The 43235-nt window shown below is 67.4% G+C and carries 42 protein-coding genes (2 of these 42 only partly in view); 21 read left to right on the plus strand and 21 right to left on the minus strand.

All coding sequences use genetic code 11. The annotated features are described in order from the left end of the window. Positions 1–1084 carry the 3' end of an alpha-2-macroglobulin family protein gene (locus KSS95_RS05965; protein ID WP_217852489.1) on the plus strand. 3821 nt of this gene lie to the left of the window's left edge, so the window shows 1084 of its 4905 coding nt (coding positions 3822–4905); its start codon lies off the left edge, out of view; the stop codon is at positions 1082–1084. A 128-nt stretch (positions 1085–1212) separates the two neighbouring features. Here the strand turns inward: KSS95_RS05965 and KSS95_RS05970 are convergent, their stop codons facing one another. Beyond that, positions 1213–1506, minus strand: coding sequence for a hypothetical protein (locus tag KSS95_RS05970; RefSeq protein ID WP_217852491.1), 294 nt, complete (start codon positions 1504–1506; stop codon positions 1213–1215). 68 nt (positions 1507–1574) lie between these two features. Here KSS95_RS05970 and pbpC point away from each other — a divergent pair, with 68 nt between their 5' ends. From pbpC to KSS95_RS05985, 3 genes are all read left to right on the plus strand, one after another. Continuing rightward, entirely contained in the window at positions 1575–3908 is a 2334-nt protein-coding gene (gene pbpC, locus KSS95_RS05975; protein ID WP_217852493.1) for a peptidoglycan glycosyltransferase PbpC, read from the plus strand. A gap of 242 nt (positions 3909–4150) precedes the next feature. Beyond that, a complete protein-coding gene (locus KSS95_RS05980; RefSeq protein ID WP_217852495.1) occupies positions 4151–5701 on the plus strand; it encodes a collagen-like triple helix repeat-containing protein in 1551 nt (516 codons plus the stop codon). An 85-nt stretch (positions 5702–5786) separates the two neighbouring features. Beyond that, positions 5787–7457 (plus strand): ShlB/FhaC/HecB family hemolysin secretion/activation protein, encoded by a 1671-nt coding sequence (locus tag KSS95_RS05985; protein WP_217852496.1) that lies wholly within the window; start codon positions 5787–5789, stop codon positions 7455–7457. Positions 7458–7497: 40 nt separating this feature from the next. Here KSS95_RS05985 and KSS95_RS05990 read toward each other — a convergent pair whose 3' ends face one another. Then, positions 7498–7905, minus strand: a complete 408-nt coding sequence (locus KSS95_RS05990) for a response regulator (protein ID WP_217852498.1) — start codon at positions 7903–7905, stop codon at positions 7498–7500. Between the two features lie 47 nt (positions 7906–7952). Further along, positions 7953–8135, minus strand: coding sequence for a Flp family type IVb pilin (locus KSS95_RS05995; protein WP_217852500.1), 183 nt, complete (start codon positions 8133–8135; stop codon positions 7953–7955). Between the two features lie 289 nt (positions 8136–8424). Between KSS95_RS05995 and cpaB the strand changes: the two genes are divergently transcribed. From cpaB to KSS95_RS06035, 8 genes are read left to right on the plus strand one after another with little or no spacing between them, the layout of a single operon-like run. Beyond that, the gene (cpaB, locus tag KSS95_RS06000) at positions 8425–9372 is read left to right on the plus strand and encodes a Flp pilus assembly protein CpaB (RefSeq protein WP_217852502.1); all 948 of its coding nucleotides are present in this window, start codon (positions 8425–8427) and stop codon (positions 9370–9372) included. A gap of 48 nt (positions 9373–9420) precedes the next feature. Further along, positions 9421–10626: a type II and III secretion system protein family protein gene (locus KSS95_RS06005; RefSeq protein ID WP_437179572.1), complete on the plus strand. Its 1206-nt coding sequence runs from the start codon at positions 9421–9423 to the stop codon at positions 10624–10626. Further along, positions 10623–11813, plus strand: coding sequence for a CpaE/TadZ family protein (locus tag KSS95_RS06010; protein WP_217852506.1), 1191 nt, complete (start codon positions 10623–10625; stop codon positions 11811–11813). The genes KSS95_RS06005 and KSS95_RS06010 overlap by 4 nt, the downstream gene beginning before the upstream one ends. Next, positions 11810–13066 carry a TadA family conjugal transfer-associated ATPase gene (locus tag KSS95_RS06015; RefSeq protein ID WP_217852508.1) on the plus strand — a complete coding sequence of 419 codons (1257 nt, stop codon included), beginning with the start codon at positions 11810–11812 and terminating at the stop codon, positions 13064–13066. Before KSS95_RS06010 ends, KSS95_RS06015 begins: the two co-directional genes overlap by 4 nt. After that, positions 13063–13944, plus strand: coding sequence for a type II secretion system F family protein (locus KSS95_RS06020; protein ID WP_217852510.1), 882 nt, complete (start codon positions 13063–13065; stop codon positions 13942–13944). Before KSS95_RS06015 ends, KSS95_RS06020 begins: the two co-directional genes overlap by 4 nt. Then, positions 13941–14834 (plus strand): type II secretion system F family protein, encoded by an 894-nt coding sequence (locus tag KSS95_RS06025; RefSeq protein ID WP_217852512.1) that lies wholly within the window; start codon positions 13941–13943, stop codon positions 14832–14834. Before KSS95_RS06020 ends, KSS95_RS06025 begins: the two co-directional genes overlap by 4 nt. Positions 14835–14878: 44 nt before the next feature. After that, positions 14879–15583, plus strand: a complete 705-nt coding sequence (locus KSS95_RS06030; protein ID WP_217852514.1) for a tetratricopeptide repeat protein — start codon at positions 14879–14881, stop codon at positions 15581–15583. A 13-nt stretch (positions 15584–15596) separates the two neighbouring features. After that, on the plus strand, positions 15597–15854 hold the full coding sequence (locus KSS95_RS06035; protein ID WP_217852516.1) for a DUF3613 domain-containing protein: 258 nt from the start codon (positions 15597–15599) through the stop codon (positions 15852–15854). A gap of 156 nt (positions 15855–16010) precedes the next feature. On the opposite strand, the gene KSS95_RS06040 is transcribed toward KSS95_RS06035, so the two are convergent. Then, positions 16011–16793 carry a response regulator transcription factor gene (locus tag KSS95_RS06040; protein ID WP_437179602.1) on the minus strand — a complete coding sequence of 261 codons (783 nt, stop codon included), beginning with the start codon at positions 16791–16793 and terminating at the stop codon, positions 16011–16013. A 113-nt stretch (positions 16794–16906) separates the two neighbouring features. Next, a complete protein-coding gene (locus KSS95_RS06045) occupies positions 16907–17377 on the minus strand; it encodes an A24 family peptidase (RefSeq protein WP_217852519.1) in 471 nt (156 codons plus the stop codon). 75 nt (positions 17378–17452) lie between these two features. Between KSS95_RS06045 and KSS95_RS06050 the strand changes: the two genes are divergently transcribed. Together KSS95_RS06050 and KSS95_RS06055 are read left to right on the plus strand one after the other, a co-directional pair. Then, positions 17453–17896, plus strand: a complete 444-nt coding sequence (locus tag KSS95_RS06050) for a TadE/TadG family type IV pilus assembly protein (RefSeq protein WP_217852521.1) — start codon at positions 17453–17455, stop codon at positions 17894–17896. Beyond that, positions 17893–20529 (plus strand): ATP-binding protein, encoded by a 2637-nt coding sequence (locus KSS95_RS06055; protein WP_217852523.1) that lies wholly within the window; start codon positions 17893–17895, stop codon positions 20527–20529. The genes KSS95_RS06050 and KSS95_RS06055 overlap by 4 nt, the downstream gene beginning before the upstream one ends. Here the strand turns inward: KSS95_RS06055 and KSS95_RS06060 are convergent. From KSS95_RS06060 to KSS95_RS06090, 7 genes are all read right to left on the minus strand, one after another. After that, positions 20514–22448 carry a pilus assembly protein TadG-related protein gene (locus KSS95_RS06060; RefSeq protein ID WP_225935562.1) on the minus strand — a complete coding sequence of 645 codons (1935 nt, stop codon included), beginning with the start codon at positions 22446–22448 and terminating at the stop codon, positions 20514–20516. The two genes, KSS95_RS06055 and KSS95_RS06060, sit on opposite strands and share 16 nt — an antisense overlap. A gap of 242 nt (positions 22449–22690) precedes the next feature. Beyond that, entirely contained in the window at positions 22691–23251 is a 561-nt protein-coding gene (locus tag KSS95_RS06065) for a DUF4136 domain-containing protein (protein WP_217852524.1), read from the minus strand. A 20-nt stretch (positions 23252–23271) separates the two neighbouring features. Continuing rightward, the gene (locus KSS95_RS06070; protein WP_217852526.1) at positions 23272–23898 is read right to left on the minus strand and encodes a DUF4136 domain-containing protein; all 627 of its coding nucleotides are present in this window, start codon (positions 23896–23898) and stop codon (positions 23272–23274) included. A gap of 20 nt (positions 23899–23918) precedes the next feature. Continuing rightward, complete coding sequence (locus KSS95_RS06075; protein WP_217852528.1) at positions 23919–24668, minus strand: methyltransferase; 750 nt, start codon at positions 24666–24668, stop codon at positions 23919–23921. Continuing rightward, a complete protein-coding gene (locus KSS95_RS06080) occupies positions 24665–24970 on the minus strand; it encodes a MazG-like family protein (RefSeq protein WP_217852529.1) in 306 nt (101 codons plus the stop codon). The genes KSS95_RS06075 and KSS95_RS06080 overlap by 4 nt, the downstream gene beginning before the upstream one ends. Positions 24971–25027: 57 nt before the next feature. Next, the gene (locus KSS95_RS06085) at positions 25028–25879 is read right to left on the minus strand and encodes a MaoC family dehydratase (RefSeq protein WP_217852531.1); all 852 of its coding nucleotides are present in this window, start codon (positions 25877–25879) and stop codon (positions 25028–25030) included. A gap of 2 nt (positions 25880–25881) precedes the next feature. Further along, positions 25882–27348, minus strand: coding sequence for a 3-oxoacyl-ACP reductase (locus tag KSS95_RS06090; protein WP_437179573.1), 1467 nt, complete (start codon positions 27346–27348; stop codon positions 25882–25884). Between KSS95_RS06090 and KSS95_RS06095 the strand changes: the two genes are divergently transcribed. Together KSS95_RS06095 and KSS95_RS06100 are read left to right on the plus strand one after the other, a co-directional pair. Further along, positions 27347–28624: an acetyl-CoA C-acetyltransferase gene (locus tag KSS95_RS06095; protein ID WP_217852535.1), complete on the plus strand. Its 1278-nt coding sequence runs from the start codon at positions 27347–27349 to the stop codon at positions 28622–28624. The two genes, KSS95_RS06090 and KSS95_RS06095, sit on opposite strands and share 2 nt — an antisense overlap. 66 nt (positions 28625–28690) lie before the next feature. Next, entirely contained in the window at positions 28691–29467 is a 777-nt protein-coding gene (locus KSS95_RS06100; RefSeq protein WP_217852536.1) for an AraC family transcriptional regulator, read from the plus strand. A gap of 24 nt (positions 29468–29491) precedes the next feature. Here the strand turns inward: KSS95_RS06100 and cueR are convergent, their stop codons facing one another. The 3 genes from cueR to KSS95_RS06115 are packed head-to-tail and all read right to left on the minus strand — an operon-like array spanning position 29492 to position 32733. After that, the gene (cueR, locus tag KSS95_RS06105) at positions 29492–29896 is read right to left on the minus strand and encodes a Cu(I)-responsive transcriptional regulator (RefSeq protein ID WP_217852538.1); all 405 of its coding nucleotides are present in this window, start codon (positions 29894–29896) and stop codon (positions 29492–29494) included. Next, a complete protein-coding gene (locus tag KSS95_RS06110; RefSeq protein ID WP_217852540.1) occupies positions 29893–32292 on the minus strand; it encodes a heavy metal translocating P-type ATPase in 2400 nt (799 codons plus the stop codon). Before KSS95_RS06110 ends, cueR begins: the two co-directional genes overlap by 4 nt. 54 nt (positions 32293–32346) lie before the next feature. Next, positions 32347–32733: a hypothetical protein gene (locus KSS95_RS06115; RefSeq protein WP_217852542.1), complete on the minus strand. Its 387-nt coding sequence runs from the start codon at positions 32731–32733 to the stop codon at positions 32347–32349. Between the two features lie 146 nt (positions 32734–32879). Here KSS95_RS06115 and KSS95_RS06120 point away from each other — a divergent pair, with 146 nt between their 5' ends. From KSS95_RS06120 to KSS95_RS06130, 3 genes are all read left to right on the plus strand, one after another. Beyond that, on the plus strand, positions 32880–33077 hold the full coding sequence (locus tag KSS95_RS06120) for a heavy-metal-associated domain-containing protein (RefSeq protein ID WP_217852543.1): 198 nt from the start codon (positions 32880–32882) through the stop codon (positions 33075–33077). 229 nt (positions 33078–33306) lie between these two features. Beyond that, complete coding sequence (locus tag KSS95_RS06125) at positions 33307–34488, plus strand: multidrug effflux MFS transporter (RefSeq protein WP_217852545.1); 1182 nt, start codon at positions 33307–33309, stop codon at positions 34486–34488. A gap of 524 nt (positions 34489–35012) precedes the next feature. Then, entirely contained in the window at positions 35013–35723 is a 711-nt protein-coding gene (locus KSS95_RS06130) for an ArsR/SmtB family transcription factor (protein ID WP_217852546.1), read from the plus strand. Here the strand turns inward: KSS95_RS06130 and KSS95_RS06135 are convergent. From KSS95_RS06135 to KSS95_RS06160, 6 genes are all read right to left on the minus strand, one after another. Beyond that, positions 35720–36670 carry an adenosine deaminase gene (locus tag KSS95_RS06135; RefSeq protein ID WP_217852548.1) on the minus strand — a complete coding sequence of 317 codons (951 nt, stop codon included), beginning with the start codon at positions 36668–36670 and terminating at the stop codon, positions 35720–35722. The two genes, KSS95_RS06130 and KSS95_RS06135, sit on opposite strands and share 4 nt — an antisense overlap. A gap of 81 nt (positions 36671–36751) precedes the next feature. Further along, positions 36752–38107 carry an 8-oxoguanine deaminase gene (locus KSS95_RS06140; RefSeq protein ID WP_217852549.1) on the minus strand — a complete coding sequence of 452 codons (1356 nt, stop codon included), beginning with the start codon at positions 38105–38107 and terminating at the stop codon, positions 36752–36754. A gap of 120 nt (positions 38108–38227) precedes the next feature. After that, positions 38228–38914 (minus strand): SDR family oxidoreductase, encoded by a 687-nt coding sequence (locus KSS95_RS06145; RefSeq protein ID WP_217852550.1) that lies wholly within the window; start codon positions 38912–38914, stop codon positions 38228–38230. A 371-nt stretch (positions 38915–39285) separates the two neighbouring features. Next, positions 39286–39870: an IMPACT family protein gene (locus tag KSS95_RS06150; protein ID WP_217852551.1), complete on the minus strand. Its 585-nt coding sequence runs from the start codon at positions 39868–39870 to the stop codon at positions 39286–39288. 9 nt (positions 39871–39879) lie between these two features. Beyond that, positions 39880–40542 carry a TetR/AcrR family transcriptional regulator gene (locus KSS95_RS06155; protein WP_186662637.1) on the minus strand — a complete coding sequence of 221 codons (663 nt, stop codon included), beginning with the start codon at positions 40540–40542 and terminating at the stop codon, positions 39880–39882. 85 nt (positions 40543–40627) lie between these two features. Next, positions 40628–41545: a LysR family transcriptional regulator gene (locus KSS95_RS06160; protein ID WP_217852552.1), complete on the minus strand. Its 918-nt coding sequence runs from the start codon at positions 41543–41545 to the stop codon at positions 40628–40630. Between the two features lie 119 nt (positions 41546–41664). Here KSS95_RS06160 and aptA point away from each other — a divergent pair, with 119 nt between their 5' ends. After that, positions 41665–43011, plus strand: coding sequence for an omega-aminotransferase AptA (gene aptA / locus KSS95_RS06165; RefSeq protein WP_217852554.1), 1347 nt, complete (start codon positions 41665–41667; stop codon positions 43009–43011). A 71-nt stretch (positions 43012–43082) separates the two neighbouring features. Next, positions 43083–43235, plus strand: the start of a protein-coding gene (locus KSS95_RS06170; protein ID WP_217852555.1) for a CoA-acylating methylmalonate-semialdehyde dehydrogenase. The gene runs 1341 nt beyond the window's last position; only the first 153 of its 1494 coding nucleotides appear in the window; its start codon is at positions 43083–43085; its stop codon lies beyond the right edge, outside the window.

Consider the following 43235-nt stretch of genomic DNA (forward strand, 5'->3'; position numbering starts at 1 on the left):
GGTCGACTACAGCGACAACGCCGAGCATACCCGCTTCGCCGTGCAGGCCTATGCCGGGCTGGTGCTGGCGCGCAGCCAACAGGCGCCGCTGGGCGCCCTGCGCAGCCTGTTCGAACGCCGCGCCGACGCCCGCTCCGGCCTGCCGCTGGTGCAGCTGGCGGTGGCACTGGACAAGATGGGCGACAAGACCCGCTCGCAGCAAGCCTTGCAAGCAGGCCTGGCGGTCAGCCGCGGCAAGGGCTGGATGGCCGACTACGGCAGCGCGCTACGCGACCAGGCGCTGATCCTGGCGCTGTTGCAGGAGAACAACCTGGCCGGCAACCAGGTCGACCAGCGCCTGTTCGCCTTGTCCGATGAGCTGGCGGCCAACCGCTGGCTGTCGACCCAGGAGCGCAACGCGCTGTTCCTCGCCGGCCGTGGCCTGCTGGGCAAGCCGGAAGGCAACTGGAAGGCGCGTCTGGACAGCGCCGGCGAAGTGCGCGAATTGAACAACGACGATACCGGCATGAAGCTCGAAGGCCCACTGTTGGCCGCGCCGTTGACCGTGCAGAACGAAAGCAGCGAGACCCTGTACCAGCAGCTGACCTTGTCCGGCTACCCGCGCCAGGCCCCGGCCGCCGTTGGCAACGGCATGGAGATCCGCCGCGAGTACCTGGGCATGAACGGCCAGGCGCTGGATGTGCGCAACCTGCGCAGTGGCGACCTGGTGCTGGTGCACCTGGCGCTCAAGGCCCAGGCCCCGGTGCCGGACGCCCTGGTGGTGGACCTGTTGCCGGCGGGCCTGGAGCTGGAGAACCAGAACCTGGCGCAGAGCGCCGCCAGCCTGGACAACGCCAGCAGCGCGGTGAAGCAGTGGCGCGAGTCGATGCAGAACGCCGGCGTGGTGCACCAGGAGTACCGTGACGACCGCTACGTGGCGGCCCTCAAGCTGGACGCCTATGGCACCACCCACCTGCTGTACCTGGCCCGCGCGGTGACCCCGGGCAGCTACCGCATCCCGCCGCCGCAGGTGGAGTCGATGTACCGGCCGAACCTGCAGGCGATTGGTGAAAGCCAAGGTGAAATGGTGGTACGCGCCCGCTGAGCTTTTGCAGGCGCGGCCTTGTGTCGCGATAGGGCCGCGCAGCGGCCCTGAAAATGTCTGCGTCGACGCTGGTACCCTGGGGCTGCCTTGCAGCCCTATCGCGACACAAGGCCGCTGCTACAGCGCTTTCAGTGCACCACCCAACTCAACACCCACAACCCCAGCAACGCCCAGATGATCCCGAGGATGATCGACGCCCGCATGAACGCGCGGACTGCCGAGTACAGCAGCATCAGGCCCACGATGAGCGCAAGGATGCTGACCAGCGAGGTGTCCATGCCCAGCGTGCGCGCCAGGCCGTCGATGAAATTGCCACCGGCATTGGCCAGCAGGTTGAACAACCCGCTCAAGCCATCGACGATGAACCGGATCATCTCGCCCAGCGCCTGGCCCAGCCAACCGAAAAAACCTTCTACATGCATAGTCGCTTCCTGATGAACGAATCAAGGCTACCCAGCCTTTGGCCATCACCTGGCCCGCTCGGTTCCCGATGCCAAGCTTAGCGCGCCCGCTGCGCCGTGCGGCGATTGCGCTGCTGGCGATCCTGGCCCTGGTGTGGCTGGCCGATCGCGTGTGGCCGTTGCCGATGCCTGGCGACGACCTGGCGCGGGTGGTCCTGGCCGAGGACGGCACGCCGTTGTGGCGCTTCGCCGATGCCGACGGGGTGTGGCGCTATCCGGTCAGCCCGGATGAAGTTTCGCCGCTGTACCTGGAGGCCTTGCTCGCCTACGAGGACCGCTGGTTCTACCAGCACCCCGGGGTCAACCCGATGGCCCTGGCCCGGGCGGCCTGGCTCAACCTGCGTGGCGGGCGGGTGGTGTCCGGTGGCAGCACGCTGTCGATGCAGGTGGCGCGCTTGCTCGACCCGCACGACCGCACGCTGGCGGGCAAGCTGCGCCAGCTGTGGCGCACGGCGCAGCTGGAATGGCACCTGTCCAAGCGCGAGATCCTCCAGCTATACCTCAACCGCGCGCCGTTCGGTGGGACCTTGCAGGGCGTGGCGGCGGCCAGCTGGGCGTACCTGGGCAAGTCGCCCAGGCACCTGACCCCGGCCGAGGCAGCGTTGCTCGCCGTACTGCCTCAGGCGCCCAGCCGGTTGCGCCCGGACCGCCACCCCGCACGTGCCCAACGGGCCCGCGACAAGGTGCTGCAGCGCCTGGCCGAGTACCAGGTGTGGCCGAGCCCGCGCATCGCCGAAGCCCGTGAAGAACCCTTGTTGCTGGCGCCGCGCCAGGAGCCGGCACTGGCGCCGTTGCTGGCGCGGCGGCTGAACACAGCGAACAGCCCGCCGCTGATTCGCACCACCCTCGATGCCGCCCTGCAACGGCGCCTCGAAGACCTGCTGCTGGGCTGGCGCGCGCGCCTGCCCGAACGCACCTCGGCGGCGCTGCTGGTGGTGGAGACCCAGAGCATGGCGGTGCGCGCCTACCTGGGCTCGATCGACCTCGGCGATGAACGCCGTTTCGGCCACGTGGACATGATCCATGCCCTGCGCTCGCCCGGCTCGACCCTCAAGCCGTTCCTCTACGCCATGGCCATGGACGATGGCCTGATCCATTCCGAGTCGCTGTTGCAGGATGTGCCGCGGCGCTACGGCGACTATCGCCCCGGCAACTTCTCCATGGGCTTCAGTGGCCCGGTGTCGGCCAGTTCGGCGCTGGCGCTGTCGCTCAACCTGCCGGCGGTGCAACTGCTCGAGGCCTACGGGCCCAAGCGCTTCGCCGCGCAGATGCGCATGGGCGGCATGCCGTTGCTGTTGCCGCCGCTGGCCGAACCGAACCTGTCGTTGATCCTCGGCGGCGCGGGCAGCCGCCTGGAAGACCTGGTCGGCGGCTACGCCGCGTTCGCCCGGGGCGGGCACAGCGCGAAGATCCGCCTGCAACCCCAGGACCCGTTGCTCGAGCGCCGCCTGCTGTCGCCGGGCTCGGCATGGATCACCCGGCGCATCCTCAGCGGCCTGGCCCGCCCGGACCGCGACCCCCAGGCCGAGTTGGTGCAGCGCCCGCAACTGGCATGGAAGACCGGCACCAGCTATGGCTTTCGCGATGCCTGGTCGGTGGGGGTCGGCCCGCGCTACCTGATTGGCGTGTGGATCGGCCGCCCCGATGGCACCCCGGTGCCGGGCCAGTTCGGCCTGGCCTCGGCGGCGCCGTTGATGCTGCAGGTGCACGACCTGCTCAGCAACCGCGACAGCCAGCGCGGCATCGAGGTGCCGGTGGCGCCGGTGCCGGCTTCGGTTGGCGTGGCCGCGATCTGCTGGCCGCTGGGCCAGCCGATGAACCGCCAGGACGGCAACTGCCGGCGCCAGCGCTTTGCCTGGACCCTGGACAACACCACCCCGCCGACCTTGCAGGCGGCCGACCAGCCGTTGGGCCTGGGCCTGCGCGAAACGGTGTGGCTCAACGACCAGGGCTTGCGCGTGGACGCCGGTTGCCCCGGCGCCAAGGCCCGCGATATCGCCCTGTGGCCGGCGCCGCTGGAGCCCTGGCTGCCGCGTCTGGAGCGGCGCGCCGCGCGCTTGCCGGCGCTGGACCCAAGCTGCCCGCCGCAGGTGGCGCCCAGCGCGCCGCCGTTGTCGATTGTCGGTGTGCGCCCCGGCGACAACCTGCGCCGCCCGGCGACCAGCAGCGAACCATTGCAACTGCGGGTTTCGGCCTTGGGCGGTGGTGGCCAGCGCTGGTGGTTCGTCAATGGCCAGCCGTTGGGCGAGACCCAGGGGCAGGACAGCCTGCTGGTGCGCTTCGAGCAAGCCGGGCGGGTCGAGCTCAGTGCCCTGGATGTCAGCGGTGAAACGGCGCGGGTGGAGTTCCAGGTCAGCGAGTAGGGCGTTGCTGGGCGCCTGCGCCTGGCGCGGTACTAATGACATGGGCTTATATCCTTGGTGAACCTTGCCCCAGCGATTGTGCAAGTTCATGAAATGACCGCGCTTTTCGCCGTGTCTTGAGCCCTAACCTGGGTACTAATACCAAGTTGTGGCCTACCCCTTTGCAACCCTCGGGCCTTCACTGCTGACTGGAGGGCGACGATGCCGTCGCCCCAACCACACGAGCAGCAGGAGTCATTCCCATGAACACTCAAGCGTGGAGCAGAACCGCCACGGCGCTGGCGATGATCATGGCGCTGGGCCTGGCAGGTTGCAGCAGTGGCGGCGGTGGACACCACAGCGAGGTCGACGGCTCGTCTGCCGACGGCGGCGCGGCGGCCGGTGGCGGCGGCGATGGCGCAGGCGGCTCGGGAGGTACAGGCGGCACCACACCCGGTGAGGGGAGTGCCGGAACCGGTGGTGGCACCGCGGGGGGAACCACGCCCGGCGGTGGCACAGGTGGTGGTGGCAGCACACCGGGTGGTGGCGACGGCGGTACGGGCGGTGGCTCTAGCACCGCGCCGCTGGTCACTGGCCAGGTGGTCGACCAGCTGGGCAACACGGTTTCCGCTGTCGGTGACGGCGTCAGTCACCTGGGGCAGGTGATTGGCGGGCTGCCCATCGCTGGCAGCACCGCGTTGAGCGGTGGCGTGGGCGCGCTGGTATCGTCCACCGGCGAGGCCGTGAACAGCGTCGGCAGCGGCCTGAGCGATGGCCTTGGGCAACTGGGCACAGGCAACAACGCCGTCGGCACCACGGTGGGCGCGCTCGGCGCCGCCACGGCCGACCTGGGCACCGGCGTCTCCGGCCTGGGCCAGGGCGTGGCCGGGCTGGCCAGCAGCGGGCCGGTCGAGCAGGTGCCGCTGGTCAACCAGGTGGTCGCAGGCGCCGGGCAAGGGGTCGACCGGGTCGGCGAGGCGGTGACCATGCTGGGCGACACCCTGACACCAATCGCCAGCAGTGGCCCGCTGGCCGGCACCAGCCAAGGGCTGAGCGACGCGTTGGTGCCGGTGGTCTCGCTGGTGGAGAACACGGCTGCGAATGCCACCCGCCAGGCCGGGCTCGCGGCGCCGCTGAACCAGACCCTCAACCAGGTGGGCGGGGCATTGACCCAGGCTGGCCAGCAGGTCGCTGGCAACGGTAATCCGTTGGCGGCCAGCGTCGGCCAACTGGTCGCCAATACCGGTACCACCGTCAGCACCAGCAGCGGTCTGGTGCCCGCTACCGGCGGCCCACGCAGCGGCTTGCTGGAAACCGTCGGCGGCGTGGTGGCCGGCGCCGGTAGCGGCCTGGCCAGCAGCACCGGCAACCCAGCGGTGGCGGCCATCAGCAGCAGCACGGTACAAACCGGCAACACCGTTGCCAGCCTGGGGACGGTGCTGGGCGGCAATGGCGTGACCAACACCGCGGCCGGGGCGCCGCTGGCCGCCGTGACCCAGCAAGTGGGCACGGGGCTGGCGCCGGTGGTCTCCGGGGTGGCCAGCGTGACGCAGCAGGTCGGCAGCAGTACCGGTGCAGGCGCCCCGGTGGCGGGGTTGTTGAATCAGGTCGGCGGTGCTGTCGGCACGCTCGGCACGCAACTGGCCGGCGCATCGGCCAATCCTGTGGTGAGCCAGCTCGGCACCACGGTCACTGCCGTGGGCGGCACGGTCGGCCAGGCCGGCAGCTTGGTCAATGGCGGTACGGGGCAACCCAGCGGGCTGGGCGGGGTACTCGATGGCGTGACCGGCGCCCTGGCCGGCGGGCAACGCTGAGGCGACGGGCTACGCTCTAGGTGAGGTGCCTGGGCGGCAGGGTCGTCCAGGCACCGTTGCCAACACAGGATCATGGAGTGTCCCGATGCGTCTATTGCTGGTGGCGATGTTGGCGCTGAGCTGGGCTGGCCTGGCCCGTGGCGAACCCCTGCCGAGTTTCCTCAACAGCAACGACACCGAACCGCGCCTGCCCACCCCCAACCTGCCGATGGACGCCTATCGCCCAGGCGCTGGCGCCGCGCAACTGCCGCAGGCTCAGCCGAGCGCCCAGCAGCCCTTGTTGATGAGTACCCGGGTCGCGGTACGCAAGGTGCGCTTCGAAGGGGGGACGGTGTATCCGCTGAGCGAGCTGCGCGAACATTACCAGCCGCTGATTGGCCGCGAGGTCGCCCTGGCCGAACTGATCGACATCACCCGCCGCCTCACCCAGCGCTACCAGCAGGATGGCTACCTGCTGTCCTATGCCTACTTGCCGCCCCAGGACTTTGCCGATGGCCGGGTGCGCGTGGTGCTGGTGGAAGGCTATATCCGCGATGTCCAGATCGAGGGCGAGATCGGTGGGGCACGGGCCTATCTTGAGCAGCTGTTCGACAAGCTCAAGGCCGAACGCCCGCTGACCCGGCAAAGCTTCGAGCGCTACACCAGCCTGGCCGGGCGCATCCCCGGCGTGACCTTCCAGGCCCAGGTTCCGCCGCCCGGCACCACCGATGGCGCGACCCGGCTGGTCGCCCAGGTTTCACGCCAGCCGTTCACCACCCGCATGAGCCTCAACGATGGCAGCCGCGACGACCTGCAGGCGTTGCTGGGCGCCAGCAGCAATGCGCAGACCCGCTTCGGCGAGCAGCTGGGCGCCAGCGTGCTGGTGCCGCCAGGCGAGGACAAGGAGCATTACTACCGCCTCGACTACAGCCAGTTCCTCGATGCCGAGGGCTCGCGCCTGCTGCTGTCGGCCTCGCGCTACCGCAGCGAGCCCAAGGCGCGCATCCGCCTGGACAACGGCATCGACCTGACCCAGCAGCGCGAGAACCAGCGCTACGCGGTGGGCATCAGCCAGTCGCTGATCGCCTCGCCCAGCGAATGGCTGGAGGTGGTCGGGCGCTTCTACGTGGTCAACGACCGCATCGATTACCAGGTGGTGGGCTTGCCCTTGCAGTTGCACAGCCGCACCGACCTGCGCGCGCTGTCCTTCGAGGGCGACTGGCGCAAGGCCGAGGCGCGGCGCCTGCGGATCCTCAGTGCGGGCGTGTACCAGGGGTTGGACCACTTCGGTGCGCGCAGCAATGCCGGCTACGACCTGGACTTCCTGCGCCTGCGGGTGTCCGGGGTGCAGAGCGACGACTTTGCCGACAACTGGCAGGGCGTGGCATCGGCGGCGGCCTACTGGAGCAACGACAGCCTGCCCGACAGCGAGCGCGCGGTGTTTGGCGGGCAGAACTTCGGGCGCGGCTACCCCAACGACCAGGGTTCCGGCGACAAGGGCTGGGGGCTGGCCTACGAGGTCAACTACAGCGTCAAGCGCGAGGGCACCTGGCTCAAGGTCGTGCAGCCCTACCTCGCCCTCGATGCGGCGCGGGCCTGGTTCAATGAGCTCGAGGTGCAGAAGGCGAACATGTCGTCGGCGGCCCTGGGGCTGCGTTTTGGCGATGCGCGCTACTACAACATCGCGGTGGAGGTGGCCAAGCCGATGTCGGACATCGCCTTGGACAGCTTCAACCGGCGGCCGCGGTTGAACCTGAGCTTCAGTTATCAGTTGTAGGCGCGGCCGAGGCGTCGGACCGGTCGCGCAACAGCCCCTGCTATTTAGCGGCCTGCATCAATGCCTTGGGGAACAGGTTGTCCAGCGTCTCCAGCAGGCGCGCGTGGTAGATCGGCTTGCGGAACAGGTCGAGCACCTGCAGGCGCAGCAGATCGCTGACATCGTTCATGTCGGCATGCCCGGACATCACGATCACCGGCAGGTGCTGGCGCGCGGTGTGCGCGCGCAAGCGCTGGACCAGGCCCAGGCCGCTCTCTTCGGGCATGCGCAGGTCGGTGATCACCAGCGCCACGTCCGGGTGCCGGGTCAGTTGCTGCAGTGCGGCTTTCACCGAGGTGGCGGTGTGGCAACTGAAACCTTCGTTTTCCAGCAGCTCGGCCAATTCCAGCAAGGCCTCTTCCTCGTCGTCGACCAGCAGGATCTGTTGACGCAACGACGAGTTGGGCATGGTCGGCTCCTGGTCAGGGGACTACAGGTCATGCAGGGCGCTGGCGGTCACTGGGTGATGGCGGTCTTGATGGTGGTCATGATCGCCGACACTTCGGTGGAGATGGGCGTGACGAAGCCGGCCAGCACCACCGCGACCATGGCCGCGATCACTGCGTACTCGATGCCGGAGGCGCCATCCTTGCTGTGCAGGAAGGCTTTGCAATGGAGGAGGATCTGTTGCAGCAGCATGGCATTGCTCCTTGCGCTCGTTGGGCGCTGGTCGTCGGGGTTTGAGAAGTGATACCCCTTTGCCATCAGAGCATCGCCAAGCCATGCCAGGCTGCAAATGTAACAAAGCATTAGTCCAAAAGTATGAGCCTCGATTAGTCGGGCCAAGTGCCTGTTTTGCCGAGGCGTCAATTTCATGGCTCGAAAAAAACGGCACAGCTAATGGCGAAAGATTGCGGCTCAGCTACCGTCCAATAGCGAAATAGTTACCTTTTGCCATCATTGGTTGCAGGCGTAGGGGAGAGCGCAAATGAGCAGTCGCCTGACCATGATCCTCGCCGGCCTGTTCCTCTTCGCCGCCTTGCTGGCCGGGTACTGGGGGCTGCGCTTGAGCCGCCCGGCCGAGGTGCCTGCCGCAGCGCCCATGGCGCCCTCCGAGGTGGTCGCCCCCGCCCCGGTGATCGTTGCCGCGCCACCTGAGCCGGCGCGTTCGCCCATCGTGGTGATGCGCCGCGCAGTGCCGGCCAATACCCCACTGACGGGCGACGATGTGCTGGTCGAGCGCCTGCAAGTGGTGCCGGCCGGGGCCTTCCAGCAACTCGACCAGGTGCTCGGGCGCAGTAGCGCGCGGCCACTGGCGGCGGGCAGTTGGCTGGATGAGTCGAGCTTCCAGGCCGGCGGCCCGCTGGCGCGGATGATCCGCCCCGACGAGCGCGCGGTGGCGGTGGCGGTGGACGATGTGGTCGGCGCCGCTGGGCAGTTGCGCCCCGGCGACTTCGTCGATGTGCTGCTGTTCCTGCGCGAAGAGAACAACAACCCGCAAGCGTCGGCCCAGGTGGTGCTGCCGGCCCTGCGCGTGCTCAGCGTCGACCAGCAGACCGGGCTGGCCAACGACGGCCGCCCGGCACAGACCGCCGAGGAGCAGAAGGCCCGCCGCGACCAGCAGTCGTTGAACAGCAACGCCACCCGCACGGTTGGCCTGGCGGTGCCCGAGGCCCTGGCCAGCCGCCTGATGCTGGCGGCCCAGGCCGGCACCTTGCGCCTGGCGGTGCGCAGCGCCGACGAGCAGCGCCTGGCGGCCTACTGGTCGGGCCAGGCTGCCAGCCCGCAGCTGGACAACGCCAACCGCGAGCTCTACCGCTTCAGCCAGCTGTCCCAGGTGCCCCTGGCCAGCTCCGCCGCGCTTGCCGGTGCCAGCGCGCCGGCCATGCAGATCATCCGTGGTGCGCAGAGCGGTGATAACAACAAGACTCCCTGACCGGCAAGGATGCATTCCATGCGTAGTTCTTTGCATAGCGCTTTGCGTATGACCTCTTGTACCGGGCTGCTGTGCCTGCTGCTGGCAGCGCAGGCACAGGCCGCCGGCAAGGGCTGCGCGGCGTTCGATCAGTTGCCCTCGGTGATCGAGCTGGACCAGGGCCTGCAACAGGAATTGCGCCTGCCGGTAGCGATCACCCGCGCCGCGGTGGGCGAGCCGAAGGTCGCCGACGTGCAGCCCAGCGGCGAGCGCGCGGTGCTGCTCACGGCGGTGGCCCAGGGCAGCACCAGCCTGATGCTGTGGACCGGCTGCGCCGCCCAGCCGCACCGGGCCATGCTCTTCGTCAAGGGCCGGGCCAGCGCCGACATGACGCCCACCGCGCAACTGCCCTCGGCGCAGGCAGACCTGCCGGTGCAGGTGCAGGCCGATATTCGCTTCGTCGAAGTGCGCCGGCTGAAGTACAAGGAGGCCGGCGCGCGCCTGTTCTTCAAGGGTTCCAACAGCCTGATCGGCTCGCCCGGCACGGTGCCTGGGGCCACGGTGCGCCCGAGCGACATCCCCGGCGCGCGCCTCGACGATGAGGTCTTCAACATCGTCCTGGGCGGCAACAACGGGCGCTTCCTGGCCATGATCAATGCCCTGGAGAACAGCGGCTTCGCCTACACCCTGGCGCGCCCCAGCCTCACTGTGCTCAGTGGGCTGACCGCAAGCTTTTTGGCCGGTGGCGAGATCCCCATCCCGGTGCCCAGCAGCGGCAGCGACAACGTGTCGATCGAATACAAGGAGTTCGGCGTGCGCCTGGCGCTGACGCCTACCGTGGTCAGCCGCGACCGCATCACCCTGAAGGTGGCGCCCGAGGTCAGCGAGCTCGACTTCAACAACGCGGTGGTCATCGCCGGCACCCGGGTGCCGGGGCTGAGCGTGCGCCGCACCGACACCAGCATCTCCCTGGCCGATGGCGAGAGCTTCATCATCAGCGGGTTGATCAGCAGCAACGTGCGTTCCAGCGTGGACAAGATGCCGGGCCTGGGCAACCTGCCGATCATCGGCGCCTTGTTCCGCCAGTCGGCGCTCAACCGCGAGGAAACCGAACTGCTGATGATCGTCACCCCGCACCTGGTCCAGCCGCTGGCCGCCAACGCGCGCCTGCCCGAGCTGCCGGGCGAGCGCCTGCGCACCTACGACCCCAGCTGGGGCCGCCTGTTCTTCATGGAAAACGGCAACTTCGAAGGCCGTGGCGGGTTGTCCCAATGAACGAAAGCCTGAACCACACCTACCTGGCCCTGACCCGCAACGAGGAAGACCTCAACTGGCTGCAAGGCGCGCTGGCGCCTCTCGGCCAGGTGATCGGCACCAGCAGCCCGGGCCTGGACGAATTGCTGGCGCTGGTCGACATGACCTTCAGCAACCTGGTGTTCATCGGCCTGGACCGTGAGCAACTGATCGGCCAGTGCGCGCTGATCGAAGGCCTGCTGGAGGCCAAGCCGATGCTGGCGATCGTCGCCCTGGGCGATGGCATGGACAACCAGCTGGTGCTGCACGCCATGCGCGCCGGTGCCCGCGACTTCGTCGCCTACGGCTCGCGGGCCAGCGAGGTGGCAGGCCTGGTGCGGCGCCTGGGCAAGCGCCTGCCGACGGTGGCCAGCAACCCCAACCTGGGAGGGCTCAGCGTGCTGTATGGCGCCCAGCACGGCGCCGATGGCGCGCTGCTCACCACCCACCTGGCGCGGGTGGTGCAGGACAGTGGCCAGCAAACCTTGCTGCTCGACCTCGGCCTGCCCCGCGGCGACAGCCTGGCACTGCTGGGGCTGGAGGCCTCGTTCCATTTCGGCGATGCCCTGCGCCACCTGCGCCGTCTCGACGCGACCCTGATCGACAGCGCCTTCAGCCGCGACAAGGGCGGCCTGCGCATCCTCGCCTATGCCGACAACGACGAGGCCCTCGGCCAGACCAGCGCCGCCGAGGTGTACATGCTGCTCGGCGCCCTGCGCCAGCACTTCCAGCACATCGTCGTGAACCTCACCGGGCAGGGCGACAGCGAGGCGTTGCGCACCATCGTCAGCCACTGCGACAAGCTGATCCTGTACACCGACCAGAACATCCTCGACTGCCGGCGCAACCTGGACGTGCTCGAGCAGTGGCGCGACCGCGGCATCAAGCTCGAGCATGCCAGCCTGTTGGTGGACCGCTACCAGCGCCAGGTGGCGCCAGATGCCGAGACCCTGGCCAAGCGCTACGGCCTGGCGCTGCTCAACGTCATGCCGCATAGCCCGGAGCTACGCCTGAACGCCAAGAACCAGGGCCTGAGCCTGTTCGAACTGGCCCCGCGGGAAAGCCTGACCCAGGCTTTGCGCGGCCTCGGCGAGCGCCTGGCGCGGCGCTCGGAAAACCTGGCGCCACCGGCCCATGCCTGGTTGCGCAGGCTATGGGGCAACCGATGAACCACGAAGAACCCTTTGGCGGGCCACGCCATGCCGCCAGCGATCCGCAGGTGCTCAAGCGCGCCTTGCACCGGCACGTCATCGATGCCATCGAGGACAGCGGCCGCAACCTGCTCGAAGGCCCGCGCCCGGCGTTGGCGCAGTTCGTCCTCGAGCAGGTCGGCGACTACGTGGCGCGGCTGCGCCTGGCGCTGTCGCGCTACGAGATGGAGCGCCTGGCCGAGGAGATCGTCGACGAACTGACCGGCTACGGCCCGCTGGAAGTGCTGTTGCGCGATCCGAGCGTCACCGAGATCCTGGTCAACGGCCCGTACCGGGTGTTCGTCGAACGCGCCGGGTTGTTGCAGCAGACCGACCTGCGTTTCATCGATGCGCACCATGTCGAGCGGGTGATGCAGCGCATCCTCGCGCCGCTGGGCCGGCGCCTGGACGAGTCGTCGCCGATGGTCGACGCGCGCATGCCCGACGGCAGCCGGGTCAACGCGATCATCCCACCGGTGGCGCTGGACGGGCCGTGCCTGTCGATCCGCAAGTTCCGCCAGGACATGCTCAAGAGCGCCGACCTGCTGGCCACCCGGGCCATCGACCAGGCCATCTACGACTTTCTCGAACGGGCCGTGGCCCGGCGCTGCAATATCCTGGTCAGCGGCGGCACCGGCACCGGCAAGACCACCTTGCTGAATATCCTCAGCCAGATGATCGCGCCCCAGGAACGCCTGGTGACCATCGAGGACGTGGCCGAACTGCAACTGCACCACCCGCATGTCGTGCGCCTGGAGACCCGCCCGCCGAACGCCGAGGGCCATGGCGAGATCAAGGCCAGCGAGCTGATCCGCAACGCCCTGCGCATGCGCCCCGACCGCATCATCCTCGGCGAGATCCGCGGTGCCGAGGTGCTCGATGTGATGACCGCGATGAACACCGGCCACGACGGCTCGATGAGCACCGTGCATGCCAACACCGCCCAGGATGCCTTGCTGCGCCTGGAAACCCTGGTCGGCCTCACTGGCCGCCAGGTTGCCGAAAAGACCTTGCGGCAGATGATCTGCGCGGCCCTGGACGTGGTGATCCAGTTGACCCGCCTGGCCGATGGCCGGCGCTGCGTGAGCGAAGTGCTGGAGGTGGTCGGCGTGCGCGACGATGTGTATGTCACCAATACCTTGTTCCGCCTCGACCGCCGCAGCGGCGACGGCTTCCTGCGCGAGGCGCCGAACCCGGCGGGCAGCAAGCTGCGTCACGAGGGGGTGCTGTGATGGGGCCGCTGCTGCTGGCGTTGTCGCCGCTGTGCCTGGGCATGGCGCTGCTGCTGTTGCGCCTGGGCCTGTACAAGCGCGGCGAGGAGCGCATTCTGTTGCGTCTTGGCCGGGCCTACCGTGCGGCGCGCAGCGCCAATGCCCGGCGCGACTGGCTCGACCCGCTGCTGCAGCGCGCCGGCCTGGCCCATGCGGACTTTTCGCCACGCCCGTGGCTGGCGGCCTGGCTGGCATTGACGGTGCTGGCGGGCCTGCTCGCCGGCGGGTTGGCGGCATTGATGCTGCTGCTTGGCCTGCCGCTGCTGGGGCACCTGTACCTGAGCTGGCGCTGCCGTCGCCGCTTGCAGCGGATCATCGAGCAACTGCCGGGGCTGCTCGACTACAGCGTGCGCAGCCTCAAGGCCGGTCGTACCCTCAGCGAAGCGGTGCTGGGCGGCGTCGACAGCACCCGCGAGCCGCTGCGCTCGGCGATGCTGCGGGTGCGCCGCAACGTGCAACTGGGGGTGCCGCTGGAGGATGCGGTCAGCGAACTGGCCGAGCTGTACGGCCAGGCCGAGCTGCGCATGTTCGCCCTGGGGCTGCGCATCAACCAGCGCCATGGCGGCAACGCCAGCGAATTGCTGGAGAACCTGATCAAGCTGATTCGCGAGCACGAGCAGGGTGACCGCCAACTGCGCGCGATGACCGGCGAAACACGCATTACCGCATGGATCCTCGGTGCCTTGCCGCTGGCCATGGTCGGCTATTTCCTGATCGCCAACCCCGGCTACCTGCTGGCCATGTGGCGCGACGCCAGCGGGCAACTGATGCTGCTGTTGGCCTTCGCCCTGCAGGCCGTTGGTTGCCTGGTGCTGTGGCGCATGATGAGGCGCTTGTGAACGGCGCCCTGTTGCTCTGCGCCCTGTGCCTGTTCGCCGGCTTCGCCTTGCTGGGCTGGCAGGTGGCGCGACAGATGCAGGCGCGGCAACGGGTGCTGCGCCGCCTGCAGGGGCGCCTGGGGCGTGACGAGCGCCTCGGCGACTGGCTGCAGTGGCTGGGCAGCAGCCCACTGGGGCGGCGCCTGCAACGCCTCGATGGCGAGACCCAGGCCTTGCTCGACCGCCTCGGCTGGCGGCGCAGCCGGCAGCGCGCGCTGTTCGCCGCCGTGCAGTTGGGGCTGCCGCTGCTGGCGGTCGGCGTGGTGCTGCTGCTGGCGCATGGCATGCCCGGGGACAGTCGTGGGCATTGGGGCGTGCTGGTGCTCTGCGGCCTGGGCGCCGGTTATCTGTTGCCCAAGCGCCTGCTGGTGGTCGCGGCGGCGCGCCGGCAGCGGCAGATCGCCGAAGAGGTCAGCCTGCTGATCCCGTTGCTGCGCATCCTGTTCGAGACCGGCCTGGCGGTGGAGCAGGCGTTGCGGGTACTGGCCCAGGAAGGCCGCAGCCTGGTGCCGAACATCAGTGACGAACTGCGCCTGGTGTTGCAGCGGGTCGACTCGGGCCTGGCCCTGGGGCCGGAGCTGGAAAAGTGCGCGCGGCTGCTGGCGGTGGACGCGTTGATCGACACCTGCGTGATTCTCCAGCAGTTGCTGGTTCAGGGCAGTGGCTCGATGAAGTCGTTGCTGGCGCTCAAGGAGCTGCTCGACGACCGGCGCCTGACGGGCCTGCAGGAGCGGGTATCGAAGATGTCGGCGAAGATGTCGGCGGTGATGATGGTGTTCCTGTTCCCGGCCTTGCTCATCGTCCTGGCCGGGCCGGGCTTTTCCGCGCTGGCGCGGGCGTTGGGGTCGTGAGCAGGGTGAGGCCTACAGACGATGCGATGGGAAGGAGAGAGGCGATGAGAGCGATCCTGTTGTTCAGCAGCCTGCTGTTGCTCGCCGGTTGCGCCGGCCAGCAGCCCGAGGGCCTGGCCCGCCTGCTCGGCGGCGGCAGTTGCGCCAAGCCCGATGCCGACCAGCAACTGAGCCTGGACATGGCCGACCAGATGATCAACGAGGGGCGGCCCCATGCTGGGCTGGCTCATCTCGAACAGTTGCCCGACACCCTCGACCCGGTGCGCCTGCGCAAGGCCAAGGTACTCCGGGTGCTGGGGCGTAGCGAGGCCGAGCCGCTGTACCGCAGCTTGCTCGGGGGATGCCTGGCGGCCGAGGGCGAACATGGCCTGGGGCAACTGGCCGCTGCCCGTGGCGACGACGCCCAGGCCCTGCGCAACCTGCAGCGGGCAGCGCGGCTGGCGCCGACCGACGAAAAGGTGCGCAACGACCTGGGCGTGGTGCAGATGAACCTGGGCAACCACGAGCAGGCACGCTTCGAGTTTCTCACCGCCATCGAGCTGCGCGACGACAACCCATTGCCGGCGGTGAACCTGGTGACCTTGTCGCTGCTGCAGGACCACTGGGACCAGGCCGAGGACCTGGTCAAGCGCCTGCACTTGCAGCCGGAGCAGTTCGCCGAGGCCCAGGCCCGAGCGCAGCGCATACGCGCCAGCGGGCGCGGGCCGATAGCGGCCAGCGCGACTGCGTCGGCGGCCACGCTCAATTGACCTGGAGGTGAACATGTTCAAGCAAGCGATCGTCCTGGCCTGCGCCATCACCCCGTTGCTGGCCCTGGCAGACCCTGACGCGCAGGCGCCAACCGCCACCGAGGCGCTGTTGCAGGTGCAGGCGAGCAATCGCCAGGCCTCGCCGGTGCGCCAGGTGCAGACCGACAAGGAGCGCGACCAGGCCATGCAGCGCTGGCTGGACAGCTACAAGTACGCGATCCCGGATTTCTACCGCTGGACCAAGATCAACTCATCCAACAACGGCGGCTGATCGCTGATCACCCGCCGTTGAGGTGGTGCCATGACGGGAAACTTAGGCGCTGTATGCAACGTCTTGAGACGACGGTCAGGCGAGGCTGTTTGCAATGCAGCATGAACGCGTATCAAGGCTTTTCGTGCCGAGCCTGGCGAGGTGGCAGCGGGTTATTCAATGCGTGGTAAAGCGCTGGTGCACCGGCGAAGAGCGCGGTGTCAGCGCCAGCGCCAGCTGGGTGCGGTTATGCATGTGGGTCAGGCGCAGTACCTGCGACACATACAGCTTCACCGTGTTCTCGGTGATGCCCAGTTCACAGGCGATCTGGTAGTTGGTCTTGCCCTTGCTCACCAGCCGGGCGACTTCCAGCTGGCGTGGCGACAGCTTCTCGAACGCCGCCGGCAACTCCGGTTCGCCGTCCTCGGCATCGCTGGCGCGCCGGTGGGTACCTTGGCCGCGGGCTTTTTCCAGGTCCTGATACAGGTCGTCGATCGACTCGGCCAGTTCCTGCAAGCGCTGGTTGAGGCTGCCCAGCTCGCGGAAGTTGCGGCGCCGCTCCAGCAACGCGGCCTCCTGCCGGCGCACGCCCTCGAGCAGTTCGTCCAGGTCCATGGGCTTCTGGTAGTAATCGGCGAACCCCTCGCGCAAGGCGCGGATCACGTCCTGCTTGTCGGCGCGGCCGGTCAGCATGATCGCCTCGAACATCCGCTGCTGCCCGGCGATCTGCTTCAGCGCGCGCACCAGCTCGATGCCATCGCGCTCGGGCATGTGCAGGTCGCACAGCACCAGGCCGATGGCCTCGTCGGCCTTGTAGCAATCGATGGCCTGGCCCGTGGAATGGGCTGGAACGCATCGGTAACCCTCGCTTTCGAGGAACTCGCACAGCTCTTCGACGATCAACGGCTGGTCGTCGACAACCAGAATCTTCACCTCACTGACGGACTTGTTCACGATCAACTCCCTGTAGTATCGGCCCTGCTCCCGGGCCAGACGCTCTGGCAGGTAGAAAAGTAGTCGCACTTTGCAATTATGTACATTCGGCCTTGCTCCTTATCCGACCATACGGTCGTCTATTGGATCCAAACGGCTGTCAGCAGGAACCCGGCCAATACATAGGGGGCAAACGGCTGCTTGTCGCCGACCTGCTCGGCCAGCGCCTGCATGCGTTTTTTCACCTTGGGGTTGAGCAGGGTCCACAAGCGGCGGCGGCCGAACATCCAGGCCAGCACCGTGACCCCGGCGCCGATGAAGGTGCCGAGCACGTACTGCGGGCTGGTGGCCAGGGCCAGGGCGCCCATCAGCTTGACGTCGCCGGCACCGAAGCGCCCGAGCATGTAGCCGGGCAGGGTGAGCAGCATGACGATTGCCAGTGCCCAGCCCGCCTCGCTGGCCTCGGCGCCGATCCAGCTGCGCCCGGTGGCGAACAGCCAGACCAGAGCACAGGCAGCGACCCCGAGGGTGAGGGTGTTGGAGATCTGTCGTTCACGGACATCTTGTTCGGTGCACAAGGCAAGCCACATCAGAAGAACAATGCTGTGCATTGGCAAATGGCCATCCCTATTCGTTGAACGGATCTATGCTTTTACCCAGGTCTCAGACTCAGGGTAGACGCGATCATGCAAGCAAGCCCGGCGCGGCAGCAAAAAGGCGCGGCAGCCATCGAGTTTGTCGCGGTTTTCATGGTGTTTTTCGCGGTGTTCTACGGTTTGGTCAGCTACGCCTTGCCGATGCTGATGCTGCAATCGTTCAACCAGGCCAGCAGCGAGGCGGTACGCCGGTGCGTGGCGGTGGACCCGAGCAGCCAGACCTACGCCCTGGATGTGCAGGGCCTGGCCCGCCAGGTGATCGGCCAGCAGTTGGCGTGGATGCCCAGTGCCCTGGGCTTCAGCGTGATCACCGACACCCGGGTCAGTGTCGGTGCCGACAAGGTGCTGACGGTGGTCATCGACTACCCGCGAGAGCGGCTCACGCGGGTCTTGCCGACCCTGGTGCTGCCCCTGGTCGGCGAGGTGCCGAAGCTGCCCGCGCGCTTGCAGGCCCAGGCGAGCCTGCAACTGTGAGTGGCGGCTTGTTCGACCGCTGGCGCACGGCGCCCACCCCGCTGCCCGAACCGCAGGTACCGCCAGCGGTCGGCCTGCAACTGTGGCTCGACGACCAGGCCCGGGTGCAGCGCCTGGCCGGCCCGCTGCGGACCTTGCTGGCGTTGCCCGGGCAGGCCGGTGGGCGGCTGCACGACTATTTGCTGCGGCACAGCTGGGTGGTGCTCGAAGGCGAGCCCGCCGACTGGCAGGGCCAGCCGCTGGACCTGGATTTCCATACGGCCGTCGGCCAGGCCCTGCACACCCGTGGCTGGTTGCTGCGCCAGGCCCAGGGGTGGATGTTGCAGCTGTTCGACATCGGCGACCTGCTGCGCGAGCAGCGCTGGGACCGGCAACGGCCATTGCTCGGCGAGATCGGCCATGCCCTGCGTGAGTGCGGCGCGGCGCGCCTGGTGCAGACCACCGAGGCGCAATTGCAACGGCTTGCCGAGCACTGGCAGGCCCGCTCGTTGCGCCTGCTGCTGCGCGAGGCCGATGGCTGGCGACACTACGCCAGCAGCGAGGGCGCCTGGCCCTGGCCCGCCGACCGCACCTTGCAGGCGCGGCTGCAGGCATGGCCGGCCCAGGGCCTGGTCGAGGCCAATGACGACCTGGAGCTGCTGGCGCTGTGCGGCGGGGTGTCGTTGTTCCTGGTGCCCTGCCGCCTGGGCCAGGATACCGAGGCGTGGTTGCTGTGCGCCGGCGCGCCCCAGTTGCCGCCGGCCGACATGGCGCTGGCGTTGCTGCGCACCTTGGTCGAGCCGCTGCTGGTGCGCCATCGCCGCCAGCAGTTGCACGAGCAGGCCGCCCACCTCGACGATTTGCAGCAACAGTTGGGCGCGGGCTGGTGGCAATGGCCGGCGCAAGGTGACTTGCAACTGGACCCGACCCTGGCTGCCGCCCTCGAGCTGCCGCGCCGTGCCAGCGAGCAGCAGTGGCTGGCCTGCCTGCACCCCGCCGACCGTGAGCCGGCGCAACTGGCCCTGGCCCAGGCCCGCGACGGGCAGGCACTGAGCCTGAATGTGCGGGTGCTGGGCAACGACGTCCAGGCGCCGCCGCGCTGGCTGCACTGGGCCGGCCATGGGCGGGGCGGCCAGGTGCGTGGTTTTTTGCTCGATATCAGCGCGCTCAAGGCCCAGGAGCAACAAGCCGGCGCCGCGCGAGCCCGGCTGGAAAACCTGATCGCCAGCTCGCCGGCGGTGATCTACGTGCAACGCTATGCCGAGGGCGCGTTGCACAGCGAGTTCTTCAGCGCCAGCCTGGCGCCTGTGCTGGGCTGGGCGATGGACGGCGAGCAGGCGCGCCAGCCCGGCCTGGCGGTACATCCGCAGGACCGCGCGCTGTGGCTGGAACGTACCCGCAGCTTGTTGCGCGACGGCCAGGTGCGGTGCCGCTACCGTCTGCGCGATCAGCGGGGGGGCTATCACTGGATCCTCGATGAGGCGCGCTTGCTGCGTGACGACCTTGGCCAGCCGCTGGAAGTGGTCGGCCTGTGGCTGGATGTCAGCGAGGCCAGCGAAGCCGCCGAGCGCATGCGCCAGAGCGAGGAGCGCTACCGGGTCTTGGTCGAGGACTCACCGGCGATGATCTGCCGTTACCGTCCCGACCTGACCTTGCTGTTCGGCAACCGGCCCCTGGCCGACTACCTGGGTTGCACGCCTGCGCAGCTCGAAGGCGCGGACCTGGGCCAGTGGTTGTCCGACGGCCAGCGCGAAGGCTTTGTCCAGCGCCTGCAGGCGCTGACCCCCGAGCACCCGGTGAGCTGCGCGGAAATTTGCCTGCAATTGCCAGGGCGCGAGCATGCCTGGTGGGTGTGGGCCGACCGCGGGCTGTTCGATGACCACGGCCGTCTGCTCGAAGTCCAGGCCGTGGGCCGCGACAATACCGAGGTGCGGCGCAGCCAGCAGCAGCTGTTGCAAGGCGCCAAGATGGCCACCCTGGGCGAGTTGGCCACCGGCCTGGTGCACGAGATCAACCAGCCGCTCAACGTGATGCGCATGGCCGTGGCCAACACCCTCAAGCGCCTGGACAACGGCGCCGCCGACCCGGCCTACCTGGTGGACAAGCTGCGCCGCATCGAGGCCCAGGTCGAGCGTGCCGCGCGGTTGGTGGAGCACATGCGCGTGTATGGCCGGCGTTCGGCGCTCGAACATGTGCCTTTCGCCGCCTGGGACGCTGTGGCGGGGGCCCAGGCGTTGCTGGAGGAGGGCCTGCGCGGCAAGGGCGTGGCGTTGCGGCTCGAATGCGCCGACGCGCAACCGCGGGTGCTTGGGCATCAGGATCAGTTGGAGCAAGTGCTGATCAACCTGCTGGTCAATGCCCGCGATGCCCTGCTCGAGCAGGGCCGGGCGCAGCCGTGGATTCGCGTGCGCCAGGTGCTGGAGGCGCAGTGCCTGTGCCTGCTGGTGGACGACAACGCCGGCGGTATCGACCCGCATTTGCACGCGCGCATCTTCGAGCCGTTCTTCACCACCAAGCCGGCCGGGGTCGGCACCGGGCTGGGGTTGTCGGTCAGCCACGGCATCGTCGCGCACATGGGCGGCCGCCTGACGGTGAGCAACGCGGGCGAAGGGGCGTGCTTTCGCATCGAACTGCCGCTTCACAGCACCAGTTGAGCGTGGCCGCTGGAGCAACTGAGGTTGGCGCCGACTTCGGCGTTGGCGAGGTCGGTGCCTAGTAGTTTGAGCAAGCCTTTGACCAGTGGGTCGACAAGTGGGCTGAGCAGGTTTTTGATCACCGGCTCCAGGATGCTCTTCACGCCGTCCAGAAGGCCCGCTGTCAGCGCCAGCATCTGGCCGAGCCCACTGTTGACCGTGGGGCGGTAGGCCTCAAGTTTGATGCCGTTCAACGTGTCGGTGAGGCTTGCCACCACCTGAAGCTGATCATCGGCCATAGGTAGGAAGAACGGGTCATCGCCGATTTCCCAGGCATCAGGGCTGTTGATGAAGACCAAGGGCTTCTCGAGGGGGCCACTGCCCAGCACTTTGCTGTCCACCCGTAGGCCGATGCCGCCGCCAGCATATGGCACACGCGTGCCGCAGGAGGGGGGCAGAATCAGCAGGCGGCTGCAGACATTGGTGCCGATATCGATAACCGGCATGGCTTTGATCGCAGACGTGCCGTTGTTGAGAAAGTCCGCTGGCGAATCAAACTTGCCAATCGCTATTTTTACCGCTGAACGCTGAGTGAGCGTCGTCAGGCTTTTAGGCGCACAGGTGTAGTTGTCCGGCGGTGCGGGGCGCAGGCGGCTGGTGCCTTCTGCCACTTCGAGGCCGATATCGAGATGGACCTGGCTGTCCAGCAGTTGTATGTCACTGACCTTGCAGGGTATGCCCAGTGCACAGGTCAGCGAATGGACGGTACCCAGTAAGTTGAGGCTGAGGAGGTTGTTCAGCACGTTGGTAAGCGGTGCGGCAAGGTCCTCAACGGCGTTGAGCAAACCGGCGATGCCGGTTAGCAGCGGCAGGTCGAGGGACACCAGGGCTCTGATCTGGGCGGTATGCACGAGGAGTTCATCAGTGCGTGGATCGCCCACCGCTGAGATCTGCTGGGGCTCGATGATCCTAAGATAAATCTTCCCCTTCATTGCTCCCAGGATATTGATGGGTAGCTCGATGTTCGCGGCGTGTTCGCTGGCGGCTAGCTGAATCACGCCTTGTACCAGTTGCAACAGCTGGATGTTCGCGTCCAGGCCGGCCTGGGCAGTGCCGCTCTGTAGGTCCAGCAACTTACCCAACTGCAATCCGCCGGCTGGCAGGTTGGCGGCGATGTTTCCGAGGTTGGTGATGACATCGACGGTGGCGCCGCTGCGTTGCAATACTTTGACCGCGGCCTGTAGCAACACGGTCGCACTGGTTTCAAGGTTTAGCAGCTGTTGGTAATTGCCAAGGTTGAGGTTTAAATCGATAGCGAGTTGGTCAAGGTATTGCAGCAAGTTGATCTTGGTATTGGCGATGCCTTGCCAGCCGACTAGGTCGATCTTCGTTTTGTCACTCAAGCCGGGAATGAGAGATGTCGGCTGGATTGTGGCCAGTGTGGTGCGAATGCTCAGCATCGCCTGGGGCGGCCCAGGGCTGGCGGCCACCGCGCTGGCGTGCAGGTTGGTGGTACGCGCCAGGGCGCCGCCCTGCACCAGGGCATAGACGCCGCCGGCCACGCTGGTGACCACGACGTTGCTGACCTCGACCTTGATCGCTTCGTTGCGCGTGGCATCGGCGGTGAAGACCCGCAGGTTGTCGTTGCCGGTGCGCAGGTAGCCGCAGCTGGCGATCAGCGGGTTGAGCGGCGAGTGGCCGTTACGGGTGGCGGCGGTGCGCGCCAGGGTGCTGGCCTGGGGGCCGTTGCCCGCGCATTGGCCGCCCTGTCCGGCGGCCTCGAGGGCGGCCATGTCGGCGATGCGCTGCAGCTTGCGTTGCTCGAGGTACAGGCGCCCGCCGTCGACCGTCAGCAGCATGAACACCAGCGCCAGGCCCAGGGTCAGCGCGGCCATCAGGCCGATCGCGCCGCGTTGGCGCACAGCGGAACGGGTAACCACAGGCACTCCTTTGCCGGCCAGAGGCCCGGCAGCACGGCGGCGGTGCAGGGAGTGTAGTCAAGGTGATGGCAAGTTGCCTTGCCTGCTCAGCGCGATCCCTGTAGGAGCGGCCTCGTGTCGCGAAAGGGCCGCGCCGCGGCCCCGGCGATTGTCGCCTTGTTGCTCAGATCCGGGGGCTGCGCTGCAGCCCTTTCGCGACACGAGGCCGCTCCTACAGGGGGCCGTACTACTGCCCAAGCGGGTCAATGCGGCGGATAGTTGCTCAACACCTGGGTCACGGTCTTCTGGATCGCCGCATTGCGTTCCTGCGGGCTGGGTGGGTAGTTGTTCATGATCTGCTCGGCGCTGCCGCGCCACACCAGCTTGCCGTCGCGGCCATCGAACAGGTCGACCTGGATGGTCGCCACCTTGTAGTCGACGCTGCGCGTCTCGTTGTACATCGGCCCACCCCAGTAGCCCCCCCAGTAACCGCCCCAGGCACCGCCATAGTTGGTGGTGATCTGCTGCTGGCGGTCCTCGACGATCAGGTAGGCGCGCACTTTCACATCAGGCCGGGCGTTGCCCTGCGCCGGGCGCAGGCCGCGCTGGTCGAGCTGGCCGGCCACGGCCTGGCGGATGCGCTGTTCGGTCAGGTCGCTCTTGATGCGGGGGTCGTCCGGGCGGTATTGCAGGCCCGGCTCCTGCCAGGCCCAGCTGCGATAGGCGGCGAAATCGCGGCTGGCATCGAAGTCCTGTTGCACGTTGTTGCTCGAGCAGGCCGCCAGCAACAGGGCGAGGGACAGTAGAACGAGACGGCGCAACATGATGGTTCTCCGGTTCAAGGTTAACTGGGAGGATAGCCGCTCAGCGCCTTGCCCACCGATTCACGCAAGGCGCTTTCGCGTTCACGCGGCGAGTCCTTGTCGCTGCCGCTTTCGGCGCTGGCGCTCCACACCGGCTGGCCGTCGCGAGCGTCGAACAGGTCGATGCGCACCACCATCACCTCGACCTCGTAGGTGCGCACGATCGGCACGCTGGCATAGCCGCCGTAACCGTTGCGGTAGCCGCCGTAGCCAATGCCGCCGTAAGGGCCGTAGTAAGGGTCGTAGTCGTAGTCCCGCACCTGGCGCAGGCGCCGCTCCAGGCGCACGTCGGCGCTTACCAGCAGGTCGGCGGCGCTGCCCCGGGCCGGGCGCAGGCCGTGCTGGTCGAGTGCGCTACTGACCGCGTCCGCCAACTGCCCGGGGGCCGCGTTGTGCAGGCCCTGCGGCAGTTGCTCGTCGCGCCAGCGCCAGCTGCGATAACGGCCATAGTCACGTGCCGGGGCCGGGTAGGCGCTGGCGTCGAAGGTGGTGGCGGCCTGGGGCGGTGCCGGCGGCAGCGGCTTGCTGCTGGCGACATAGGGGTTGCTGCCCTGGCAGGCGGCCAGGGCCAAGGGCAACAGGGCCAGGCACAACAGACGGTACGCCATGAGTCCTCCTGGCGGGTGCTTCAGTGGGGCCGGCAGATCCAGTGCAGGTAGCGGCCGAGCCCTGCGAAGCTGGGGTGGCGGCGGTGCGCCAGTTCCATCTCCAGCACGTCGAGCAGCTCGGCCTGGGCCTGGAATTGCTTGGGCATGTAGTCGTGGAACACCCGCACACCGCTTTCGCTTTCGACCTGCCAGTAAGGCCCAAGTTGCGCCTTGAGCTCACGGGGATCAAGCGGTTTCTGCGGGGTCAGGCTCTGCTTTTCACCGGCCAGGCGGTTGCTGCGCAGCTTGCGGAAATGGCCCTTGAGCAGGTTGCGATAGACCAGCGCGTCGCGGTTGTAGAACGCCAGCGACAGCCAGCCGCCCGGGGCGGTCAGCTGGTGCAGCACCGGCAGGATGCTCTCGGGCTCGGCCAGCCATTCGAGCACGGCATGGCACAGCACCAGGTCGTAGGGCTCGGTGAGCTGGCCGAGCAGATCCTGCCATGGCGCCTGGATGAAGGTTGCCGTCGCGCCGGCTTCGGCGAAGCGCGCGCGGGCGCCGTCGAGCATCGGCGCGGCGGGTTCGGCCAGGGTCAGGTGGTGCCCGCGCTGGGCCAGCCACAGCGCCATGTGGCCCAGGCCGGCGCCAATGTCGAGTACCCGCAGCGGGCGTTCGGGCAAGGTTTCGGCCAGGTCCGCCTGGAGCACGGCCAGGCGGATCGCGCCCTTGGCGCCACCGTAGATCTTCTCGGCGAAGCGGCTGGCCAGTTCATCGAAGTGACGGTCGTTCATTTGGCGAAGCGCCTCTCGCTGTCGGCCAGCTTGGCCCGTACCACCGCGTCCATATCCAGCCCCAGTTCGCTGCACAGCAGCAACAGGTAGAGGACGATATCGCCGACTTCCTGGCCGGCATGGGCGAGCTGGTCGGCGGGCAGTTGGCGCGACTGGTCCTCGGTCAGCCACTGGAAGATTTCCACCAGTTCGGCCATCTCGACGCTGGCGGCCATGGCCAGGTTCTTCGGGCTGTGGAAACCGCGCCAGGCATTGTTGTCGCGGATGCGGTGCAGGCGTTCGGTCAATTCTTGCAGGTTCATCGGGGCTCTCCTCGTGGCGCATAGCTTCCGGCGAGGTGCCTTGCAAAGCAAGCCCGATCAGAGCGGGCGCCAACTACCGAGCATGTGCAGCAGCCCGCCGTGGCCGTCCAGGCGCAGCTCGCCGCTCGGCGCCGCCGCGCTGGCGCTCAATATCACCTCCGAAGGTAGGCGCACCGGTTTGTGCAAGTCCACCGCGAAGGCATACCCGGCCTTGGGCAGGTGCCCCTGCAAGGCCGCCAGCGCCATGGCCTTGCTCCACATGCCGTGGGCGATGGCCCTGGGGAAGCCGAACAGGCGTGCCGTGAGGCGGCTCAGGTGGATCGGGTTGTAGTCGCCGCAGACCCTGGCGTAGCGTCGGCCGATATCGCCGTCGGCGTACCAACGGGTGGCCTCGGGCAACGCGATGGGTGTCGGTGCGGCCAGGTCCGTGGACGACGCCTCGAGCTTGAGACCGCGCACAAGCATGCGGCTGGTCTCGCGCCAGAGCAGGCCCAGGCCGTCCTCGGCCTCGGTCACCAGGTCGAAGGTGCCGCCCTTTTCATGGGGCCGCAGGTTGTCGGCATACACCGCGAAGCGCAGCCCGTCGATGCCGCCCAGGGGGCGCAGCACCTGCAGGCTGTTGTGCAGGTGCACCAGCCCGAGCAGCGGGAAGGGAAAATCCTCGGTGGTGAGCAATTGCAATTGCAGGTCGAAGGCCATGATGTGCGGGTAAGTGCCCGGTAGGCGCCCGTCGTCGGCGAAATGGCAGAGCCGACGGTAGGCCGCCAGGTTGGCTGGATCTACCCGCAGGAAGCAGCGCAGGCCTTGCTGCGGCAGCTGGCTGCCACGGATCTTGCGTTTGCCGAGGGCGCGCAGGTACAGGTTCGTCCGCGAGTCGGGGTGGTGCAGGTCGTGCCAGGCTCGGGTCATGGTCAGGCTCCCATCAAGGCTTGGCCGCAGACCCGCAGGGCCTGGCCGTTGACCGCCCCCGAACCCGGCTGGCTGAGCCAGGCGATGGCTTCGGCGACATCCTGTGGCAGGCCACCTTGGCCCAATGAGCTCAGGCGCCGGCCCGCCTCGCGCAGGGCCATGGGCATGGCGGCGGTCATGTGGGTCTCGATGAAGCCCGGCGCCACTGCGTTGATGCTGGCGCCCTGTTGGGCCAGGCGTGGTGCCCAGGCCTGGGCGAAGCCGATCAGCCCGGCCTTGCTGGCGGCATAGTTGGCCTGGCCGCGGTTGCCGGCGATGCCGCTGACCGAGGCCAGCAGGGTAATACGCGCGTTGTCGTGCAGCTTGCCGGCCTCGAACAGCGCCTGGGTCAGCACCTGGGGCGCCTTGAGATTGACCGCCAGCACCGCGTCCCAGTATTCCGGGGTCATGTTGGCGAGGGTCTTGTCGCGGGTGATGCCGGCGTTGTGCACGACGATGTCCAGGCCTTCCGGCAGGGCGTCGAGCAGTTGCGTGGCAGCGTCGGCGGCGCAGATGTCCAGGGCCAGGGCGCGGCCACCCAGGCGTGCGGCCAGGGCGTCGAGGTCGCGCTGGGCCTGGGGCACGTCGAGCAAGGTGACCTCGGCGCCATCGCGCGCCAGGGTCTCGGCAATGGCCGCGCCAATGCCGCGGGCGGCGCCGGTGACCAGGGCCCGGCGCCCGGCCAATGGGCGGGTCCAGTCCTCGACCTGGGTGGCGCAGGCCGTCAGGCGCAGCACCTGGCCGCTGACGAACGCGCTCTTGGGCGAAAGGAAGAAGCGCAGCGCACCCTCGAGCTGCGCCTCGGCGCCTTCGCCGATGTACAGCAGGTTGGCCGTGGCGCCATTGCGCAGTTCCTTGCCCAGCGAGCGGCTGAAGCCCTCCAGGGCGCGCTGGGCGACGCTGGCCGCCGGGGTGGCGAGCTGTTCGGGGGCGCGACCAAGGATCAGCACATGGGCACAGGGCGCCAGGCTGCGCAGCAGGGGCTGGAAGAACTCACGCAACTCCTTGAGTGCGTCGCTGTCGGATATCGCGCTGGCATCGAACACCACCGCCTTGAGCTTTGGCCCCAGGCCGGCGACCCAGGCCGGCGCTGGCAGCGACTCGCAGTTGAAGCTGTAGCAATCGGCCGTTAGCCGGGGGGCGATGCTGGTGACTTGCGCGGCCAGCGGCCCGCCACCGAGCACCAGCGCCCCCTCGATCGGGCGCAGCCGGCCGGCTTGCCAGCGCTCCAGCGGGGCTGGGCGCGGCAGGCCCAGGGCATCGACCAGCTTGCGGCCGAGGGTGGAGTTGGCAAAGCCCAGATAACGGTCGCTCATGTACGGTTCTCCCTGAAGGCAAGCTTGCAAGTGTGGACCAAAGTTGTGGCAGGGTCGTTCGAATGAGCTAAAAGAAGCTAGCACGGATAAATTTGTTTCAGGAGGAACAGGCATGCGTTCAACTCGCCGGGTGGCGATCCTGGGTGGTAACCGGATCCCCTTTGCCCGCTCCAACGGCGCCTATGCCAAGGCCAGCAACCAGGCGATGCTCACCGCAGCGCTCGAGGGCCTGGTGGAGCGCTATCGGCTGCATGGCTTGCGCTTGGGCGAGGTGGCGGCGGGTGCGGTGCTCAAGCATTCGCGGGACATGAACCTGACCCGCGAATGCGTGCTGGGCTCCAGGCTGTCACCGCAGACCCCGGCCTACGATCTTCAGCAGGCGTGCGGCACCGGGCTGGAGGCGGCCTTGCTGGTGGCCAACAAGATCGCCCTGGGGCAAATCGACAGCGCCATCGCTGGCGGTGTCGACACCACGTCCGATGCGCCGATCGCGGTCAGTGAAGGGTTGCGGCAAATACTGCTGCAGGCCAACCGGGCCAAGAGCTTGGCCGATCGCCTGTGGCCGTTGCTGAAGCTGCGCCCGGGTCATTTCAAACCTGAGTTGCCGCGCAATGGCGAGCCCCGTACCGGCCTGTCCATGGGTGAGCATTGCGAGCGCATGGCCCACACCTGGAGCATCCAGCGCGTCGAGCAGGACGAACTGGCCTTGCTCAGCCACCAGCACCTGGCGGCGGCGTATGCCGAGGGCTGGCAGGATGATCTGTTGACGCCGTACCTGGGCCTGAGCCGTGACAACAACCTGCGCCCGGACCTGACCTTGGAGCAGCTGGCCAAGCTGCAGCCGGCGTTCGACCGCAGCGGCCAGGGCACCTTGACGGCGGGTAACTCAACACCACTGACCGATGGTGCCTCGTTGGTGCTGATGGGCAGCGAGGCCTGGGCCCAGGACCATGGCATCGAGGTGCAGGCGTACCTGGTCGATGGCGAGACAGCCGCGGTCGATTTCGTCAATGGCCAGGAAGGCCTGCTGATGGCGCCGGTGTACGCGGTGCCGCGTCTGCTGGCGCGCAACGGCCTGACGCTGCAGGATTTTGACTACTATGAGATCCACGAGGCCTTCGCCGCCCAGGTGCTATGCACCCTCAAGGCCTGGGAAGACCCGGCCTATTGCCGGTCGCGCCTGGGGTTGGACGCGCCGCTGGGGGCCATCGACCGCAGCAAGTTGAACGTGAAGGGCAGTTCGCTGGCGGCCGGCCATCCGTTCGCCGCAACCGGTGGGCGGATCCTGGCGAACATGGCCAAGCTGCTGAAGGCGCGTGGCAAGGGGCGGGGGTTGATCTCCATCTGCGCGGCCGGTGGCCAGGGGGTGACGGCGATCGTCGAGCGCTAGCCCTGTTCGCCGGCAAGGCCGGCTGCGACTGGTATGCTTGTCTGCCTCGCATTATCGAGCCCTTTCATGCCGACCAACGGACCACGCGCCATCCCCGCCCTGACCGAGCTGCCCAGGCCGCTCTACGCCCGTGCCGAGCGCCTGGATGCCGGATCCTGGACCCCCCGCCATCGCCACGACTGGGTGCAGTTTTCCTATGCCATCAGCGGTGTGCTGGGCGTCTATACCCGCAGCGGCAGCTACTTCGCCCCGCCACAATGGGGCGTGTGGATTCCGGCCGACACCGAGCACGAGGTGGTGACCTCGATGCAGGCCGAGATGCGCAGCCTCTACGTGCGCCGCGATGCCTGCCCCTGGGCGGCGGAGCACTGCCGGGTGCTGGAGGTGACACCGCTGGCGCGGGAGTTGATCAAGCAGTTCTGCACCTTCGCCGTGGACTACCCGGCCACTGACAGCGTGCAAGCGCGGCTGGTGGCGGTGCTGCTGGACCAACTGCGCACCCTGCCGGAAGTGGGGTTTTCCCTGCCGTTGCCGCGCCACCCGAGGTTGTTGGCCTTGTGCAATGGCCTGATCGCCGCGCCCGACCAGGCGCAGACCCTGCAGCAATGGGCCGGGCAGTTGGGCGTGTCGGAGAAAACCTTGATGCGCCTGTTCCAGCGCGAGACGGGCCTGAGCTTTCGCAACTGGCGCCAGCGCATGCGCCTGCTGTCGTCGCTGGCGTTGCTGGAGGCCGGTGAGAGCGTCACCCAGGCGGCACTGGGTTGCGGTTATGACTCCACCTCGGCGTTCATCGCCGCCTTCAAGCAACTGTTCGGCGCAACGCCTGGGGAGCTGAGGCTCTGAGCTCCCCGCTGCGCCTCGCTGGGGTCAATGGCAGCAACTGCCGCCATTGGCCAGGTCCTTGAGGATCGGGCAGTCTGGCCGATCATCGCCCTGGCAGTGCGCTACCAGCTCGCCCAGGGTGTCGCGCAGGCTCACCAGTTCCTCGATGCGCCGGTTCAGCTCATCGATGTGCTGCATGGCCAACGCCTTCACATCGGCGCTGGCGCGCTGGCGGTCCTGCCACAGGGTGAGCAGCTTGGCCACCTCTTCCAGGGAGAAGCCCAGGTCGCGCGAACGCTTGATGAACGCCAGGCTGTGCAGGTCGTCCTGTTGGTACAACCGGTAGCCGCTGTCGCTGCGCTTGGCCGGGCGCAGCAGGCCGATGGACTCGTAGTAGCGGATCATCTTGGCGCTGAGCCCGCTGCGGCGGGCGGCCTGGCCGATGTTCATGGCAGCTCCTGATGGTCGGCGGTGGGTTTCCAGGTCTTCAGCCACAGGGCGTTGCTCACCACGCTGACGCTGGACAGCGCCATGGCAGCGCCGGCCAGCACGGGGTTGAGGTAACCCAGCGCGGCCAGGGGGATGCCGACCAGGTTGTAGATGAAGGCCCAGAACAGGTTCTGGCGGATCTTGGCGTAGGTCTTGCGGCTGATCTCCAGGGCGGCGGGCACCAGGCGCGGGTCGCCGCGCATCAGGGTGATGCCGGCGGCCTGCATGGCCACGTCGGTGCCGCCGCCCATGGCGATGCCGATATCGGCGGCGGCCAGGGCCGGGGCGTCGTTGATGCCGTCGCCGACCATGGCCACCACGCCATCGCGCTTGAGCGCCGCTACGGTGGCGGCCTTGTCGGCCGGCAGCACTTCGGCATGGACGTCGTCGATCCCCAGGGCCTCGGCCACCACCTTGGCGCTGCCGCGGTTGTCACCGGTCAGCAGGTGGCTGCTGATGCCACGCTGGTGCAGCGCGGCAATGGCCAGGTCGGCACCGGCCTTGAGGCTGTCGCCGAAGGCGAACAGGCCCAGTACCCGCGGCTGGTTGCCGCGCTCGACCAGCCAGGACAGGGTGCGTCCCTCGGCCTCCCAGGCTTGGGCGCTGGCAGCCAGGTCGCCGGGCGACAATGCGCTTTCCTCGAGCAGGCGGCGGTTACCCAGCGCCAGCTCGCGCCCGTCCACCTGGCCGGCGATGCCGCGCCCGGTGAGCGCCTGGCTGGCCGCCACCTGCGGTACTTCCAGGCCCTGTTCGGCGCAGGCCTCGAGCACGGCCCTGGCCAGTGGGTGTTCGCTGCCGCGTTGCAGGGCACCGGCCAGACGCAGCAGTTCGCCGCCGTCACCGCTGGCGGCTTGGCTGTGGACGATACGCGGGCTACCCGAGGTCAGGGTGCCGGTCTTGTCGAATACCACGCGGTTGACCGCGTGGGCGCGCTCCAGGGCTTCGGCGTCCTTGATCAGGATGCCGTGGCGGGCGGCGACGCCGGTTCCGGCCATGATCGCCGCCGGCGTCGCCAGGCCAAGGGCGCAAGGACAGGCGATCACCAGGACCGCGACGGCGTTGATCAGGGCGGTTTCCAGCGGCGCGCCGGCCAGCCACCAGCCGATCAGGGTGAGCAGCGCCAGTACCAGCACCGCCGGGACGAACACCTGGCTGACCCGATCGACCAGTTTCTGGATGGGCGCCTTGGCCGCCTGGGCGTCCTCCACCAGGCGGATGATCCGGGCCAGGACCGTCTCGGTGCCGAGCGCCCGGGTTTCCACCAGCAGGCGGCCTTCGCCGTTGATCGCACCACCGGTGACCGCGTCCCCCGGCTGCTTGGGCACCGGCAGGCTTTCGCCGCTGATCAGCGCCTCGTCGGCATGGCTGCTGCCTTCGAGCACTTCACCGTCGACGGGGAAGCGCTCGCCGGGCTTGACCAGTACCTGGTCGCCCAGGCGCAGCTGGCTGATCGCGACTTCTTCCTCGCGTCCGTCGAGTACCCGTACCGCGCGTTCCGGGCGCAAGGCCTCGAGGGCGCGGATGGCGCTGGCGGTCTGGCGTTTGGCGCGGCTTTCCAGGTACTTGCCCAGCAACACCAGGGCGATCACCACCGCCGAGGCTTCGAAATACAGGTGCGGTTGCGTGCCGGCAGGGGCGTTGGCCCATTGGTACAGGCTCAAACCATAGCCGGCGCTGGTGCCCAGGGCGACCAGCAGGTCCATGTTGCCGGCGCCGGCGCGCACGGCTTTCCAGGCCGCGACATAAAAGCGCGCACCGAGAATGAATTGCACGGGGGTGGCCAGCAGGAACTGCGCCCAGGCCGGCAGCATCCAGTGCAGGCCGAAGGGTTGTCCCAGCATTGGCAGCACCAGGGGCAGCGCCAGCAGCAGGGCAGCGCCCACCGCCAGGCGCTCGTTGCGCAGGCGGCGCTGGGCCTGGGCCTGGTCGTCGTGCTGGCTGCGCGGCAGGCTGGCGCTGTAGCCGGCGTTTTCCACCGCGCCGATCAGCGCGCTGTCGTCCAGGGCCTGGAGCACTTCGAGGTGGGCGCGTTCGTTGGCCAGGTTGACGCTGACCTGCTCCACCCCCGGCAGCTTGCGCAAGGCGCGCTCGACGCGGCCGACGCAACTGGCGCAGGTCATGCCGCCGATCTGCAGTTCCAGGGTGCGGGTGGGGACGCTGTAGCCGGCGTCGCGCACGGCGTCGACCAACGCCGGCAGGCTGTCGGCCGGGGCCTGGACGCGGGCCTGCTCGGTGGCGAGGTTGACGCTGACGTGTTCGGTACCGGTAACCTTGCGCAAGGCGCGTTCGACCCGACCTGCGCAACTGGCGCAGGTCATGCCGGCGATCGGCAGGTCGAAGGTGGTGGATGCGGGCATGGCTCTCTCCTCCGTGGACTGGCCTGCAGCATCAACCTTGCCATGCGGGCAAGGTCAATAGCCCAGGTTGGCCTGCCGCAATTCCAGGCCATGTGCGCCGGTGGCGATACGGTACTTGCTGATCTGCCCGGCCTTGAGGTTCAAGCGCGTGCTGCGCTGGTCCTCGACGCCCGCGGCGCAGCCGGGCATCTGCCCGGGCAGCAGGCGCATGCGCACATCGACCGGGCCGGGCGGCAGGTTGAATGAAGTGGATTGTTCCTGGAACAGTCGGGCGGCCAACTGATCGTTGAGGTAGATGCCGATCTCGCAACTGGTGGCCACTTCCAGGCGTTCCCGGGAAATCATCAGCACGCTGTAGTCCGCGTTGCCCTCGGCGCTGGCCGTTGGCACCCCGGCGAGTGCGCCCAGTAGCCCGACAAGGCCCAATGCTGCCTTGATCATGAAGAATCTCCTGCTTGGCAAAAACGTCAAAGGCGCAGCTTGGCCGAGCCGCGCGCGGATTTCCAGCCCGGCCGTTGCCGGCAGAACTTGACCTTGCCCCGATGGCAAGGATGAGACTGGGCAAAACCCACCAGGAGGCAACCTCGATGCAAGTGTTCAATGTACAAGGCATGACCTGTGGCCATTGCGTGAAAGGCGTGACCCGGGCGGTGCAGGAGCAGGATGGCGCGGCGCGGGTGGAAGTGGACCTGGCCGGACGGCAAGTGCGGGTCGACAGCACGCTGGCAGCGGAGCAGATCCTTGCGGCGATTCGCCAGGAGGGGTATCAGGCCGAGCTGGCCTGATCAGGGGTTGGCCCTGTAAACCTCATGCCATCGGTGCCTACGCGGCTCTTTCGGCCAACCCGGCCCGGTAGGCGCCAGCCTTGCTGGCGAACCAGGCGCCGCGCAGGATGGCACCGACGGTGGTGGTGTTCGCCGGGCAATCGGGCGGCAATTATTACGAAGGTTTTCATCGCCTGGGCACCCAGTGCAGGTAGACTTAAGCGCTTGCTTAGCCTGCTATGGATTCTCCATGAACCTGCGAACCCTGCTGATTCTCGGCGCCCTGAGTGCGTTCGGGCCCTTGGCGATCGACTTCTATCTGCCCGCTTTCCCCGCCATGGCGCACGCTTTCGCCACCGATGAAAAGCACGTGCAGACCACCCTGGCTGCCTACTTCCTCGGCCTGTCCCTTGGCCAGCTGGCCTACGGCCCGGTGGCCGACCGCTTCGGCCGGCGCATCCCGTTGCTGTTCGGCGTCGGCCTGTTCACCCTGGCGTCGCTGGCCTGCGCCTATGCGCCAAACCTCGACAGCCTGATCGTGGCGCGTTTCGTCCAGGCGCTGGGCGGCTGCGCCGGCATGGTGCTGTCGCGGGCGATCGTCAGCGACAAGTGCGACGCAGTGGCTTCGGCCAAGGTGTTCTCGCAATTGATGCTGGTGATGGGCCTGGCGCCGATTCTGGCGCCGATGCTCGGTGGCGTGCTGGTCAATGTGGCCGGCTGGCAGTCGATCTTCCTGGCCTTGAGCCTGTTCAGCGCCGCCTGCCTTGTGGCCGTCGGCCTGGGGCTGCCGGAAAGCCTGCCGGCGCACGTGCCGCGCCAGCCGCTGTCGGGGGCGTTGCGCCAGTACCTGCGCCTGCTCGGTGATCGGGTGTTCGTTGGCCATGCGCTGACCGGCGGGGTCGCCATCGCCGGGATGTTCGCCTACATCGCCGGCTCACCCTTCGTCTTCATCAAGCTGTACGGCGTGCCGGCCGAGCACTATGGCTGGTTGTTCGGCACCAATGCCGCCGGTTTCATCCTGATGGCCCAGGTCAATGCGCGTCTTTTGGCCAAGCGTGGGCCGGCGTTCCTGCTGGCCCGTGCGGTCTGGCTGTACCTGGCCGCGGCGCTGGCGCTGCTGCTGGTGGCGGCGCTGCGTCCGGTGGCGCTGTGGCCTTTGCTGGTGCCGCTGTTCGTCTGCATCGCCAGCCTCGGCTGCATCATCCCCAACGCCTCGGCGTGCGCCATGAGTGGCCAGGGGGCACGGGCCGGCAGTGCCTCGGCACTGATGGGCTGCCTGCAGTTCAGCGTCGCCGCGGCTGCGGCGGCGCTGGTCGGGGTGCTGCATGATGGCAGCGCGGTGCCCATGGCGCTGGTGATCAGCTTGTGCGGCGCGCTGGTGGTCAGTGTCGCAATGCTGACCCGGCGCTTGCAGGCCAGGCGCTCGGTGTAAGCACATGGGGCGCGTTCAGGCGCGCTTCGAGCAAGGCGACGAAGGCCCGCGCCTCGGCTTCGTTGCGAAAACTCACCACGTGCTGGTCCAGCTGGACCTGCCACGGGCAAGCAGGGTTTCGGTTCGACGCACTGACGACAATCTTCATCGTGATTCACCTCCAGTGAGCGACAGCCGATGAAGTTTAGCGCCACCCCAGGCTCTCGCCATGACCGGGATCACTACCCTGACTGACGGTCATGGCGGGTTGGGGGAGGGGAGCTTTCTGCATTGCGTCGGGTAATTGTTGTACGCAGCTGTAGGAATTGTTGGTGTCTGCCGTCGGGCGACCTGGTCCCACGTTGCCGCAGCCGCTGTATCACGGGCGACCAGCCGATTCGCCGCGTCGCCGCGAGGGTGCCCTCAGGGCGGTCAGCGGCGATCCTACAGGGCTCGGCAGGTCAACCACGAGTGGTCTTATACTGCCCCGGCATCGCGCCATTACCCCGCCTACCAGCCGAGATTCATCAGGGAGCTTCAGGTTCATGAACGAAGTCCGCAGCATCAGCCAGGTCGCTGGCCTGATGGCCGACCCCAAGCGTAGTGCCATGTTATGGGCGCTGATCGATGGCACGCCGCGGGCGGCGGACGAACTGGCGCTGCTCACCGGCCTTAGTACGCCGTCGGCCTGCGCGCATCTGTCGTTGTTGTCAGCGGCGGGGTTGCTGCGCTTCGAGCCTCGTGGGCGCAAGCGCTATTTTCGCTTGGCCAACCCCGAGGTGGGCGCCGCGGTGGAGGCGCTTGCCAGCGTGCAATTGCAGGTGCGCGGCGCTGGGCGCAAAGGTGATGCCCTGCAGATCCCCCTGTCGATGCGCAAGGCGCGCCTGTGTGGCGACCACCTGGGCGGCGAGGTGGCGGCCGACCTGTTCCAGCGCTTGCTCGCCGACGGCTGGCTCGAAGGCAGCGAGGCGCAGTTGTGCGTAAGTGCTGAAGGCAAGGCGCGCTTGGAAGCCCTGGGGGTTTTCATCGACGCGCTGGTGCCGGATGGCAAGCGCGGTTGCGTCACCTGCCACTGCACCGAGTGGAGCGACCAGGGGCCACACCTGGGAGGCAGCCTGGGGCAGGCGTTGTTGCGGCTGTTCCTGCAGTCGGGCTGGGTCCGTGAGCAGGATGGCAACCGGGCGGTCCAGCTCACGCCGCCCGGATTGCAGCACATCAACGCCATCGCGCGGCTGCCGGCGCGGCAGGTGGGTTAGCGCACCAGGCGTGCGTCGAGGCTGTTCTGTGCCAGGCGCCGGGCCTGGTCCTGGGTCATGCCCAGATGCTCGTGCAGGGCCTGGAAGTTTTCCGTGACGTAGCCGCCGAAGTAGGCTGGGTCATCGGAGTTGACCGTGACCTTCACGCCACGCTCGAGCATGTCGAGGATGTTGTGCTGGCTCATGTGGTCGAACACACACAGCTTGGTGTTGGACAGCGGGCAGACGGTCAGCGGGATCTGTTCGTCGATGATGCGTTGCATCAGCCGTTCGTCCTCGATGGCGCGCACGCCATGGTCGATGCGCTGGATCTTCAGCAGGTCGAGGGCTTCCCAGATGTACTCGGGTGGGCCTTCCTCGCCGGCGTGGGCGACAGTCACGAAGCCTTCGCTGCGGGCGCGGTCGAACACGCGCTGGAACTTGCTTGGCGGGTGGCCTTGTTCCGAGCTGTCCAGGCCCACGGCGACGAAAGCGTCACGGAAGGGCAGGGCCTGGTCGAGGGTCTTGTGGGCTTCGTCTTCGCTCAGGTGGCGCAGGAAACTGAGAATCAGGCCGCTGCCGATACCCAGTTGTTCACGGCCATCCTTGAGCGCCTGGTTGATGCCGTTGAGCACCACTTCGAACGGGATGCCGCGGTTGGTGTGGGTCTGCGGGTCGAAGAACGGCTCGGTGTGGATCACGTTCTGCGCCTTGCAGCGCTGCAGGTAGGCCCAGGTCAGGTCGTAGAAGTCCTGCTCGGTGCGCAGCACATCGGCGCCTTGGTAATAGAGGTCGAGAAACTCCTGCAGGTTGTTGAAGGCATAGGCACCGCGCAGGGTTTCCACATCCGCCCAGGGCAGGGCGACTTTGTTGCGTTCGGCCAGGGCGAACAGCAGTTCGGGCTCCAGCGAGCCCTCCAGGTGCATGTGCAGTTCCGCCTTGGGCAAGGCGTTCAGCCATTCATACATGTGTGCAATCTCGATCAGGTACGGTTGGCCGACATTCTACAGGGCCTGGCCGGGCAATGCGCCCGGCCAGGCCCTGGTTCGTCAACCGGCGATCAGCTGGGCGGCGGCCTGGCGGTGGTTGGCGATCAGGCCCTGCACGTCGAGGCCCTCGATCTGGCCGTCGATGACCCGCCACTGGCCGCCGACCATCACCCGGTCGGCACGGTCGGCGCCGCACAGCAGCAAGGCTGAAAGTGGGTCGTGGCTGCCGGAGAAGCGCAGTTCGTCGAGCTTGAACAGCGCAAGGTCGGCCTGCTTGCCCACGGCCAGCTCGCCGATATCGCCGCGCCCCAGCAACTTGGCCGAGCCCCGGGTCGCCCAGCCCAGGGCGCGTTCCGGCGTGATCAGCTCGGCGCCGTAACGCAGGCGCTGCAGATACAGGGCCTGGCGCGCCTCGAGGATCATGTTCGAGGCGTCGTTGGAGGCCGAACCGTCCACCCCCAGGCCAACCGTCGCGCCTGCGCCATCCAGTTCCACGGTCGGGCAGATGCCCGAGGCCAGGCGCATGTTCGAGCTCGGGCAGTGGCAGATGCCGGTGCCGGCGGCGCCGAGGCGGGCGATCTCGTCGGGGTTGAAGTGGATGCCGTGGGCCAGCCAGGTGCGTGGGCCGAGCCAGCCGACGCTGTCGAGGTAGTCGACGGTTCGCAGGCCGAAGCGCTGCAGGCAGAAGTCTTCTTCGTCGAGGGTTTCGGCCAGGTGGGTGTGCAGGCGCACGTCCAGTTCCTCGGCAAGGTCGGCGCTGGCCCGCATGATCTCGGGGGTGACCGAGAACGGCGAGCAGGGCGCCAGGGCGATCTGGATGCGCGCGCCGTCGCCACGCTCGTGGTAGCTGTGGATAAGGCGCTGGCTGTCGGCGAGGATCACCTCGCCTTGCTGCACGGTCTGTTGCGGCGGCAGGCCGCCATCTTTCTCGCCCAGGCTCATCGAGCCGCGGGTGAGCATGGCGCGCATGCCCAGCTTGCGCACCGCCTCGACCTGCACGTCGATGGCGTTGTCCAGGCCTTCGGGGAACAGGTAATGGTGGTCGGCGGCGGTGGTGCAGCCGGACAACAGCAGCTCGGCCAGGGCGACCTGGCTGGCCAGCTCGAGCTTGGCCGGGGTCAGGCGCGCCCACACCGGGTAGAGGGTCTTGAGCCAGGGGAACAGGGGCTGGTTGACCACCGGCGCCCAGGCCCGGGTGAGGGTCTGATAGAAGTGATGGTGGGTGTTGATCAGGCCGGGCAATACCACGTGCTCACGGGCATCGAACACCTGGTCGCAAGGGGCGCTGGGGGCTTGGCCGGGGCCAAGCAGCTCGGTGATGCGGCCGTCTTCGATGACCAGCCCGCCACGGGCGTCGGCGGCGTTGGCGGTGAAGATGGCAAGGGGGGATTTCAACCAGGTACGGGTCGCAGGCATGGTGCCGGCTCCTCTGAAAGTGGGTTCAGGTTAGCCAGCTCAGTGTTGCCCTGTCTGCTGATCCAGGTTCGCCGCGGGGGCGAGGCTTGGAGTCTACTGCCTCGCTACGCGGCTTTCAATTCACCAGGTCAGCGTCTGGCCCTGGTAGTCGATGAAGCGCAGGCCGCCGTTGCCGCTGTGCGCCTTGACCTGCGCAAGCATGCCGCGGGTGCTGGTGAGCACGTCGATCTCGGCGTTCTCGCCGCCCATGTCGGTCTTCACCCAGCCAGGGTGCATGGCCAGCACGCACAGGTCCGGGCGCTGCAACTCGACCACGAAGCTGTTGATCATCGAGTTGAGCGCGGCCTTGCTGGCCTTGTACAGGCAGATCTCGCCGCCGTCGGGGATGGTCACGCTACCCAGGATCGAGCTCATGAACGCCAGTACACCGCTGCCTTGGCGTACCTGGCCGGCCAGGCGGCGGGCGACCCGGATCGGTGCCACGGCGTTGGTCATGAACAACTCGCCAAGTTGCAGCAGTTGCACGTTTTCCAAATTCTGGGGCAGCGGGCCCATTACCCCGGCGTTGACGAATACCAGGTCGAATACCTCGCCTTGCAGGCGTTGCTTGAGGCCGTCGAGTTGCGCGGTGTCGTTCATCTCCAGGCGCTCGATGCGCACACCGGGTACTTCGGCCAGCGCGCCGGGCTTTTGCGGATCACGCACGGTGGCGACGACGTTCCAGCCATCCTCGTGCAGGCGTTGCACCAGGCCGAGGCCCAGGCCTCGTGAGGCGCCGATGATCAGGGCGGTTTTCTGTGCGGTCATTGCGGGGCTCCTGAAAAGCTGAGTGCTGGCTCAGGAGCATACTCCAGAGCAGGGCTCGATGCCCGCCTGGTCAAGAAGTGATCAATGTTGCCGGAGCCCCGTGATTGCGGGGCCTGGCGCATTGCCTCACGGGTTATCCACAGGCTGCTCCACAGTATTTGTGTGCAAGCGCAACGCCTTGAAATAGGTTGTCCGGGGCGCTATTTCGCCCGCCGGCTGGGGATAACTAACTGACCCCGTTCGGTTTACCCGCCTGTCACACAGGTGTGATCAAAATATGATCAAAGCCTCGCAGGCCTTGCTGGTAAAGGCCTGTGGTGAAATGCCCCAAGCTTATCCACAGGCACGCCCACAGTGGTTGTGGGCAACCTTCAACGGCGCTCGAGCAGGATCCGCCCGCGGCTGAGGTCGGCCAGTTGCTGTTGCAGGGTATCCAGGTGCGTATCCCCCAGGGCGATCTGCAGCTCGACGCCATTGGCGGTGAACTGTTCGTCCAGTACCAGCCCATCCACCTCGGCCAGGCGCAGCTTGAGCAGCGCCAGCTCGCTGAAGCTGCAACTGCAGCTGAATTCGCTACGATGCACCAGCAGCCGCTTCGGCGCCTGCTGCAGGCACTTGTTGGCACCGCCGCCGTAGGCGCGGGCCAGGCCGCCTGTGCCTAGCTGGATGCCGCCATACCAACGGATCACCAGCACCACGACCTGATCGCAATCCTGGGCCTCGATGGCGGCGAGGATCGGCCGGCCGGCAGTGCCGCCGGGTTCGCCATCGTCACTGCTGCGGTACTGGGCACCGAGTTTCCAGGCCCAGCAGTTGTGGGTGGCCGCCAGGTCGCTGTGGCGTTCGATGAAGGCCATCGCCTCGGCAGCGCTGCTGATCGGGCCGGCGAGGGTGATGAAGCGGCTCTTGCGAATGTCCTCGCGGAACTCGCAGAGCTCGAGCAGGGTAGAAGGCATAGGTCCGGGTCAGGCGGGCGTGGTGATGCCGCAGCCTTTGAGAATGATGTGGATAAGGTTGTTGCTGGCGTCTTCCATGTCCTGCTTGGTCAGGCGGCTGCGGCCGGTGACCTGGCAGATCTGGGTGGCGAAGTCGGCATAGTGCTGGGTGCTGCCCCAGAGCAGGAAGATCAGGTGCACCGGGTCGACCCGGTCCATCTTGCCAGCGTCAATCCAGGCCTGGAACACCGCGGCGCGGCCACGGAACCAGTCGCGGTAGTCGGCGCTGAAGTACTCGCTCAGGCACTCGCCGCCGCTGATCACTTCCATGGCGAAGATCCGCGAGGCCTGCGGGTTGCGCCGGGAGAACTCCATCTTGGTGCGAATGTAGTGGCTCAGCGCTTCGGCCGGGTCGTCCTCGACGCTCAAGGCGTTGAAGGTGCTGTCCCACAACTCGATGATGTTGCTCAGCACGGCGATGTACAGGCCCAGCTTGTTGGTGAAGTAGTAGTGCAGGTTGGCCTTGGGCAACCCGGCCTTGAGCGCGATGGTGTTCATGCTCGTGCCCTTGTAGCCGTGGCGGGCGAATTCGTCTTCGGCGGCCTGGATGATGGCCTGCTCGTTCTTCTGGCGGATGCGGCCGGCGGGCTTGCCCGAGGCGGGGGAGCGATGCGCAGGGACTTCTAGGGTCATGGACGATTCCGGACGGGTCGTTACGAATGTCCGACAGATTACCTGCCTGTGCCGAAGTGACAAGCATTTGCGGCTCAGATGAGTATCAACGTGTCGCAGCCAGGTTTTGCAAAAAGCTTTCCAGCACCAGGTTCGGTCGCCGGCCCTTGCGGGTCACCCAGCTCAGGCCCAGGTCGTAGAAGCGCTGCGCAGGCTTGAGCGCGCGCAGGCGGCCTTGTTGCACCCAGAAGCTGGCGTAGTGGTCGGGCAGGTAGCCGATGTAGCGCCCGGTCAGGATCAGGAAGGCCATGCCTTCACGGTCCGAGGCGCTGGCGGTGCAGTGCAGGGCCTGGTAGTGCGCCTGGATATCGGCGGGCAGGCGGAAGGTTGGGGCGATGGCATCCTGGCTGTTCAGGCGCAGGTCGTCGACCTGCTGGTCATCGGCATAGAACAGCGGGTGGCCGACCGCGCAGTAGAGCAGCGAGCGCTCGCTGTACAGCGGCTGATACTCAAGCCCGGACAGCGGGCTGGTCTGTGGCACCACGCCGACATGCAGGCTGCCGTCGAGCACGCCATGCTCGACCTGGCTCGGGGCGATCATGCGGATCTGGATGCGCACGTCCGGGCCGCGGTCCTTCAACTCGGCCAGGGCGTGGGTGATGCGCATGTGCGGCAGGGTTACCAGGTTGTCGGTGAGGCCGATGTTCAGTTCGCCGCGCAAATGCTGGTGCAGCCCGTTGACCTCGGTGCGAAAGCTCTCCAGGGCGCTGAGCAGTTGCAGGGCCGAGTGGTACACCTCGCGACCTTCCTCGGTCAGCGAAAACCCCGCGCGCCCGCGCTGGCACAGGCGCAGGCCGAGCCGTTGCTCCAGGTCGTTCATCTGCTGGCTGATCGCCGAACGGCCGATGCCCAGAACGTTCTCCGCCGCCGAGAAACCGCCGCATTCCACCACGCTGCGGTAGATTTTCAGCAAGCGGATATCGAAATCGCTGACCTGAGCGAGGGGATCGGGACGTCGGCTCATATGTTTAGCCCGCTGCGGAATGAAGGTTAGAAATGTTGGGTTTTCTGGACTTTATCGCCGTGCCAATTTAGCTGCAACAACATCCATCGTTGCCTAATCGTCTTTCGAGGAACCGCCCGATGAACATGCCCGAGACCGTCCACACCGGTATCGCCAGCCAGCTCAAGCTGGACGCCCACTGGATGCCCTACACCGCCAACCGCAACTTCCAGCGCGACCCGCGCCTGATCGTCGCGGCCGAAGGCAATTACCTGGTCGACGACAAGGGCCGCAAGGTGTTCGATGCCCTCTCGGGCCTGTGGACCTGCGGCGCCGGGCACACCCGCAAGGAGATCAGCGAGGCGGTCGCTCGCCAGGTCGCCACCCTCGACTACTCGCCGGCCTTCCAGTTCGGCCACCCGCTGGCGTTCCAGTTGGCTGAGAAAATCGCCAACCTGGTGCCGGGCGATCTCAACCACGTGTTCTTCACCAACTCCGGCTCCGAGTGCGCCGACACCGCGCTGAAGATGGTGCGTGCCTACTGGCGCCTGAAAGGCCAGGCCACCAAGACCAAGATCATCGGCCGTGCCCGCGGCTACCACGGGGTGAACATCGCCGGCACCAGCCTGGGCGGCGTCAACGGCAACCGCAAGCTGTTCGGCCAACTGCTGGACGTCGACCACCTGCCGCACACCGTGCTGCCGGCCAACGTGTTCAGCAAGGGCATGCCGGAAGAGGGCGGTATCGCCCTGGCCGACGAAATGCTCAAGCTGATCGAGCTGCATGACGCCTCGAACATCGCCGCGGTGATCGTCGAGCCGCTGGCCGGCTCGGCTGGCGTGCTGCCACCGCCCAAGGGTTACCTCAAGCGCCTGCGCGAGATCTGCACCCAGCACAATATCCTGCTGATCTTCGACGAAGTGATCACAGGCTTTGGCCGCATGGGCGCAATGACCGGTGCCGAAGCCTTCGGCGTGACCCCAGACCTGATGTGCATCGCCAAGCAGGTCACCAACGGTGCCATTCCGATGGGCGCGGTGATCGCCACCGGCGAGATCTACCAGACCTTCATGAACCAGCCGACGCCCGAATACGCGGTGGAATTCCCCCACGGCTACACCTATTCGGCGCACCCGGTGGCCTGCGCCGCCGGTATCGCTGCGCTGGACTTGCTGCAAAAGGAAAACCTGGTGCAGTCCGCCGCCGCGCTGGCGCCGCACTTCGAGCAGCTGTTGCACGGGCTCAAGGGCAGCAAGAACATCGTCGACATCCGCAACTACGGCCTGGCCGGCGCCATCCAGATCGCCGCGCGCGACGGTGATGCCATTGTCCGCCCGTACGAGGCGGCCATGAAGCTGTGGCAAGCCGGCTTCTATGTGCGCTATGGCGGCGACACCCTGCAGTTCGGGCCGACCTTCAATACCCAGCCGCAGGAGCTGGACCGCCTGTTCGACGCCGTGGGCGAAGCCCTGAACAAGGTCGACTGATTTTTCCGTTTTTGACGTCAGGCGGGTGAACAGCACGCGCCTGCTTCTACCTTCTTTATCTGGAGTTCTGCATGAGCATTGTTCAGCACCTGATCCACGGCGAGCTGGTCACCAAGGGCGAACGCACCGCCGATGTCTTCAACCCGTCCACCGGCCAGGCCGTGCGCAAGGTTGAACTGGCCAGCCGCGCCACCATCCAGCAAGCCATCGACTCGGCCAAGGCC

Origin of the sequence: Pseudomonas muyukensis (genome assembly GCF_019139535.1) — a bacterium.
Lineage (GTDB): Bacteria > Pseudomonadota > Gammaproteobacteria > Pseudomonadales > Pseudomonadaceae > Aquipseudomonas > Aquipseudomonas muyukensis.

Bases quoted from the DNA above. Each gene is read 5' to 3' on its own strand.
- KSS95_RS05985 (WP_217852496.1), top strand. From the start codon at position 5,787: ATGCGTCTATTGCTGGTGGCGATGTTGGCGCTGAGCTGGGCTGGCCTG.
- KSS95_RS06130 (WP_217852546.1), top strand. From the start codon at position 35,013: ATGAACGAAGTCCGCAGCATCAGCCAGGTCGCTGGCCTGATGGCCGAC.
- KSS95_RS06035 (WP_217852516.1), top strand. From the start codon at position 15,597: ATGTTCAAGCAAGCGATCGTCCTGGCCTGCGCCATCACCCCGTTGCTG.
- KSS95_RS06145 (WP_217852550.1), bottom strand. From the start codon at position 38,914: ATGACCGCACAGAAAACCGCCCTGATCATCGGCGCCTCACGAGGCCTG.
- KSS95_RS06005 (WP_437179572.1), top strand. From the start codon at position 9,421: ATGACCTCTTGTACCGGGCTGCTGTGCCTGCTGCTGGCAGCGCAGGCA.
- KSS95_RS06100 (WP_217852536.1), top strand. From the start codon at position 28,691: ATGCCGACCAACGGACCACGCGCCATCCCCGCCCTGACCGAGCTGCCC.
- KSS95_RS06150 (WP_217852551.1), bottom strand. From the start codon at position 39,870: ATGCCTTCTACCCTGCTCGAGCTCTGCGAGTTCCGCGAGGACATTCGC.
- KSS95_RS06115 (WP_217852542.1), bottom strand. From the start codon at position 32,733: ATGATCAAGGCAGCATTGGGCCTTGTCGGGCTACTGGGCGCACTCGCC.
- cueR (WP_217852538.1), bottom strand. From the start codon at position 29,896: ATGAACATCGGCCAGGCCGCCCGCCGCAGCGGGCTCAGCGCCAAGATG.
- cpaB (WP_217852502.1), top strand. From the start codon at position 8,425: ATGAGCAGTCGCCTGACCATGATCCTCGCCGGCCTGTTCCTCTTCGCC.
- KSS95_RS06110 (WP_217852540.1), bottom strand. From the start codon at position 32,292: ATGCCCGCATCCACCACCTTCGACCTGCCGATCGCCGGCATGACCTGC.
- KSS95_RS05995 (WP_217852500.1), bottom strand. From the start codon at position 8,135: ATGCTGCTGCAACAGATCCTCCTCCATTGCAAAGCCTTCCTGCACAGC.
- KSS95_RS06070 (WP_217852526.1), bottom strand. From the start codon at position 23,898: ATGGCGTACCGTCTGTTGTGCCTGGCCCTGTTGCCCTTGGCCCTGGCC.
- pbpC (WP_217852493.1), top strand. From the start codon at position 1,575: ATGCCAAGCTTAGCGCGCCCGCTGCGCCGTGCGGCGATTGCGCTGCTG.
- KSS95_RS06095 (WP_217852535.1), top strand. From the start codon at position 27,347: ATGCGTTCAACTCGCCGGGTGGCGATCCTGGGTGGTAACCGGATCCCC.
- KSS95_RS06030 (WP_217852514.1), top strand. From the start codon at position 14,879: ATGAGAGCGATCCTGTTGTTCAGCAGCCTGCTGTTGCTCGCCGGTTGC.
- KSS95_RS06085 (WP_217852531.1), bottom strand. From the start codon at position 25,879: ATGACCCGAGCCTGGCACGACCTGCACCACCCCGACTCGCGGACGAAC.
- KSS95_RS05970 (WP_217852491.1), bottom strand. From the start codon at position 1,506: ATGCATGTAGAAGGTTTTTTCGGTTGGCTGGGCCAGGCGCTGGGCGAG.
- KSS95_RS05980 (WP_217852495.1), top strand. From the start codon at position 4,151: ATGAACACTCAAGCGTGGAGCAGAACCGCCACGGCGCTGGCGATGATC.
- KSS95_RS06135 (WP_217852548.1), bottom strand. From the start codon at position 36,670: ATGTATGAATGGCTGAACGCCTTGCCCAAGGCGGAACTGCACATGCAC.
- KSS95_RS06090 (WP_437179573.1), bottom strand. From the start codon at position 27,348: ATGCCTGTTCCTCCTGAAACAAATTTATCCGTGCTAGCTTCTTTTAGC.
- KSS95_RS06080 (WP_217852529.1), bottom strand. From the start codon at position 24,970: ATGAACCTGCAAGAATTGACCGAACGCCTGCACCGCATCCGCGACAAC.
- KSS95_RS06160 (WP_217852552.1), bottom strand. From the start codon at position 41,545: ATGAGCCGACGTCCCGATCCCCTCGCTCAGGTCAGCGATTTCGATATC.
- aptA (WP_217852554.1), top strand. From the start codon at position 41,665: ATGAACATGCCCGAGACCGTCCACACCGGTATCGCCAGCCAGCTCAAG.
- KSS95_RS06015 (WP_217852508.1), top strand. From the start codon at position 11,810: ATGAACCACGAAGAACCCTTTGGCGGGCCACGCCATGCCGCCAGCGAT.
- KSS95_RS06010 (WP_217852506.1), top strand. From the start codon at position 10,623: ATGAACGAAAGCCTGAACCACACCTACCTGGCCCTGACCCGCAACGAG.
- KSS95_RS06120 (WP_217852543.1), top strand. From the start codon at position 32,880: ATGCAAGTGTTCAATGTACAAGGCATGACCTGTGGCCATTGCGTGAAA.
- KSS95_RS05990 (WP_217852498.1), bottom strand. From the start codon at position 7,905: ATGCCCAACTCGTCGTTGCGTCAACAGATCCTGCTGGTCGACGACGAG.
- KSS95_RS06075 (WP_217852528.1), bottom strand. From the start codon at position 24,668: ATGAACGACCGTCACTTCGATGAACTGGCCAGCCGCTTCGCCGAGAAG.
- KSS95_RS06045 (WP_217852519.1), bottom strand. From the start codon at position 17,377: ATGCACAGCATTGTTCTTCTGATGTGGCTTGCCTTGTGCACCGAACAA.
- KSS95_RS06125 (WP_217852545.1), top strand. From the start codon at position 33,307: ATGAACCTGCGAACCCTGCTGATTCTCGGCGCCCTGAGTGCGTTCGGG.
- KSS95_RS06065 (WP_217852524.1), bottom strand. From the start codon at position 23,251: ATGTTGCGCCGTCTCGTTCTACTGTCCCTCGCCCTGTTGCTGGCGGCC.
- KSS95_RS06155 (WP_186662637.1), bottom strand. From the start codon at position 40,542: ATGACCCTAGAAGTCCCTGCGCATCGCTCCCCCGCCTCGGGCAAGCCC.
- KSS95_RS06050 (WP_217852521.1), top strand. From the start codon at position 17,453: ATGCAAGCAAGCCCGGCGCGGCAGCAAAAAGGCGCGGCAGCCATCGAG.
- KSS95_RS06140 (WP_217852549.1), bottom strand. From the start codon at position 38,107: ATGCCTGCGACCCGTACCTGGTTGAAATCCCCCCTTGCCATCTTCACC.